Origin of the sequence: Mycobacterium barrassiae, from assembly GCF_025822765.1 — a bacterium.
In the GTDB taxonomy this organism is placed as follows: Bacteria; Actinomycetota; Actinomycetes; order Mycobacteriales; family Mycobacteriaceae; genus Mycobacterium; species Mycobacterium barrassiae.
Window position 1 is genome coordinate 1 of the sequence record NZ_JACKUK010000026.1, and the last position, 57,671, is coordinate 57,671.

Consider the following 57,671-nt stretch of genomic DNA (forward strand, 5'->3'; position numbering starts at 1 on the left):
GACGCCAGGCTCCCGCCCCTCAACACACGCACGCCAACTGCTACAACATCCAAACGCCCCCGCACGGGACGTAGACCCCCTATGGCCGCTGAAACACTTGACTCGACCTACAGCCAGCTAGTTCGTGGGACGGGCTGTCGGCTACCGCACGCGGAGCAGGTCGTGGTCCTCGATGGCGGTGAGGATGCGGCGCAGCATTTCGGCGGACGTCTGCTCGGGCTGCATCTCCGGCAGGATCTTCGGAGGGTAGAGGGTGGTCGTCCACATGGCCAGCGCGCCGGGTAGCTGTTGTCGATACAGTTCCCATGCCTGTGCCCTTGGCGGGGCTTGGCCTCCTGCGTGGGCAAGATGATCAAGGTAGGTGTCCAGGAGCGCGTTCTCCCACTCACGCCGCTGCTCGACGCTCAGTGCCGAGGACAGTGCGTAGGACAGATCGCGCGACCAGTGGCCCGCCGAAATGCATTGCCAATCACACAGTCCCATCCGGCCGGTACCGGTGATGTACCAATTGCCCAGGTGAGTGTCACCGTGGATCAGTGTTCGTGGCAGTCTGTCGTGCGCATCGACTGACGCCTCGAAGCTGCGCCACAGTTGTTCGCCGCGTCCGACCAGTGGAGCAGGCGTCAAACCCATTTCGTCCGCGCGACGTTGGCCGCGTAGGTGGTATCGGCGGATCATGGAGATGGCGCCGGTGGCCTGCCACCACTGCGGGTACGTGCGCAGCCAGGACGGGCGTCGACCGTCGGTGAGTTCCAGCTTTGCGCCCTGTGCATGAAGTTCGGCGAGTTGGACGACGATGTCGTCGGCCTGCTGGCGCGTTATCGCAGTGGTCGGTGTGCAGAAGGTGGCCGCGCGGGTGGCCACCAGATCCTCGAGCAGGTGAATGGCGCGGTACGAATAGTGCTGCGTGGCACTGTAATACCCGTGCGGCGCTTCAAGTTCGAGTAGCGGCCGCAGCCTGTTGTAGAACCCGGCTTCGGCCGGTGCGGTGCCACTGAGGCCGTTGCTGATGCGAGTGACGAGTGTCGGCGCGCTCTTCACGAAGAGGGTGTTGGGCAACCTATCGGTGTCGCTGCCTGCGGAGTAGTGCAGCAGTATTCGCGCACGTACTGACGTACCGGACGAATGGCGTTCCACTGACAGTGCTTCGACTCGTGCGCTACCCAGGTGTGGGCGTAGCACGCGGTTCAGGAAGGTGGGGGTGATGCCTTCGACGCGACCGGGGACCGTCGCATCTGTCCGCATCGGCTGCCGTCGCAAGCGGTCCACCACCGTGGTTGCCGCCAGCGGCCCGAGCGCCCCCGCCAGCCTCAGCAAGGTACCGACGGACGGCGGGCCGCCAATCGCAGGCGGGGCGCCGACGCGATCGTGGCTTTGCGCGCCCGTCATGAGGGCATGGACTCGGTCCACGCTTCGCGTGCCTGCATGCCGGTACGGTAACGCATCCTAGGTGCCGGTAAGCCCACTGAGGCTACTTTGCGGACTCTATGGGCCTTCGGCCCGTCCGGCGGCGCTAGCCGTGGCTGTTCAACCAGGCGACTGCGCGGTCGCGATAGCTGATGATGCCCTTGTAGTCGGCCATGTCGTCGGGCAGTTCAGCCAGCACCGTCGCGGCCCGTACACGCCAGGCCGGAACGGTGGCCAAATCGACGAACGGCAGCATGTAGGTGCGGATCAGGAAACAGATTGCACCCGACTCGGGGAGCCGGATCAGGTGCTGCACTTCGACCCGTAGGTGCACCAGGCGACCGAACGTGTCGTCGTCGACGGTCTGGATCATCACACGGTCCGGACCCCACTCGTGGTAGAGCTCGGTCGAGACGTCGAGGCGCCGACCGATGGTGAGAGTCCAGTTGGTGCGCCGGTAGGTCTCCCCCGGCTGCAGCCGCATCAAAAACTCCCGCGCCCGGGTGATGACCCCGGTTTCGCGCAATCTAGGTACGGGGCCGTGGATCTCGAGGAACGTCATGCCGACGTCGAAGCCGAATGACCAATCCGCGGCGAAGGTCACCACACCCGCATCGCCGAACAAGTCGCCGTCGCGCTGGTCGAGCAGCACGATGTCGTCCTGCACCTGGCTGGCGATATAGGCCAGCGGCTCGGCCGGCAGCGTTGATTCGTCACCCAGCACGAAATCCTGTGTGATTCCGAGCCTTTCGTTGCGCCAATGCCAGGTGTCGCCGGTGCGGGTCAGCGACATGATTTCCGGATAAGACTTGGCCATCTCGCCCATCAGGGTGAGCATGGTGTCCCAGCACGCGACGCGCATGTGCGGCAACGCGGCATAGCGGCTGGGGTCCCGGGCCAGTATCTGCTCCCTCTGCACCAGTTCGTGTTCGTACTCGCTGTCGATGTCGATGATGCGCTCACCCCACTGACCTGCGGGCGTAGGGACGGCGCTGCCTGCGGGCTCGACGTTGGTGCTGTAGCGGTACTGATCGGTGGGAAACGGGAACGGGAACGTCGCCACCAGATCGGCGGCGGACACCAGGGATGCGGTCACAGCTTCAACTCCAATTCGGTTGAGGCCACGCGGGATACGCAGGCCATGATGGCGTCACCGGCAGCCTTGTCTGCGTCGGTCAGGTACATGTCGCGGTGTTGGACCTCCCCGCCGGATACGGTGAGCCGGCACTCGCCACACACCCCCTGGCGACACAGGTTGGGAATCGCGTGGCCGGCGGTCTCCAGCGCCTCCAACAGTGAGACGCCTGAGTCGACGGTGATGCTGGTTCCCGAGTTCGCGAGCTTCACGGTGAACGGCTCGCCGGGATCGAGGGCTCCGACTCCGAAGCGTTCGACGTGGATACGGCTCTGCGGCCAGCCGTTGTCGACGGCTGCGGCCACCACATCGTCGATGAACGTCGTGGGTCCGCAGAGATAGAGGTGGGAACCGAACGGTTGTGTCGAGAGCACGTCGGGTAGCGCGGCCAGGAAATCGGCGCGCTGCGTGAAGACGCGGGCGGCATCGATCAATGCAGCGATGTCGTTGAGGTGGGCCCCACGACCCGGCCTGTGCAGGTACAGCAGTTCGGCCTCTCGGCCCCACTGCCGGGCGCTGCGCAGGTGCGAGATCATCGGTGTGACACCGATTCCGGCGGCGATCAGCAGGTGGCGGCGCGCCCGAAGGATCGGGGCGAAGGCGCTGCGCGGTGGCAGCACTGATACCGGGTCGCCCACCTGGAGGGCGTGGATCCACCGTGATCCCCCGGCACCGTCGGGTTGTTCGAGCACCGAGATCTCGTATTGAGTGGGGTGTACCGAGTCTCCGGTCAGCGAGTAGGCGTTGGCGACGCCGCCGCACTGCATCACGATGTGGCTACCGGGGGTGAACGACGGGAGCGTTCCCCCGTCGGGTCGGGCCATGGTCAGACTGCGGACATCGGCCATCGAGTCGTCGATCGCGGTGACGACGAGATCGAGGGCGGTCATGCCGTGGCCACCGGACGCTCGGCGTCGACCATGAACCCCAGATGGGCGCCCTGTCGCCGCGAAACGTGGTAGTACACGAGCAGATTGCGCTCACATCCGTTGCACACGATGGTGTCCTCGAGGGGCGCCGTCACGCCGGTGCGTTCATCGCAGTGCACGCAGAGCACGGTGCGCTGCTCGACCTCAGTAGTCGCGAAGGTCATTTCGTCGTCGGCGACCTCGCATCGCACCGCGTGGGCCCGCACCTGCAGGCATTCGTGGGCCGGACCCGCGACCATCAGCCGCCAGCCGACGCGCGCGTGCGTGAGGTCGGCGTCGACCGCCGCGACGGCCGCTGAAGCGTCACCGACGTGATGGACCGTGACCTGCGCGTTGGGGCGCGCGGCTGTGATCTGCACGCACCAGGTGTCGACGACGGCGCCGGCTTCCTCTCCGATGGCCACCACCGTCCAAGCCGAGCCCGACAGGTCGGCGTCGGGCAGCGTCGGTGTCACCGTCCAGGGCGGCACGCTCGTCAGTTCCAGGGCGGGTTTCACGTATGGACACCTCCAGTTGACGTGGTTCACCCATAGGGAACCAAGGTCGCGTTTCAGGAACGTGAAACTGGTGTCTCAGACATTTGAATCTCGACCCGTGCGCCGACTGCACGCTTGTTTACGGTGCTTCTCGGCCGATGCGTGCAACAAGCGTGCAGTCGAGGGCCTCGGGGGGACGCTGCCTATCGTTCCTGCGACGCGGTCGTGGGCTTCGCCGCGGCGGCCGCGAGCTCCTGCAGGATCTTCAGCGACAGGAAGGTCATCGGTCCCTTGTCCACGAACTTGTCGGCCACGTTGCCTGCGATGCCACCCTGGACGGCGAGCTCGCTGACCAAGTCGAGCTTGAGTTGCGGGCTGCCCTCAGAGAAGTCGAGGTCGTCGAAGTCGACCCACACGATGTTGGGTCGGGTCGTCGACTCGTACACGTACCGCTTGTTCGTCAGGTCCAGCACCACCTGCCAAATCGTCTGCGAGGCATCGGGCTTGCCCGGATCCGGGATGCGAAAGGGCTGGGCGCAGTTGCGGATCACCGAAAACATCGCGGCGATGGCCTCCACTTGACCTGCCGGTGTGGGCAGCCGGCTGGCGTAGTAGCTGGCTCGGGCGAACCGGTCGCTTGCCAGAGTGGACCCCGGCAATGGGGCGTCGCCACCCAGGCCTTCGTAGCGCTTCGCCAGCTCGAGCTGCTTGTCGAAGGTCGGTGAATTCGTCATGACCCGAAAGTCCCTGCTGTGGTACACCTTTGGCTGTCCGTCGAGGTACTCGATGATCACCGAGTCGCCGCTGGCATCGTCGAGGGCGAGATGGATCGTTGGAGGATTGCCCCCGGTGGGATCGTCCATTTGCACTACCTGCACGTTGGTTTCGGCGATCCACTGCACGGCCTCGGCCACGGTCGCGAAGTTGTCCAGGAAGTACTGCAGCCAGATGGCCTGGCTCAGCTGGGTGCGGGAGTCGTCGGGCGTGCCATAGGTCGACTCGGCAAGCCACAGCACGTGCCCGGCCAGGCCTGCCTCGTTCATCCCGTCGACAGAGATGATGTCGAAGGCCGTCGCGATCACGCTGCCGTACTTCGAGGTCCACGTGAGCTCGCCCCTGACGCCGTCGTCGCGCGCGATGCCACGGGGCTGCTTCCAAAGGTTCGTCATCAAGTCCTTGTGGAAGTCCATGTTCCGGCCCACCAGGACCGCGTCGCCCGCATCAGGCCAGATCACTCGTGTGCACATCTGTCCCAGCTTATCGACGGCGCCGCCAGCGCTTGGCGATATTCTCGACGCGACGAGATGTGGCCATGACCACGTCTGGAATTGACGAATTCATGCCGTCAGCACCCGAGTTGCGAATGCGACATTCCGATGAGAACCGACGGTGGGTTGTAGCTTCTCAAATCCGGTGTCAGTCGCGGCGTCCTGACCTGTCATGATGCGTGTCGGCTCACGCGATGCCATCGAGCGCCTGTCTCAAACTCGTGTCATTTCTTCAGAACGCCGCTAACCATCCCCTTGGCGAGCAGCGCCCCTCTCGCTGTGCTCTTGCCCTGCTGCGCCCGGCCTCACCGTGCGACAAGCTGGGTCGACTTGCCGACCCGAGGCGATTGTGCGCGCCCGCGCGTCATTGGTGCGCACTGACCCCGATACCGGTCGACTGGGGAGCCGAGCCTAGCTCGGTTAGAGCAGTACGCCTCCGCCATCGACAACCAGGACATGACCTGTTATGTACGTTGCAGAGTCGCTCAATAGCCATTCGAAGGCACCAGCGACGTCCTGTGGTGTCGCCAGCCGGAGGAACGGACGAGTCGTAAGCCGCACCTCGTCGAGGATCTTGCCTACTGTGCGCTCACCCGGTTCGAGGGCGGTGTTTCGCCGACGGTTTACGTCTGCTTGTGCGTCCGTTGCGACGGGTCCAGGAGCAACTGCATTCACGGCGATTCCGCGTTGTCCATGCTGCCGGCCTGCCTGACGATGTATGCCGGCGTGAAGGGCGAAACTTCCGAACGGTCACGAGGACTGGCCGTCTGGGCGAGGAGACTGCTAACGACGCCTACGTCGTCTCCATCGGTAGACCTGCTGGGCCGTTCCGCGATTTCTATTAACCTCACGAGGAACGCATCGTCCAGCCTGTCGGCTCTAGCTCTTACGCATTCTTAGGCCCGCCCTTCTGTATCAATCGGTGCGCCGCCGTGAGTTAAGAGACGGACGGGCCGGAAGGCGCTCGACCGAATCCGAAGGCTCCGGATCCGTCACGCAACGGCCTCTAGGATCTCTCGTCAGCGAGCAGCTGGCGTTGGGATGTCGCTACCACCGGCACCGGGACTTCGCTCAGCCAGTTCACGTAAGAAGGTCTCGCACCGTCGCTTTGAGCGCGGCGCGACAACGGTCGCGAGTTTCCGCCCCGATGAGCCATTTGGAGATCAGTCCTCCCTGAAGCGCAGTGAGGACCAGGGCGGAGTGATCGGCGTCGACTCCCTTCTTCACCGATCCGTCGAGAACCCCTCTCGAAATCTCAGCGGCCACTTGCGCGACCCAGTGGCGTGACGAGTTGGCGACTCGATCGGCCAAGCTTTCATCAAATACCGCGGCCGCGGTGAGTTCGTTCCAGACAATGCTATTTTCGCGGACACGTTTCTTAGGGGCTAAATCGCTGAGCAGCATCGACTCCACAGCATCCAACCCGGTGCGAGATCGCATAGTCGCGGGCGATACCGAGCCCGCGGCTCTTTCCTCGTTGTACTCCATGGTCGCGGCGAGCAAACCTGCCCGATTCTCAAAGTGGTAATAGACCAGCGAATTGGTAGCGCCTACAGCCTCCGCAACGTCTTCGACTCGAAGCCCGTTGACACCTCGACGCGCGATAACAGACCACGCGGCCCGCAACATCTGCTCACGCTTTGACTTCGCCATTTGGCCAAGATAACAGCGCAACTAACCGTCGGCCGTCATTGCATTACACCAGTTCGCGAGCGATGGCGCGTAGTGTGCTCCCCCGACCGCCGAGAGATTTCATTGAGGTGACGAGATGGAGGTACTCACGGTCCTGTAACTCTCTGGCGTAGAACATGATTCAATGCCGCGCTCGCCCTTCGGACGTACGCCCGGAACTAGGTCACGATGCAAGTTGTCGCGCCGCGGGCGGACCAGCGGAGGGGAACGGGTCATCACCGTTATTGACATCCGTTAGGTCGGCGCCTACAGTCCGCGTGTCAGGAAAAACTGACTGTTACCTCAGTCAGTATTTTTGGTTTTCAGCGCCGAAGGATGACTCCTAATGCTGGGTCCTGCTCCGATCGTTCCGCGAAACTTCGACGTACCGCTTGAGGTACGAACAGAGAAGTTCACGCTCAGGCCGCTGTCGTGGAAGCACTTCATGCTTGATTACGAGTGCTATATGTCGAGCGTCGAGCATCTTCAGCAGACGTTCGATCTCGACGGTGACGGCCTCTTCATCGATGGCGAGCGGTGGCCCGCTAACAGCGACGTCGAGTTCGCGTTTATCGACGCCTCGTGGTGCCAGTTCGAGTGGCAGCATTTGCGTTCGTCGTTCACATACGCGGCGTTCACGCCTGCCGAGGACAAGGAGTTAGGCTGCGGTTACATCATGCGGTCCAAGAAGCGGCCTTACTTGGTCGAATGTCAGACCTGGGTCCGCGCCGACATGCTTGCCGAACGGTTCGACCAGGAATTCCATAGTTGGTTCAAGAGCTGGGTCGAGCAGTCGTGGCCTTTCGACCCTGAAAACGTTGGCTGGCCAGGACGAGAAATCTCATGGGACGACTGGAACGCGCTGCCTGATATCGAGGGTGTGACCGCTATTAGCTCGCGAGTCCCGGCGACGGCGCACCCACGGTCGACCCATTCAGCGGACCAGTGACATGCGCCAGTCGAAGGAGTCGACGGCACCCGGGTTAGTGCGCGGGACTGACAGGATCGGCCAGGTTGAACAAGCGGGTGTCGAATACATCCCCGAGGACGCGCGCACCTCCAAGCCCCGCAACCTGATCGCGGTCTTCGTGGGGTCGAACCTGACGTGGGCGATCGTCATCTACGGCTGGTTGCCGGTTGCCCTGGGACTCGACTTCTGGAGCGCGTTCACTTCGACTGTCGTCGGGATGGTCCTGGGGTGCGTGCTGATGATGCCAGTCGCAACCATCGGGCCTCGAACCGGAACCAATATGACCGTCGCCAGTAGCGCGTTCTTCGGCGTCCGTGGCCGCTTCATCGGGTCAATCCTGGCGTTCGTCATGGCCATCGTCTTCGGTGCGATAGCCGTGTGGACCAGTGGTGATGCCCTAGTAGCCGCGAGCCATCGCCTCTTGGGGACGCCCGACGGGAACTGGGCTCGTGCGCTGGCGTACGCGGTCGTGTCCGCGGGCATGATCGCCGCTGCAGTCTATGGACATGCAACGATCGTGGCCCTGCAGAAACTGATAATTCCTGTCGTCGGGGTACTCCTGATCGTGGGGGTGGTCGTGTTCGCCCCGCGCTTCAATGCGGATGTCAGCTTCGACGACTACGCGCTCGGCGGCTACTGGCAGACTTGGATTCTCTCCGCCGTGCTTGGCTTCGCAACCGCGCCTTCCTACGTCACAAGTGTCGGCGATTACACCAGAAGAATCTCGCAGCACCGATACAGCGATCTGCGAATTTCAGGTTCACTTGCGCTCGGGCTGATCATCGGCAATATCATACCGATGACCTTCGGAATGTTCACTGCTGCATCGCTATTGGCGCCCACCGATATCTACATCAACGACATGATAAACGAGTCACCCGCTTGGTACGTCATCGCAATAGTCATCATTGCCCTCGCGGGCGGTGTCGGGCAAGGGGTGCTAAACCTCTACTCCAGCGGACTCGACCTCGAAGGCATCGTGCCGTCTCTGTCACGGGTTCAAACCACGACGATCACGGCGGTGATCGCCGTCGCCCTTCTCTATATCGCAGCCTTCCTCGTTCCGGCTGTCGAATCGATCACCGCTGCAACGCTTGTGGTGAACGCGATGGCAGTGCCCTGGGCAACGATCCTCGTCATCGGCGCAGTGCGCAACCTAAAAACCGGCTACGACGTCGACGCCATCCAGGCTTTCGCTGACGGCCGACAAGGTGGGCGCTACTGGTTCACCGGTGGCTGGAATCTTGCCGCAGTGGCCGCATGGTTGGGTGGAGCGCTGTTTGGCGTTCTCGCCGTCGACACCGAGCTGTATCACGGACCCCTCGCGGGTTTGGCAGGCGGCGTGGATCTGAGTTGCATCGGTTCAGCCATCATCGCTGCAGTGCTGTACCTAGGCCTCGGAGCCACTCAATCACCGCGCGTAGCAACATAAGTCGATGATCTCGGCATACACCAGCTCGGCTTCTGGCGACTCGTGATCTCAGAGCCGTCAGCAACCGCGCAATCCTGCGGCCTATCCAGGCCGCTGAAAGACCTGGCCACCTCATCAGAAAGGAGACATGGTGCCCACCATCGAGGTGAAGGTCTTTAACAATCGGTTCACCGACTCAAAATCAATCAACGACCGATCACCGCACTGACAGAGGCACTCGGCGAAGTCTACGGAGAACAGGTGCGAGACGGGACCTGGGTGCTGTTGAGCGGCGTGCAACCGTCCCACTGGGAATTCGGCGGGGAGGCGCAAACGTGACAATCGCCAACGCAGACAACGAGGCTCCCCTCGGTCCAATGAATGCCACAGAGATCCCCCGGTACGCGGGCCCAGCGACTTTCGCCCGCCTTCCGCGTACCGACCAGGTGACCCGCACCGACGTCGCTGTCGTCGGAGTGCCATTTGACTCCGGGGTGTCCTACCGACCTGGTGCGAGATTCGGCCCAGCCCACATCCGGGCGTCATCAAGGCTGCTGCGGGCCTACCATCCCCGCCTCGACGTCCAGCCGTTCGCGGTTCAGCAAGTCGCCGATGCCGGCGACATAGCCGTAAACCCCTTCGACATCAACGACGCGATCACCACCATCGAACGTGCCTCCGACGAATTACGCGACGGTGGAACCAAACTCGTCACCCTTGGGGGCGACCATACAATCGCGGTGCCGCTACTACGCTCCCTGCACCGCGATCACGGACCAATCGCAGTTTTGCACTTCGACGCCCACCTCGACACCTGGGACACCTACTTCGGCGCCGCGTTCACCCACGGTACGCCGTTCCGCCGCGCTAGCGAGGAAGGACTTCTCGATCCCGAGCACTGCCTACACGTCGGCATCCGCGGTCCGCTATATGCGCCGAGCGACCTCCGCGATGACCGTGCGCTCGGCTTCCAACTGATCGGATCCGACGACTTCCAGATCGAAGGGCTGGCCACCGTTATCGAGCGCGTCCGCGCCCGGCTGGGAGAGGCACCCGTGTACGTGTCGGTCGATATCGACGTCCTTGACCCTGCCCACGCGCCCGGCACAGGCACCCCCGAAGCGGGCGGCATGACGAGCCGGGAGCTATTGCACTGCCTGCGAAGCCTGGTAGGAATCAACGTGGTCGGAGCCGACATCGTCGAAGTCGCCCCCGCCTACGACCACGCCGAAATCACCGGGATCGCAGCCGCCCACGTCGCCTACGAACTTATCTCGGTGATGGCGTCCAACTCATAACCAGCCAGTCTGCGGCAGGCGCCGTCGACCGTCGCGATACCGCGTTGCCCGTCGCGAAGACCTGGTTCGACGACAGACACTTCGATGGCGGCATCCGGTTGATAACCGAACGGCACGCGCATTCCTATGTGCGCTGCAACATCTGGCACATCCGCGGCGTAGATAGAGACCTCGTGGTCGACGCCGGGCTCGGGGTCTCGTCGCTGCGCGCCCATTTTCCGGCACTATTCGAAAGCGAGCCCGAACTGTTCCTTACACACGCACACCTCGACCACATCGGGGGAGCACACCAATTCACCGTCTGCTACGCACACCGAGCGGAGTCGGCACACTCACCCCAACCTGGATCACTGCGACGCGATGAACTCATTGCGCTCTTGGAACTCGACGTCGCCGAACCAGAAGTCGTCGCCATGCCTGACGTCCTAATCGACGCCCTTCCCGATCCGAACTTCGATGTTCACGGGCCAACTCGTGGGCTCGCGGCCTTCCGTTGCGGCGGGTTCAGTTTCACCGGCTAACCAACTTGGTAAACAACTAGGGGTCGTTTGTTAATTTTCGTTGCATCTCGACAAGTGGTGGTGGTGTCGAGATGCAGCGAAGATTGACAAGACACGCCTGACTACTTTGACAAGACATCGGCGTGTCGCGAAGGCTTGTTATTCTTCGCTGCAAAAGGCCAGTTCAGCGCGGTTTGAGCACCTCAGGTGGGGCGCGTTTTCGAGCAAAAATGCCTGTGGCCCTCGATGCGAACCTTGAGCCAGTCCGTGGTCAGCTGCCGACGATACCTTTGTCCGGCGTCCATACGGGAATGCCAGAGTCCTTGGGAGGCTTGATGATGAACCCTACGCTGTGCCGAGCCCGAGTGACCGCTACGTAGAGATTCGCTGCCTGCTGGTCATTTAGCTTCTTTGCCTTGGTTATGAGCTTGTCAATAGGGCCGGTGGGATGAATCAGGACTCGCGGTCGCTCCAGTCCTTTGGCTTTGCCCCAGTTCAGGCACTCGAGGTGGTCATACTGCTTGCCGCTTGCCTTGCTGCTACGCAGAAGAATTGGATGATGGCGGGCGTCATACTCATCGACATGGTCTGGTGCGATCAGGAAGATCCCATCGTGGTCGGTGCGAACTGTGTTGAGCGATACCGTCGGTTCGAATCCCCACTCGGGACCGAACAATGAATCGGCGAATGCTGCGATCTCTGGTGCGCATCGCCAAGTTTCGCGTCGTTGCTCGATGGCCAGGCGCCCGGCCTGTTCCTGCGCCTGAAACCATTTCCAGATTTTCATGTACATGAACGGCTTGTGTTTGGCTTCACGCTGGTTGGTGGCCAAGATGGCCTGACGAATGTCGCCGACCATCTCGAGGGTGACCGTCGATGCCATCAACAGGTCCAGGATCTCCAGGTCATACCCGCACAGATCCTGGACCTCATCGATCATGATCCGGTCGTAGACCCGTCGGAGTCGCTGCAGGCAGGTCCCCTCCCCAGCCTGATTGATGCGCACCGCCAACTCCGGGAGGTGCACGCGCCTGACTTCGCCATATTCATTGATGTATCGCTGCCAGCCACCAGCGGCTGAGTAGGTCTGGGGTGGGCTGTCGAAGTCGAAACCTTCGACACGCCTGCCCGGAAACATCAAGGGGAGGAAGGGGTAAACGAAATTCTGAAGCAGGAATGAAAACCAGCCACCAACCTCGATATGGGGGTGGTCACCGGCCAGCCGGTCCAACCTGGTGGAAAGCTCGCGCTGGTTATAGTTCGTGTAAGTGAGGACCAGGATGCGCTCGCTCGGATCCGCCGCTTTGCAGGAATCCACCAGTCCCTGGGTCTTTCGGGATCCGGCGACCGCGAGCGTGAGCCGATTACTGGGCTGAGTTATCAACGAAGGCAATCGCTTCAGTGATGTAGCTCGGCGCATTGAGCGTCTTGTCGCTCTCCAAGATCCTCAGCGCACCCTCGGTTTTGTTGTTGTCCATCCAGGTGGCTAGGACCGCCTTCGCGGTGATTGCCAGCACCTTACGTACCGTCTTCTCGTCGTTGGCGTGCACGATCTGAGGCTCTAGCGTGTTGCCCTGACCGAACGCTCCGATGAAGACTCCGCGGTCATCGTTGAGATACTCGGCGAGGTCCTCGAGTAGTTCGGCCGGGTCGTTTCCGTCGTTGTCGCGCAGCACAGCACATCGCGTCCCGAGCGCCTGAACCAGCCGCAGGCAATGCTTCAATGACAGTGCACGCATACTGATTACGTCGATCCCGTCATCAATGGGTCGCCGGCCATCATGTGTATTCATATAGAACCGTTCGACGACGATCTCGTCGGACGGCCCCTCGACGAGGATCAGCCGCCCGGCCAAAGCCATTCGCAGTGTGTCGTATCCGGGCAACTTCTTGAAGTAGGCGACGGTATCCGCTGGGAGTGCGCCGAGCGCGGTGATGCCACTTTCTCCGACCAGTTGCAGGCCATCCAAACCGATCCGGTTGAGGACGTAGGAGCTGTGTGTAGTTATAAGTAACTGTTGATCGTCGCCGGCGAGATCGGCGATTCGGGCAAGTAGCTTGTTCAGATTCGTGTGGGAGAGGTGGTTTTCGGGCTCTTCGATCATCACCACCTGTATCGCCGACGCTGTACGTCCCATGGCCAGCGCAATTTTGATCGCGGCCTGTTGGCCTTGCCCAGAAAGCAGGAACGGGACTGCGGCGACATGCGGGATCACGCTGGAATCCCAGGCGCCACGGCCCGTCTGATCCATGGCGAGCTCTAGCGGTTTATCGTCCAGTGGCCCGGGCAGCTCAGCCATCTTTTCGTTCACCGCCTGCAGGTGCGGGGACGCCAGTGTGTCGCGGTTGGCGCGCACGGCTAGCGACACCTTCGCCTTATCGGGGGCCTCGAGGTGATCGTTGAGGATCTGTTTGAGGTGGACGTCCATCCCACTGTTCGATCGGATGGTGCGCGAATCAATGACGGCAGTCGTCAGCTCCTTCGGACGTGCTGTCAGCGTCTTGTTGGAGAACGTGCGCCAGTCCACGCGGTAGTACTCCACAGGCAGCGACGACGGTCCATCAGCATCTGCGCCCAGTCCAGCTAGGTAGGCCTCGATCTCATCGCCGTAGTCGGGATCGGGCTCAACTCTCAGGCGGATGCCCGCGCAAGCCCTAGTCGGCTGCTCTGAATTATTGGCACCGAACAGATTCCGCTGGAATTCATCACGGTCGTAGAGAAATACTTCGATTTCGATCGCTGGTGGCGCCGGTGTCTCACCCTTGGCCCTCGCGGCGAAGAACTCCTTCACCACGGGGGCGTTGAACCAGAACGGATTGACCTCGTCACTGGCTAGTCGTCCATTGATCCGCCCCGTCAGCGCCAAGGTGATTGCCTCGAGCAGGGTCGACTTCCCCGCGTCGTTGTCACCGACGAGAATGTTCAGGCGTTGGTGGGGCTCGAAGTTCAACTCGCGAAACTTGCGGTATCCCAGCACCCGCACACGCTCAATCACCGATTGTCCCCAGTCTGTAGTTGCCGCGATCTCGCTGCACGACCGCCCATACCGGCGCGCCCATTTCAAGTATCAACTCAACTCTTGATAGGAGCCGTCAGAGCTCAGGGCGTGTCCGGGTGAACCTGCGGCAGCCAACGATCCCACCGCTTTGCAGATGGGTTTCGAATTGCGAAGCCATTTGGAGGGCGGCGACAACTTCCTGCAACACGTGACGGCGGTCGGCGAGCGCTGAGCGTGAAGAGCGGGTAAGCGGAATACTAGGACGTCGGCGAAGGTGGCCGGTCGAGTCGTGCTGGCCAATCACCGACGGTCTGCGGCCGCGAAAGCGCGCTTCGCGGAGCAGCAATCAGCCAAGTGCTGATGGCTCGCTGGGGTGTTACACCAATTTCCGACGAGGAACTCAGCGAACCTCTGCCCGGGTTCATCTTCGTGGAGGCGCGGTTGTATTGGAATGCCGCCCGCTCCATGATGCAAGCGACGCCGACGGTGTTCGCCGGTTGGCGCGGCGTCAAAACTAGTGGCACCGGTGCCGACCAGCACGTATTCTGGTGCTCAACAAGGGTGTTAGGAGGGTAGGTGGGCGGCAAGAGTCCAAGCGCCGACGACGTCGCCTCTTTCGAGTACGACCTGGTCGACAGCGCAACAGCGTTCCTCACCCGGTCAGTCCAGACGATGGGCGACGACTCCACAGGCCACTCTGCACCGTTCGCGATCGCTGATCTGGCGACCGCAGTCGAGGTTCTGATGAAGGCCCGCCTGATCCGCCACGACTGGGTGCAGGTGTGTACGAACCTAAACAAGTGGTCGTTCAACGACCTGAAGAACGGTAACGCGAAAACCGTTGCACCAGAAGAAGCTGTCGACCGACTAGCGAATGTCGCCGGTGTCAACATGGACCGACACAGCCGCGACATTAAGAGTTTCGCGCGCCTGCGTAATCGCGCTGTGCACCTCACCTTGACTACGCAAGGGGAACAGCCCCTCGGCGTTCAAGCCGAGTATGGGCGCGCCTTGGACTTCGTGCTGTCGTTTCTCGGCGCCGAGTTCCGCGGGCCGGACATCGGTGACGACATCGCCGCGGCCGTCGATGAGGTCATAGAAACCCTCACTACCGAGGTGGGCCAAATACACGCGTTAGTCGATGCGCGGATGGCCAGTTTGGCCGACGAGCTGGGGCGCGCCGAGGTGCGGCTAGTCTGTCCTCGCTGCGACCAGCCGGCACTGTTGCTGGTGCATGACTCCACGGCGCGCTGCGCGTTCTGCCTGTGGAGTCCTGATGATGGACGCACCGCCGCCGAAGAGTACGTCGATATGGTGTTGGGTCGGTCCCGATACGAGTCAGCTCAGGACGGCGAACCCTATCCGGTCGAGTATTGCCTCGACTGCGGGTGCGAGGCGCATGTGGAGGGGCTAGAGCCTATTTCAGACGATAGGCCAAGCCTGCTGCAGCAGATAACCGACGATATCGTGCTCCCGGCTTACTGGGGGTGCTTCAGTTGTGGAAGGACAGCGGATTCAACTGGCCTCGATCGATGCACTCGCTGTGGCACTCTGACCGCAGTCAGCACCGGTGGTGGTGTTCCTATCTGCACCGACTGTTTTGCCGGGATCGTGTCTACCGGCTGATCTCGTGGGCTCATCGGGTCCAGGCACCGTATGTCTCCGCCCAGATTCTCATCGGCTATGGGCGCGGGTGGTCATCGCCGTCATGGGTACGACGGGTGAGTATGCGCAGAGCGCGGAGTGCGGCATCGCGCCGGCGCTGGGTGCCGGCGAAGGCGGCCGTCATCGCCAAGATAGCCCTGGTGGAGTTATAGATCAGCGGTGGGAGCACAACGTAGTCGAACCCCGTCACGGCGTCTCGGATGAAATCCTGCATGGGTCTGCCTTTCGCGCAAAGCGGTCTCAGGGCGAGTCGACCTGGCTGAGCCAACGTCCGGCCACTCCCCACCGCGCTAAGGTGAGGAAAACGCCAGTTGGGGACGGGTTCGCCGGAATTCCGGCGGACGGAAAACGGGAGGGGATCTCCACAGTGGAAGGCAGCGGGGTGGACGGCGCAGGGTCAGCCCGGGCGCGTTTGGCTGCCGAACTGCGAGGCCTTCGCGAAGCGAACGGCAAGCGAACCTACGCATCGATCGTCAACCGCGCGCAGACACATCACCCTTCGATCCCACTCAGCAAGAGCAGCGTCGGCGAGTGGCTAAGCGGACGCGCGGTGCCATCTCCGGCTGGAAAACTCACTGCTCTTGTGAAGGCGATGACCGACAACGCGCCGGACCCGGCGCTCGTCCGCTTGCACCGCGCTGCGCTTCTCGAAAAGCGCAGCGCAACTGGCAGACGCCGGACCGCAAGCCGGCCGGAGCCAGCGCCAGCACCTCCACCGAGCCATATTCCTCGGCTGGACGCAGTCCACTACGCCGACTCGGATCGCGTCTACGACCTCGTGCTCGGACGGGGCAGTGAGCTGGCGGCGCCGCGCCTCGACTGGGACAGTCGCCGCGGCCCCGGACACGTGAAGTTTCGTCGAATGCTCGTCGACGAACTCGACAAAATCGCTTTGCAGGCAAAGCGATTCACTCCCGAACTGAATCTTCGTCAGCTCACCGACGGCGATCTATTGATCTTCGACACCCAGGTACGGACGCGCAATGGGGTATCTTCCGGACAGAAGGTCAAGCTCACGGGTGACCTCAATCGCGACCCACACATCTATATTCAAAGACGCAGAGTGCGGATCGTAATGACGCTGAAACCAGAAATGATTACCACCGACACAGCGTTCGGCTACTTCGGCGAAGGCACCACCCGGCTCGCTGATATCTGCCGCATCAAGTATCGGGTTGCCGGCGACGAACTGGCGCGGATGCCAGAAACCGACAAAGTGCAGTACCTCGCAACGCCTCTCGTACTTGGCACGGTCGACGTCTTCAACACTCACGCAGACCTCCGTGCAAGTCCCCTATTCGAGACCATCGACATCGAGGAGGACGCTATGCAAACAGTGGGGCCGTGGGTATACGTCTCGGACGGCGAGGCTTCCTCTTCGCGGGAGAACCTTCGCTCGCCGGAGTGAGACTCGCATGAGTCCCGGAAACGTACAAGAGTGCCCTCGTGCTGAGACCGCGCCGTGACCGGCACAGCGGCGGCACTGTGCTCTCGGCGCTCCGGGTTCGGTACGGTGGCGCTCATCGCGGCCAACCGTCAACGACGCAATCGTCAGGGCATGTGGCTGCAAGAGTCCAATTAGTCGTGCAACGTCTCAGACGGCAGGGCCAACGTAAGCGCGCTATCGAGAGCAGCGATCGTCGTTCGGAGGCTTCGGACGGTTTTTAAGTGTAGTTCGGCGGTTTCCAGGGCGGCGTCGCTTGCGGCAGCGGCTGCTGCGCGGGCGTATTGCGCTATGGCCCTGATGGTTTCGCGATCCTGCGGAAGTTCATTGGCCGGATTGTTGGGCCGCGTGCGGATTCTGTTGAGAAAGTTTCTGGCCGCAGAAAGCTCTGGGTGTCTGTTTGAGAATGCGACCAGGTCGCCCCATCGAAAGAGCTTCCTGTTGCCGCTGGTCTGGGCCGGCAACGGGTCGTCTTCTCTTGCGGCCCATTTTGTGATTGTGGTGGCGCTGATGCCGGATCGGTCGGCCAGCTGCCGCGCACTGAATTCGTCAAGATCGTCTGGCCACCGAGTTACGTCGTTCATATGTGCACACCTGCATAGTCTTGCGCGTGTCGTCGTTGCTCACTTGTGCGCATGTGACAGCCTACCTACATGGTGCTCCTGGCCACGAACATCGATCGGATCTTGGCCGGATCTCGCGTTGATGCCCGTGGATTGTGGGCTAGCGAATGCAAGATCTGCGCAGATGGATGGTGGTTTCGGCGGTGCCGCGGCGTCTCAGACACCGACCTTGAGTTGAGCATATGGCTCGGCAATCATCGTCTGGTGACCGGTTGCCCGACCGGCCTACGGCCTGACGCCGGAGGTCACACGTGTGCACTTACACGCCATCCGGAGGCCCGTCCAGGCATCGGCAGCCCGCGACGGGATGGTCGGACCCAGGCTTCGCGGGCAGTGCACGGCGGGTGTTCGATCTCGTTGTGTCGACCTGCTCGCGTCCTTGCCGCCCGACAGGTCGACAGGGTACGTGACGCGTGACTAGCCGCAATGATCTCGAGGAACTCATGCGTGCCGATCGGCTCAACGCTTGGCCTGTCCGCTTACGCATGTGCCGGATGTTTGGCTCGCGCGCGTGGTGGTCGGTTGTTCCCAACGCCGATGAGTTGGCGCGGCGTGACGCGCACCCGGTTCGAGCAATCAAGCGGCTCGATGTGGCAGCAGTTTTGTTGAGTCTTCCGATGAACTTGCCGGTTCCTGAGGACTCGCTACGCCCGAAGGAATTGCGCTTGCTCTCGAGCTTGCCGTCATGTCTCGTCGAGCGAGTCGACGGCGCAGTAGTGAGGCGAACGTCATCTCCAGTGACAGTCGATCATGTTGTCTTGCCGACCAAGACCTTTCGGCCGGGACTTGAGGCCGTGACAGAGTTCTCTACTTACTGCGCCAGATCGATGGTGATTCCGGCCGGTACCGATCTAACGGAGATCGAGCTTGCGGAAGCGAGTTACTACGGCGTCGGAATCTACAGGGCTGATGGCGACTCACTCCTAGAGTTGGTCGCCCCGGAGCCGATGGACGGCTGGCCGGAGACACCTGCGAGCTGGATATTCGCCGAGACTCTTTGGGATGAGCTTGGTCCGCTCGGATGTAGCTAGATTCGATACCGGCGAATGCCTTGGTCAGGCGGGAAGTTCGGCCCACGCACTGAATGCAGGCCGAGGACGCAAGGGTTTTGCGCGCCGAAGCTCCTGCGATAAGTACTCATACTCGGCAATTCGGCCTTGGCAGAACGTCTTCCAGAACGCACCTCGGTCAGCGATGCTTTCCTTCTCGGCGATGATCTTGGACCATTCCTGCCAGACCGCTACGCCGTGAGCCCGCGCATCGGCAGAGTCGTCTTTGGACAGGAAGCGGTCGATGCGCCGACCGTCACAGGCGGCACATTGACAAGTAGGGGCCGGCATACGGCCGTACTCGGCCGCGATCTTGCTGCCGCGCCACCAGCTGGCCAAACGTTTGTACAAGACCGACGGTGATTCGTCGTCGCGATTGATCGATTTGGGTTGCTCATCAGGGTCGACAGCGTGTCGCATGCTGCCTCCGCTTCCGATGGCCGCGGCGAATCCGCCGTGGCACATGACATCAAACGCGTTGAAGTCAGTGCGGAATGCCGCCACGTGGGCCGGTCCCGCGGTGAAGGCCCGCAGCGCGCTGATGCGCCGCTTGGCGTTCGAGTCGAATGGGTCAAGCTGGCTGGCCAGTATGAGCGCGACCGGAACCATGAGGTCGTTGAGTATCGTCCAGACCCGCAACGTGAGCGATGTGTCGTCGAGAATCGCCGCGTCAAACGGCACCGTGAAAATGAAATCATTGCGGCTGAGTTGCTGCGCTTGCTCGGCGGCGACTTCCAACGCATCGATACCGTCCGCCCGGATCAATCCAGTCGGTGTCAGTGCGACGTCTACGCCCAGTGCCCGCTGGTCCGAGAGGTTTTCGTCAAGCGTTTCAGCGAGCATGTCTTGACGCTCGAAGTGAAACGGCGCAGCTGTGGTTGCGACATGCCGTCGATATCCCTCTGGATCGAAGACCACGGGCGCATCGAATCCGCGCTCGGGCAGCCCCACCATTATCTCGCGCAGATTCGTCCGATTGGTCATGCGTCCACGGCTCAATACCAGGCCACTAGTCGTCTCATCGATGTAGGGAAGTACCGCCTCAAGCTGAGCACCGGCCGAGGTTTGGACGAGTATCCGATCCATGAGCAGCCCGGCTGTGCCCTCAGGCGTCCCACGTTGAATCAGCCCGGACGGCGCGGCCGAATCTCGCACTCGTGGTCGATCAGCGGTGGTGACGCGCCAACGTGGCCGCCTTGTGGGACCGTGGGCGCGCGCGGCATCGGTCGCCCCGCGATCTGCCACCGACATGGCACGCTCGGCGCTCGGCGATTTCGCCTTAACCCCGTCAGTATTCTGGGCAGCAACCATTCGGGCCTCCTTATCTCATTCTGACGCCCGGTCGGGACATTCCTCGGTCGACGCGGCCAAGGTGTACCGGACCTTGAGAGACTGCCCGACGTGGAACCCGACGATCTTGTCGTGTTGGAGCCGGCCCACGACGATTCCCGGTGACACACCGATCCGCTCGGCGAAAGCTTTCATGGCCGCGATGGAAGTCAGTCCCGCCAATTCTGGGGCGTACTCGTGCGGGATGAGCAGATTTCTGGCGAGATCGTCTGCCTCCCTCTCCTTGTGTCCATACGCGTGGCGGTCTGTGCTGCCGTCGCTGATGAACACGTCTTTCTTGCCGTGCAGCACAACGTGCGCCAACTCGTGGAAGAACGTGAACCAAAGTTGATCGTCGGTACCGAAGCGCAACGACAGCTGAACCACCGGTCGGCCGCGCACCCATCGGGCGGCCCCCGAGCAGCGCGCGCCTCGGACCTCTGGAACGAAAACCACTGCAACACCACATTCGGCAGCGACTCGCACCATCTCGTCGACAAAGACCGCCGGGTCCGGTTCGCGAGTCAACGCCCTCAGCGCGGGGAGGCTAGCGCGTAACCGCAAGGCATTGAACTCGGCCACCTCGAGATTGTCGGCCTCCAGCTCGCCGAGTCGAAGCCATGCAGCGACCGCTCCGGGGTGCGACGCGAAAGCCGGCGATTGCCGTAGCGCTGCCGCCTGTTGCCCAAGCCAAAGTCTGCGCCATGCATCAGGATCAGATACTCCAAAAAACTCCAACAGCTGGCGTACCAAACCCGCCTTGTCTCGCGATGGTGCTGTCAACATTCCTAGCTTGCGCAACGCGCTCACCGGCATCTCGGAGAGCCAGTCGGTATGGCTTTCGAGGTCCGCACGCCGCGCGACACGCGCACGGTCGTCCTGATAGAGCGCCTCGAGGTTGTTCCACGTTCGCGCTGGAACGCCGGTAACCAGTTCCAATTTCGCCGCAGTCGCCCGCGTCAACGGCGCGGCGCCGGTAACGATCTGACTCAGCGCCTTCTCGCTGATGTTGATTCGAGATGCAAGTTCGGCCTGCTTCATCCGACGCTCCTCAAGCCACTCAGCCAATGTCTCACCCGGCGCGACGGCATAGTCGGGCTCAAGCGGTTCGCTGGTCATGTTCATTTCCTCCTCTCGCTGTGCTTAGTGGGTGTCAAAGATGCCGACGACGATCATCGCCTTTGTCAAGGCCCAGTCGATCCCGCCATCGTCGGTCAGCGGAGCAGGATCCTTCGGGCGCACCAGGAGGCGGTACGGATGATCGAGATCACCCGACATATGGCCCTTCCAATTTCCCAGTAGCGCATGCCATCGCCCCGGCAACGGCAAGAGATCGACCGCACAATCGACCGCGCGCAACGCCGCCAACCGCACTGAAAGCTTTCGAGCGCGCAATGACCCAAGCTCGCGGGTCATTGCTGAACGCTTGGTCACCAAGCGTTCCAGCGCACGGTCAGCGAAGTCGATCTCCACTTTTTGTTTACCTCCTAGGTAAACAATACTAGATTCACCACGTGAACGATCGACACGACGCCCCTCGGCCTACGCCGGCCCGCTGCGGACGTCGTGCCTACGTCGTCTTTAGGAAGCTTCCTGCGGAAATCGTGGCCACGACTGATGCAGTAAAGCCATAGCGGGGCACGTCCTGCTATGCCGATTGTCGAGATGCAAGAAAGATTGACCGGACGCGCCTGGCTACTTTGACCAATCTCGGACGTGTCGCCGGAGGTTGTTAATCTTCGTTGCAAAGAGCAGGTCAAGGCCTCATGCCGACAGCGCGATCCCGCCAGACGCTGCGCCGATAGAACGCAAACATCGCCCACGCGAGGTAACCGACACGCACTGTTGACGACGGTCGAAAACTAGGCCAGAAGCGACGGTTGAAAAGTAGGCCACGTGGTCGTGGTTATTGTGCCGTGTTGTCGGCTCTGGCGGAGGGCAAGGTGTCGATCCCAGTGTCCTTGAGCCTGTAGCTGGAACCTTTGAGGGTCAGGACGTCGGCGTGGTGCACGATGCGGTCGATCATCGCGGCCGCGACGACTTGGTCGCCGAATACGTCGCCCCAACGGGCGAAGGGCAGGTTTGAGGTCAGGATCAGCGAGGCGTGTTCGTAGCGGCTGGAGACCAGTTGGAAGAACAGGTTCGCGGCGTCCTGCTCGAAGGGGATGTAGCCGACCTCGTCGACGACGAGCAGCCCGATCCGGCGCAGCTTGGCCAGCTCGGCGGGTAGTCGCCCGGCATTGTGGGCGGCCTTGAGTCGGGCGACCCAGTCCACCGCGGTAGCGAATGCGATGCGGTGCCCGGTCTGGGCGGCTTTGATGGCCAACCCGATGGCCAGGTGGGTCTTGCCGGTGCCCGGCGGCCCCAACAGCACAATGTTGCGGGTCTTGGCCAGGAACGCGCCGGTGCCCAGGTGGGCGATCATGTCCCGGTTGAGAGCGGGTTGGTGATCGAAGTTGAAGTCCTCCAACGACTTGCGGGTCGGAAACCCTGCCGAGCGGATACGGGTCGCCGCACCGGAGGCTTCACGCGCGGCGACCTCCCGGGAAAGCACCGCCGCGAGATACTCTTCGTGAGTCCAGCTGGCATCACGGGCTTGGGCGGCCAGTCGGGCGGCCGAGTCGCGGATACGTGGCGCTTTGAGCGCTTGCGCGTAGTGCAGGACGGCCTTCATCGGATCCTCGGCCATGCTCAGGCCACCTCATCACTGGACGTGACTGCGGCAGTGGTGAAGTCGACACCGAAAGCACGGTCGTAGTCGCTCAGGTCGCGCACCAGCTGATCACCGACCACCGACGGCGGGCCGGCTTGGAACTGGTGACGCAACGCCGCGGCGGTCGCAACGTGGGCCGGGTCGGTCAGGGTTTGTCGCGCCGCCCAACAGCGGCCATGGGTCGCCAACAGGCGCCCGGCCCTACTCACTCTCACCTGAGTCAAGGTGGTGCTCACGTCGACGAGTTGGCCGATCGCATTCGGATCGACGGAGTAGTCGTTGCCGGCCACCCGCACGTAGTAGTCGCGTCCCAGCCGCACCGAAGTCACTGTCTCGACGGTCGGCGACACCGGTGGCAGTGCCAGCATCTGGGCACGGTCGGCGTCGAGGAAGTCGACCGGACGACCATCCAGTACCCGCACCCGACGCCTGTTCGCGACCGGAAGCCATTGCCCCAGTTGATCATTGAAGTCATCGGGTGAGGTGAAGCTGCGCCCGGGCAAAAATGAGGTCTCCAAGTACCGGTTGGCTCGCTCGACCATCCCCTTGGATTCGGGATCATAGGGTTTGAGCTGCACCAGCCGCGAACCCAGCGTACCCATCAGCGCGGTGACCGGATCGGTCAACCGACCCCGGCGTCCTATCCCGGCCTCGTTGTCCCACCACAACTCATGCGGTATCGCAGCGAAACTGCCCGAGAGCAGCTGCCACATCCCGGCCACCAAATCCATCGTCTGACGTGAGGGCAGCATCACCGCGGCGATGAACCGGGAGAACGCGGCCACCATCACCAACACCGGCAGCATCGCCTCCTGGCCGAACCCGACCGCGATCCTGGGTGCCGGGAACCACAGGTCGCACTGCACCACCCGCCCCGGCGGATGCGCCAGCCGGTCGACCGGATCGGCGGGCAGATACTCCGGGCGGATCGCCCGGACCCGCTCCCGAAACCACGAGATCGAACCCGTCCAGCCGACCCGCTCAGCGAGCACCGTCGCCGGCAGCTGCGGATACGTCGATAACAAGGCCCGAATCCCGGGCTCCACGGCGTCGATCGCCGACGGCGACGAGGCCCGCTCGTACTTCGGTGGCCCATCGCAGGCCAGCGCACCGGCCACGGTGTCACGTGCGATGCCGAGTTGCCGCGCGATGGCCCGCTGCGACAAACCCTCACTGCGGTGAAGATGCCGGATCAACGCCCAGTCTTCCAAGGAGATCACCCATCCAATCTGATCGGGTGGCCTACTTTTCAACCGTCGCGACTGGCCGGACTTTCAACCGTCGTCAACACGCACCACACGGCATCCCGCCGCAGCCGCGCCTTCTGGAGTCACCGACTCCCTGATCCCCTGCTGTACCAGACAATCGAGAGTCTCCTTCGGCGTGGGCTAGTTCGCAGGGTCAGTCGACCAACGTTCGACATCTGACACTCTCGGGCTGAACACATGCGGTTCGGCCGCCTGGATTTGTGGTTTTCCCGCAGCATTAGTCGATGAGGTACTCGTCGTTCATATCGGCATTCACGGTGAGCGGCCTTTCGGTTATACCGATGCCTTCGTCCTCGGCCATACGGCGCTCCCAGTGAGCCTCCATCAGAACGTTCACCTCGTTTGCTTGCTCCTGGGACAGGTAGAAAGCCTTGGCTCCGACCACGGCGACTTTTCCGCATACCAGAAGGACGAGATCGCGCTGAACCGCCTTTGACGACATGAAGTGGTTTGCGCGGTGAGTCCAAAAAAGTACATGAAGAAATCACTGGCCGATGGTCCGGCACCAGCAAACGTCCGAGCTGGTATCAGCCACTGCAGCCCTAGTGAAATATGTCAATAGTGATGATGGTCAGACCACAGTTCCCTTAGGGAGTGCTCACCGGCAGAACGAGACGCCAGCGTCAAGCCGTCAGCTTGAAACGGATTGGCCGTCTGCCGCGTCACCCCAATGGACCGGTAGCGAACCAGAATCCCAGGATGATCGCCGCTACCACGAAGGGCCATGCTTCGAAGGCGGCGCGCACGGGGATAGGTGCGTTTCGCAGCTCCATGAAGTCAAGGATCACATATCTGACCTTGACCGCAGCGATCAGGAAGGTCCCGACCACCGCGAAGGTAGGGCTGACCAGATCCTTGGACAGTCCCCACGTCGTGACGCACGTAAGCACCACCAGGGCCAACCACACCCACGTGACCCGCTCGCGTAATACGGACATCAGGCTGCCTTCAAGAGATAGAGCAGGGGGAACAGTACGACCCACAACAGGTCGACCAAATGCCAGTAGGAGGCAACGGATTCCGGCACGGCGCGATGCAAGCTGTCGTAGGTGCCGCGCCGCGACCTGATCCACAGATAGGTCAGCATGCTGGTGCCCACCACGACGTGTATGAGGTGGATCCCGGTCAGCGTGAAGTACCACATGAAGAAGGGGTTGGTGCCCGGGTTGATGCCGTGCGCGAACTTATCGAAGTATTCGATCGCCTTGGACACCATGAACATCAGGCCGGTGACCGCACCCCCGAGCAGGAGAAGAGGCTCGCGGCCGATCTCATTACGCTTCATGGCCTGCACGGCGAGAGCGACCGACCAGGAGCTGGTCAACAGGATCAGCGTGTCGATGCCGCCCAGATGCATGTTGAGCGTCTGCCGGGAGGCCTCGAACACCTCCGGGTATTTGAGTCGATCCTGCATGAAGCTGAGGAACAGGATCGCGAAGATGACCGCGTCCGCGCCGATGAAGACCCACACGCCGTCCACACCGGGAAGGCGCCTGGCTTTCACACGACAGGTGGAGACGACCTCATCGCTAGGCGTTGACAAGCCCTGCAGCCTCGTCCTCGGACTGGAGCCGAGGGATTGCCTTGATGATGAAGAAGGACAGGCTCGGGATCCAGAAGAACCAGGTGAAGAAGGCAATCCAAAAGCTGATCACGCCGTTGAACGCCAGCGGCCCTGTCGTGACGAACGGGATCGCACTCACCGCGAAGAATGACACGAAGGTGATCCAACCCCACCAGACGACGGGCGCCGGGACCAGCTTCTTCTCCCTCTTGTCCCGCATGAACACGATGCTGATCGCCGCAATCTGCAACGACGTGACGAAGTACGCCAAATCAAACGTGAGCCAGCCAAACCAGTAGAGCATGTGCATGATTTCGGGACTGAGATTGTTGACCTCGTGCGCGGCGGTCAGCCAGATCGCCATGGTGATCATGACCGGCGCACAGGTTATCGTCCCGCCCATCATCTCAAGCTTGGACAACAAGCCGCCGGGACCCTCGATACGCTCCATCACTCGGGCGACCGCCACGCTGAACGACATGTAGAAGGCGGTCATGGTGAGGCAGATGCTCAATGCGATCAGGAGCGGGAGCCTCAACTCGGTGAAGTGCGCCTTCACCTCGTCCGGCGTCGCGTTGGCCGACAACGGCGGCATATTGCGGGCGAGGATCCCCCAGAGGCCGAAGACCGCGAACAAGAAAACCGGGCCGGTCCACGCGAGGATCTTCCACGTCCTGTAGTCCGTCGGATAGGGCGACAAGTCGCGCGTCAGCGGCGCGCGAGGAGGGGTGGCGGGCTCGACGTTCGTTGTCATGGATGTGCTCCTTCAAAGTCATCTAGATCGTCACCCAGACGCTCAATACCGGCTTCCCCCCGCAGAGCCATTTCGTACCCCTAATCGGGGCACCCAGATGTCAGAAGCCCGAGCCGTGGACCTCGTGGCCGGGCTTCTCGGCGGCAAGGCCGCGATACGCGCCTTCGGGGGTTGCGCCGTGGCTGATGACGCCGTCGACCTCGCGCGCGATCGGCATCGACAGCCCGTACTTCTCGGCGAATTCCATGATCACGCTGGCCGCCTTGACGCCCTCGGCGACCTGATTCATCGACGCAATGATCTCGTCGATCGACTTACCCGAGCCCAACTGCTCGCCGACGTGACGATTGCGGCTGCGCTGGCTCGTGCACGTGACGATCAGATCGCCCATGCCCGCCAGACCCGCGAACGTGTCGCGGTGTCCGCCGGCCGCTTCGCCCATCTTGGACATTTCGCGTATTGCCCGCGACATCACCATCGCGCGCGTGTTTTCGCCGATGCCGAGCGAGTAGCCCATTCCGACCGCGATGGCATACACGTTCTTCAACGCCCCCGCCATCTCCACGCCAACCACGTCGTCGGTGGTGTAGGTCCGAAATCGCCTCGTGCGGAACAGCTCCGCGAGCCGCGCAGCGAGATGCTGATCGGGCATCGCGAGCACGGCCGCGGCCGCGTAGCCGTCGGCGACCTCACGTGCGATGTTCGGCCCGGCCAGGATGCCGGCCGGATGACCTGGCAGCACCTCGTCGACGATCTCGCTCATCCGGTAGTTGGTGCCCTGCTCGAGACCCTTCACCAAAGACACCACCGGCACCCACGGCCGCAACTCCTTGGCCAGTTCTGTCAGTACTGCGCGGAAACCGTGCGACGGCACCCCCATCACAATGACGTCGGCGCACTCGGCTGCCTCGGAGAAGTCCGTGGTGGCCTGCAACGTGAGCGCTAACTCGACCTCATTGCCCAGGTACTTGCTATTGCGGTGGTTCTCGTTGATGTCATTGGCGGTCTCCTCGGACCGCACCCACTGCAACGTCGGCCCACGCCTGGCGCAAATGGACGCTACGGTGGTGCCCCACGAGCCTCCACCAAGTACGACGATGCGCGGTTGGCGCTGAGAAGAGGTCATACATCGGCATCCTCACCCATGCGACCGGCCGCGGCTTCCCCCGAACGAGGCAACTTTTCAAACTGGGACCGTCTACAGCATGTCGTCTGGCTGACCCGTCACCGAGATCACTGTCCGATAGAGGTAGCCGTCCGTGGCGACCTTCTTTCGCGACGAGACCGCCGTCGGTATAGGCACAAGGGTCAAACGCCGTCGCCAGGAACCGATGACCGTGTCGGTCTTGCCCGCCATCCCCGCGTGAACGGCCGCATGACCCAACCGCAGGCAGAAGTTGGCATCGCGAGCATTGGCAGGCAAACTGCGGATCATGTAGCTGGGGTCGATGTACTTCAGGCTCACCGAAACGCCTTCAGCCCGCATCCTTTCCGGAATGTTCTCTCGCAAGAAAGTGCCGATGTCGCCCTGGCGCCGGTTTCCTGACGCATCCCATTCAGTGGCCTCCGGCAACAGATCTTGGCCCGCCCCCTCAGCGACGACGATCACCACGTATCCATCCCGTTCAATGCGTTGTCGGGCCACTCGGACGACCCCGTCAAGGCTGAACGCGACTTCTGGGATGAGGCACAGGCCGACCTGGGTATCCGCCAGAGTGGCGAAGCTGGCGATGAACCCGGAGTCGCGTCCCATCAGCTTCACCAGGCCGATACCGGACCGATGACACGACGCCTCCACATATGCCGCTCGCGTCGCTTGGCGTGCGGCCTCGACCGCCGTGTCGAATCCGAATGACGTGTCGATGAACGAAATGTCGTTGTCAATCGTCTTCGGTACACCCACCACGGCGATCTTGAGGTCTCGTCGTCGTATCTCCTCGACGATCGAATGCGCACCGCGCAATGTTCCATCGCCCCCGATGGCGAACAACAGCTGGATGCCGAGCCGCTCGAGTGTGTCCACCATTTCGTCGACCGGTTGCGGTCCGCGGGACGAGCCCAGGACCGTACCGCCGACTTCGTGGATCTGACTCACGCGGCGGGTGGTCAATTCGATCGGCGGCAGCGCGTTTTGCTCGGCCAGACCCGTGAAGCCGAATCGAAAGCCGTGGATCGTTGCAACACCGTATCTTTCGCGCAAGCAGACCACGATCGATCGTATGACGTCATTCAGGCCGGGACAGAGCCCCCCACACGTGACGATCCCGCACTTCAGGGTGTCGGGCTCAAAGTAGATATTTTCCTGCGGTCCCGCCAACTCGAAGGCAGGAGGGTCGATTCCGGCAAGAAATTGCGTGCGTAACTCGTCAAGATCGGCGCGGAACAAGAGCCGTTTCGATGGGTCCATGAATCCAGTCGAGCGCAATGGAGACGCGATCTGGCATTCGCCCAGAACATCGGTCCTGAAGTCTGGCGGAAGTGAGGTCATGACAGTCGTCATCCTCGCCGACACGGCCGACGCGGGACTTCCCCCGAACGAGCACCTTTTGCTCCCCTTCTCGGGGCATGCCCCGAGAAGGACGGTGAGTTATTCGCCAACGGCGGCGTCGCCGACCACGATCGCCTCGCGCTCGTCGGATTCGGCCAGTGCATCAGCGTAGCCATGCACGTGCTTGCGCATCCGCCGCGCCGCGGTCGCGGCGTCACGATCCCGGATGGCGCTTGTGATCATCTGGTGTGCCGTCGTTGTCACCGCACGGACCTCGGCATCGATGAAAGCTTCATCTTGCGTGCCCGCATAGATCGCTTGCGATAGGGCAACCATGAAGCCGATCAACAGTTCATTGTGGCTAGCGACCGCGACTGCCACGTGCCAATCCAGGTTGGCCTGCAGGAACTGTTCGAGATCGGCGTCCGGGAAGGCGATCGCCTCGTTGGCACGGTCCATTTCGGCGAGATCCACGGCGTCACGGTTGCGGGCGGCAAGCTCGGCGCAGAACGGTTCCAGCGCCTCCCTTGTCTCCATCAGGTCGACCAGTTTGATGCGCCGTCCGCGGATCAGCATGCTCACCGAGCTGGACATCGACTTAGTGGTGGGCCGCTGGACGAATGCTCCGCCAGCGCGCCCGGCTTTGACGCGGACCAGGTTTTGCACCTCGAGGATGCGCAGCGCTTCACGCACGGTGGCTCGACTCATCTGCGTTTGCTTCACGAGTTCACGCTCGGCCGGTAGCGGGGCGCCCTCGGCGAGTTCACCGTTGAGGATCCGCTCACGCAGCTCGCTGGCGAGGACATCTGACGCCTTGGGAACCTCCACAGGTTTCAGCTTGAGATTGGAGCGCGGAGATGTCGTCGCTGCATCTGCTGCTTCCATCGCACCACCTAATGGATTATGGTCAGACCTAAAATACCATTTATTCTATTTGGCCGTTCCCTGCAACCGGAATGGCGATGGGAGAAGGACCGATGCACTGGGAGCTCTCAGACGAGCAGGATCTGTTCGTCGCGTCGCTGAGGGAGTGGCTGCAGGAACGTGCAGACTCCTCGGTGGTGCGCGGTTGGCTCGAAGCGGGCGACCACACCCACTTTGAGCGCCTCTTTGTGGAGGAGGGTTGGGCCAGTGTCGGCTTCGACGAAAGCTTCGGAGGTCAGGGTGGCGGTGTACTCGAACTCGCGCTCACCGCACGCGAATTGGGCCGTGCCGCGGCACCGTCGGCGGGTTGGCTGCAGTCCGCCATCGTCGTGCCTGCACTGGCCGACGATCCAGACCTGCTAAACGCCGCGGTGGAGTCCGGTGAAGTGACCGCATTGGCGGTGCGGGCCGACCGCGTGCCTGCGGCAACATCGGTTGAGCGTTCGGGCGATCGGCTTCGCGGAAGGATACCGTGCGTGCTGGGCGCCGAGCGGGCACGACGGCTGCTTGTCCCCGCCACCGACGGTAGTACCACCGACCTGTGGCTGGTGGACTCCGCCGCGGAGGGGGTCGGCATCCGCTCACGCGCACTGCTGGATCGGTCCCGGGAAGTCGCAGACATCACTTTCGATGACGTCGCTGCATGCCGATTGAATGTTGACGCCAACGCGGTGCTTGAGGAAATGGCCTCCAGGGCAGCTATTCTCGTCGCCGCCGACACGCTGGGTGCCGCTGAGCGAATGCTCCAGCTTGCCGTCGATTACAGCAAGCAACGCCAACAGTTCGGCCAGCCGATCGGTGCCTTCCAAGCGGTCAAGCACACCGCAGCGCAGATGCTGGTCACCGTGGAGTCCTCGATGTCCATCGTCTTCTATGCAGCACAATCGGTCGAAGAAAGCTTGGCAGAGCGCGCAACTCATGCGGCCGTGGCCAAGGCGCAAGTCACCGGTCACGCCGCCGAACTCGCCGACAGCGCGCTGACCCTTCACGGAGCCGTGGGCTACACGTGGGAGCACGATCTGCACCTGTTCTACAAGCGCGCCAAGCTCAACGAAGTGCTGTTCGGCGCGCCGGCGGCATGGAACGAACGCATCGCAAAGGCGTTGCCGCTGATCCCCGTCCCGGCCTGACCAGGTATCGCCGCGTGTGACACAGATCGGCCTTTCTTTTTGGTCTGGCCATTAGTATCATTAGCCCATAGCATTATCCACGGGTTCGTCGAGCGGAGATCAATGTGGACTTCGAGTTGAACGAGGATCAGCAAACGATCCGCGCAGCCGTCGCCGAGCTGGCCGGGAAGTTCGACGATCACTACTGGATGACCAAGGATCAAGCGCACGAGTTTCCCACCGAGTTCTACGACGCGTTCGCCGAGGGCGGCTGGCTCGGCATCACCACGCCAGAGGAATACGGCGGGCACGGCTTCGGCATTACCGAGGCCTCCATCATCCTCGAGGAAGTCGCAGCCAGCGGGGCCGGGATGAATGGCGCCAGCTCGATGCACCTGTCGATCTTCGGAATGCACCCGGTGATCGTGCACGGATCCGAAGAGCTCAAGGCCCGCACGCTCCCCCGAATCGTCACCGGCGACTTGCACGTATGTTTCGGTGTCACGGAGCCGGGCGCGGGACTGGACACGACCAAGATCACGACCTTCGCGCGGCGTGACGGCGATCGCTACATCGTCAATGGCCGAAAGGTATGGATCTCCAAGGCGCTGGAATCGGAGAAGGTCCTGCTGCTGACCCGGACCACGAAGCTCGAGGACGTCAAGCGCAAGACCGAAGGCCTGACACTATTCCTGACTGACCTTGATCGCAGCAAGGTCGAGATCCGCCCGATCTCGAAGATGGGCCGAAACGCGGTCAGCTCCAACGAATTGTTCATCGACGGTCTCGAGATCCCGGTCGAGGACCGCGTCGGTGAGGAGGGTGAGGGTTTCCGCTACATCCTCGATGGTCTGAATCCCGAGCGCTGTCTGATCGCCGCCGAAGCGCTGGGCATCGGGCGCGCCGCGCTGCGCACAGCAGTTCGCTATGGCAACGAACGCGAGGTGTTTGGCCGGCCGATCGGCATGAACCAGGGCCTGCAGTTTCCATTGGCCGACTCGCTGGCCCGCCTGGACGCAGCCGAGCTGGTGCTGCGCAAGGCCACCTGGCTCTACGACCAAGGCAAACCCTGCGCACGCGAGGCCAATACAGCGAAGTACCTGTGTGCGGACGCCGGTTTCGACGCGGCCGACCGAGCACTACAAACACACGGCGGCATGGGGTACTCGGAGGAGTACCACGTGGCGCGGTACTTCCGCGAGGCGCGGCTTACCCGCATCGCGCCGATCAGCCAGGAGATGATCCTCAACTACTTGGGCGAGCACGTGCTGGGCCTGCCGAGGAGCTACTGATGACACAGCGGCGTGACGTGTTCCGGCTCGACGGCCGCTCGGCGTTGGTGACCGGGGCGGGCAGCGGTGTTGGCGAGGCGATCGCCCGCGCGTTTTCCGCGGCGGGCGCCGCGGTACTGGTGACCGATGTCGACAAGGACGCTGCGGTGGCGACAGCGGAATCCATCGCCGCCGGCGGCGGCACCGCTACACCATTTGTGCTCGACGTGCGCGATTCGGCGGCGGCGGCGGAAGCGGCCGCGGCGGCCGCCGAAATGGGCGGCGGCACATTGCACATCCTGGTGAACAACGCGGGCGCTATCGCGCCGGCGATGTTCGCGGACCTGTCCGAGGAAAACTTCCGCCGCATCATCGACATCCACCTGGTGGGCAGCTTCGTCTGCAGCCAAGCGGCGCTGGCACACCTGCCGACCGATGGCACGGGGCGCATCATCAACGTCACCTCCGCCGCCGGACTGACCGGGACCATTGGGCAGGCCAACTACGGGGCCGCAAAGGCCGGCATCGTCGGGCTGACGAAGTCGCTCGCGCGCGAGCTGGCCCGCCAATCCATCACGGTGAACGCCGTTGCGCCGCTGGCCGCCACTGCCATGACCGAGAACATCCGGAGCAACGAGAAGCTGGCCGCCAAGACGTTGGCCCGGATTCCCTTGGCGCGCTGGGCATTCCCGGATGAAATCGCCCCGACGTTCGTCTTCCTGGCCTCGGACGCCGCGTCTTACATCACCGGACAGGTGTTACCCGTTGACGGCGGGACGGTGATCTGATGGGCCGCAAGGTGACCGGGCCATTCGCCTCGACAGGCCGCGAGGTCTACATCGCCGAGGCCGTACGCACTCCTACCGGCAAGTCCCACCCTGAGCGCGGCTGGTACCGGGACACGCACCCGAACGCGATGTTGGCCGCCTGCTACGCCGAGTTGATCGCCCGAAGCGGTATCGAGGCCGAGGTGGTCGAGGACCTGGTGATCGGCTGCACCGCCCCGTTTGGTGAGCAGTCCCGCAACATTGCCCGCAACGCCTGGTTGCAGGCCGGCTATCCGCCAGAGGTACCGGCGACGACGCTGGACAGGCGCTGCGGCTCAGCGCAGACCGCAGTGGAGATGGGTGCGGCACTGGTGGCCTCGGGCACTCACGACGTCGTGATTGCCGGCGGTGTTGAACACATGGGCCACGTCCCCATCGACTCCCCCGTCAAGCTCTCCGAACTGTACGGGGACCCTTGGCCGGCCGAGCTGCGTGACCGCTACAGCTTTGTGCACCAAGGCGAGAGCGCCGAGATGATCGCCGACCAATGGGGGCTGGACCGTGACGAGATGGATGCCTTCGCCGCGCGTTCGCACCAGAACGCCGCCAAGGCGATAGCCGACGGCCGATTCTTCGCCGAGATGGTCCCGATGACCCTCGACGGCCAGCTCCGCCACTCCGACCAATGCGTGCGTCCCGAGACGACCGTGGAGACGCTGGCCAACCTCAAGCCGGTATTTCGAAAAGAAGGCGGACGAGTCACCGCCGGATCCTCATCGCCGATCAGCGATGGCGCCGCCGCGGTGCTTCTGTGTTCTGGCGACGCCGCGCGCCGGCTCGATCTCCGGGTACGGGCGCGGATCGTCGACCAGACGACGGTCGGCGTGGATCCAATCATCATGCTGACGGGGCCCATTCCCGCGACGCGAAAACTGTTGCAGCGCAATGCTATCAGCGTCGCGGATATCGATTTGTTCGAGGTCAACGAGGCCTTCGCGTCGGTTGTCCTGGCCTGGCAGCGCGAGCTCCAGCCAGAAGCAGACCGCGTGAACGTCAATGGTGGAGCGATCGCACTAGGCCACGCCGTCGGCGCCACCGGCGCCAGGCTGATCGCGACCATGGTCGCCGAACTCGATCGCCGTGAGGCCGATCTCGGCCTGGTCACCATGTGCTGCGGCGGGGGCCTGGGCACAGGCACGTTGATCCAGCGGGTACCGACGTGATCGACTTCAGCAAGTATCTGACCAAGGGAGCCGGAGTCTGGTGGGGGCAAGCCGCCGCCGAGCCGCGCCCTCTCGTCGACGCGCTGATCGCGCAGACCGAACGTATCGGCCCGCTACGGGTTTTCACCGGGCTCAGCTGGAACGACCAACTCGCGGTCAGCATGCCCGAAGCCGTGTCGATGTTCTCCTACGGCGGGCTTGGTGAGCTCCGTGAGCTCGGCAAATCGGGTCGCCTGGAAGTTGTGCCGTGCCACTACTCGGCGCTCCCACGAATGTTCGCCGAAGGCCGGTTGCCGTCTGACGTGGGCCTCGTTCAGGTGTCGGCGCCCGACGAGCACGGCAGGTGCTCGTTGGGGATCGGCGTCGACTACGTCGCCGATGCACTGCGGCACACCCCGGTACTCATTGCCGAGATCAACCAGAGGATGCCCGCCACCCTGGGCACCCAACGGATTCCGCTCGAGCGCTTCGCGGCGACCATCAACACCGACCGGTCACTGCCCGAGGATCCGACCCGCGCACCGGGTGTCACCGAGGGACGGATCGCCGCCCATATCGCCGAACTCGTCGAGGATGGCGACACGGTGCAGTTGGGAGTGGGCTCGATGGGCGCAGCGGTGCTCGACGCGCTGGCCGAACACCAGGACCTGGGGTTTCACACCGGCATGATCACCGACGGGCTGCTCCGCCTCGTCGACAAGGGCGTGGCGACCGGCAGCCGCAAAGAGATCGATCCGGGGCTGATAGTGGCCGGGACTGCACTGGGTTCCGCGGAGCTCTACCACCGAGTGCCGGAACTGCCAGCGAGATTCCTTCCGACCAGCTACACCCATAGCCCGCTGGTGCTTTCGCGGCTGCGCTCTCTGGTTTCGGTGAACTTCGCCGTCGAGGTCGATCTGACCGGTCAGGTGGGCGCCGAGGTCAGCCGCGGGGTATACGTCGGCGCTGTCGGTGGGTCGGTGGACTTCGCCAGGGCCGCCGCGCTCACCGGAAAGCGTTCGATCATCGCACTGCGCGCCACGTCGGGAGGTCGGTCCACGATAAAGGCCGCACTCGACGGTGGGGTCGTCACCACTGCGCGTTCCGACGTCGATGCCGTCGTCACCGAATACGGTGTCGCACACCTGCGCGGCTGCAGCATCGGCGAGCGGGCCAGGCGCATGGCCGCGATCGCCGCCCCGGAATTCCGCGAGCGCCTCGACCGTGAAAGGAACACATTGTGAACGGATTGCCCGCGCACGTCGAGATCCGTGAGGTGGGACCGCGCGACGGATTTCAGAACGAGCCCGAGACCATCGCCACCGCCGACAAGATTCGGCTCATCAACCAACTCGCCCTCACCGGCCTGAAGCGGATCGAGGTCGCCAGCTTCGTGCGGCCCGACGTCATCCCGCAGCTGTCCGACGGTGTCGAGGTCCTCAACGGCGTCGACACGCCTGACGACGTCTCGTTGATGGTGTTGGTGCCCAACAGCAAGGGCCTCGACAACGCCCTGCGGGTCCGCCAGACCTTTTCCGAGGTGGCCATTTTCGTCAGCGCATCGGAGACGCACAATAAGAAGAACGTGAATCGGACAATCGCGGAATCCATGGCCGACAACGAGATCATCGCCAAGCGCATCGTTGCCGAAGATCTGCGATGCGCCGCCGTCGTCGCGACATCGTATGGTTGCCCGTTCGAAGGCAGGGTGCCGATGACGCGGGTGCTCGACATCGCCGAGCAGTTCGCCGCGGCAGGTGCCACCGAGGTCGGCTTCGGCGATACCACGGGGATGGCCAATCCCGCCTATGTCGAGGAGTTCTTCGCCGCCGCCATCGAGCGCCTCCCCGGCGTCGAGGTCACCGCACACTTCCACAACACCCGCGGCCAGGGCCTCGCCAACGCGTATGCCGCACTTCGGGCCGGCTGCACCAGCTTCGAGTCGAGCTTCGGGGAACTCGGCGGCTGCCCCGTGCCCGCCGGTTCTACCGGAAACATCGCGTCGGAGGACCTGATCAGCATGTTCGAGGAGATGGGCGTATCCACCGGGGTTTCGCTGGCGGGGCTCATCGATGCGGCCCGCGCGGCCCAGAGTGTCCTCGGCAGGAAACTGACCAGCCATTCGATCGTCGCGGGTCCGATCGACTGGAGGTCGAACCCAAGCGCACCGTCCTGCCGTTAGACCGTCCCATCACCGAATGTCAGAGGAGAGAACATATGAGCAATCGCGTCGCATTCGTCACCGGCGGAGCCCAAGGCATCGGCCAGGGCATCTCAGAGACGCTCGGCGCCAACGGGTTCCGGGTCGCCGTCGCCGACCTGAACCTCGAAGCCGCAGAAGCCACCGCGAAACGCATCACCGACGCCGGTGGCGAAGCCGTCGCCGTTCAGGTCGACGTGACCGATACCGAGTCGGTCAAGGGTGCAGTCAAGACCGTCGTCGCAGAACTCGGTGAGATCGAGATCGTGGTCAACAACGCCGGCTGGGACGACTTCATGCCCTTCCTGAAAACCTCGGAAGATTTCTGGGACAAGATCCTTGATATCAACTTCAAGGGCCAACTGCGCGTCATGCACGCCATCGTGCCGGGAATGGTGGAGCGGGGGTTTGGACGGGTGATCAACATCGGTTCGGACGCCGGCCGAGTCGGCTCGTCTTTGGAGGCGGTCTATTCCGGGGCCAAGGGCGGCATCATCGCGTTCACCAAGACCCTCGCGCGCGAGGTGGCGACCAAGGGTGTCACCGTCAACACGGTCTGCCCCGGCCCCACGGACACGCCCGCCTTGCGCAAGTTCGCGGACGCGTCCGGCGAGGATGCCGACAAGGTGATCGGCGGGATGACCCGCTCGGTGCCGATGAAGCGCTTGGCCCAGCCGTCCGACATCGCCGCGGCGGTCGCGTTCTTCGCCTCCGATGCCGCGGAATACACCACCGGTCAGACGCTGTCCGTCAGCGGCGGCCTGACTATGGCCTGAGCCAATCCTCCACCAGCAGAATGAGATCCCCATGAATGAATCACCGGCGCCCGTAACCTGGAGACGGGACGGCGTCATCGTCGAGATCAACCTGAACGGGCCACCCGCCAACGCGCTGGGGCCCGCGATCGTCAACGGCCTGCACGCGGCGATGGGATCCGCGGAGGTGGCCGACGCCAAGGTGCTGATCATGACGTCGTCGGTGCCGGGCTTCTTCGCCGCCGGCGCTGACATCAAACACATGTCGTCGGTCGACGCGGCATCGTTCCGGGAGTATGGCGACGGGCTACGTGCGGCACTTGATCGACTCACCCGCCTGCCATTGGTCTCTGTCGCCGCCATCGATGGCCTGGCTCTTGGGGGCGGTCTCGAGTTGGCGATGGCGTGCACCATGCGGGTCGCCGCAACATCGGCTCGGCTCGGCCTTCCCGAAGTCAAACTGGGCCTCATCCCCGGCGCGGGTGGAACACAGCGGCTGCCCCGTCTGGTCGGCCGTGGCCGCGCACTCGACATCATGCTCACGGGCCGGCAGGTCGAGGCGGATGAGGCGTACTGGATCGGCCTGATCGATCGCTTGGCCGACCCGGGGGAAACCGCCGGGGCAGCCGCGTGGCATCTCGGCCATCAGTTGGCCGCTGCGTCCACACCTGCCCAACTCGCCGTGGTCCGCACCGTCGATGCCGCTTGCGATCGACCGCTGGCCGACGGCTTGCACTACGAGGTCGAACAGGTTCAAGAGTTGTTCGAACGCGGCGAGGCGCTCGAGGGTCTACGCGCGTTCATCGACAAGCGCGCACCCGAATTCGTCTGATCATCCGGAGGTGGCTTCATGATTGATCTCGAACGGCGCTATGAAACATTGCTTCTCGTGTCGCCCGCAAACGGTGTGGTCCAGGTGACGCTCAACCGGCCCGACCGTTTCAACTCGATGACGGCGACCATGTTCAACGAGCTGGAAGCGGTCGCGCGCGAGATCGGCGACGACCGTGACGTCCGGGTGGTGATCCTGACCGGGGCGGGCAAGGCGTTCTGCTCGGGCTACGACCTCGACGATGCCGAAAAGCTTCCGACACTGGGGGCTCTGGGCATGCTGGACCTTCAGGAGCGCGCCGCCCGGGCGCTCGGCGCCGTGCGAGGGGTCCCAGTACCGGTGATCGCCGCGGTCAACGGGCCTGCCGCCGGCGGTGGTATGTCGCTGACACTGATGGCCGACATCCGGCTCGGATCGCCAGCGGCGAAGTTCAACGCCGCATTCGTCCGAATCGGGCTGTCGGCCGGCGATCTGGGTGCCTCCTGGTTGCTGCCGCGGCTCATCGGTCCGTCCAAGGCCGCCGAGATCGCATTCGCCGGACGCATGGTCGAGGCCGAGGAGGCAGAACGCATCGGTCTGCTCAACCGGGTGACCGGTGCCGATGACCTGCTCGACCAGACGCTGGCCATGGCGACGCAGATATGTGCGAACTCCCCCGGGGGCATCCGGATGTCCAAACGGGCATTGCAGGCCAACATGGAAGTCACGTCCTTCGCCGCAGCCCTCGAGCTGGAGAATCGCGGTCAGGCACTCCTGACGCGCTGTGAGGACATGACCGAGGCGCTGGACGCCTTCAAAGCCAAACGTGCGCCGAACTTCGCCGGGCGGTGAGCATGAAGATCGGCACGAAGCGTTGGAATCGGGTTGCGCGGCGGCCGCTGGCCGATGTCCTCGAGGAACTGCGCACCGCAGATACCCTGGCTTTCGACGAAGTTCGACCCGACATCCTCGTGATGTCGGTGAACCGGCCACACCGGGGAAACTCGCAGACAGTCGAGATGTTCGGCGAACTCGCTTGGGCCGCAGCCACTCTACGAACTGCGCACTTGCGGACACTCATCATCACCGGCGCAGGAGGCAAGGCGTTCTGCACCGGCTTCGACCTCGATGAGGTCGATGCTCTGACCACGATGACGGTGCCGGAGTTCACGGATCTCATCGAAACCGCCGCGTCCGTGTCGACCGGACTGCGCGGCCTGCCCTATCCGGTGATAGCTGCAGTCAGCGGCCCCGCGGCCGGTGGCGGGTTGTCATTGGCCCTAGCCGCCGATATCCGAGTCGCCGACGAGACAGCGAGTTTCAGCGCCGGTTTCGTGCGGATCGGCTTGTCCATCGGCGAGCTCGGCACATCGTGGAACCTGGCCCGGTTGATCGGTTCTGGCAGGGCAGCAGAGCTGGCGTACACCGGACGGACTGCGCGGGCCGCCGAAGCGATGCGGATCGGCCTGGTCGACCGACTCACCGATGCGGACACCGCGCTCGAGGCGGCCCTCGAGATGGCCGAAACCATCGCCGAAAACTCTTGGGAGGGTGTGCGCTCCACCAAGAACGCGTTGGTGCGCAACATGGAGAACGACTCCTTGCGGTCTGCACTGGAAATCGACACCCGCGGTCAGGCGCTGAATCTTCGACAGGCTGAGTCGCGGTGACGACCGCGAGCGAGCAGGACAGCGGGCTGCACCCTACCGACGACCTTCGGCACCGGCCGGTGGCTGGGGAGCGCACCCGCGACAGTCTGTTCTGGCAGCTGACCATGCCGGAACACGAACTAGGCATGCAGGTCTATCTGTACCTCACTGGCACTGGAAAGGCCGGGTACAACGTCTGCGTGTGGGGACCGGACGCGCGACCGTTGGCGCTGCACCAACACGCCGGCCGGATACCCGACGAAGCCGATCTGGACGACTTGACATTCGACGGCCTGACGCTGAGTCAGCCCGAGCTGCTGAAGTCCTGTTTGATGACCTACGACCGTGACGACGTCCGGATCGAATTCGCCTTCACCGGCATTCACGACGCATTCAGCTACCGCAGTAACCCCGACGGCTTGCCGTCATGGTTCGCGGTGAACCGGATCGAACAGACGGGCCGGGTGCACGGAGGTATCGAGGTCTCCGGTCGCCGCATCGAGTGGGACCGGATCGGTCACCGCGACCATTCCTGGGGCGTTCGCGACTGGGGTGTGCCGCAGCATTGGAAATGGTTTGTCGCGTACACCGAATCGGGCCGGGCCGTCAACGGATGGATCTGGATCGCCAAGGGCGAGTGGGGTTTCGCCGGGTATGTCGTGAGTGATGGGGTGACCTACCCGATTCAGCACATCGACCAACACGCCGAATACGGTGAGCAGATGCGGCAACGCCGGCTGCGGGCCACCTTGACCGACGTCACCGGGACCCGAACCGAGCTGGAACTCGATGTGTTCGGGGTCATCGAACTGCCGACGCACGACCGGTTGCAGACCGTGATCCGCGAAGGCGCATGCCGTGCGGTCATCGATGGCGAGCAAGGTGCGGGGCAGTTCGAGACTCACTGGCAGGGAAGCTATCTGGACTATCTCACAGGTCAGGCCAGATGACGTGGTTCTGGTCCGTTGAGCAGCTCGACCAGCTGGGCAAGTATCTCTCCGAGCACGGTCTGTGCGGCCCGACGGTTACCGCCTCGCCCATCGGCGACGGCCATTCCAACCTGACGTTCCTGGTGTCCGACGGCCACTCGCAAGTCGTGGTGCGGCGTCCGCCGCCACCGCCTCTGCCCCCGGGTGCCCATGATGTGCTGCGGGAGGCCACGCTGCTGCATGCACTCGCAGAGACGGATGTCCCCACACCCCGGGTGTTGGCCACCGCCTCCGCGAACGAGCTGCTCGACGTTCCAATGTTCGTGATGGAGTTCGTCGATGGGACGGTCATCACCGAATCGACACCGGCCACCGGCGACGACGTGGAGCTGCGACGGTACATCGGCGAGTCTCTCGTGGACACGCTGGCCGCGTTGCACACCGTTCCGTGGCGTGACGTCGGTCTTGGCGACTTCGGCAAGCCCGAGGGCTTCAACGCGCGGCAGTTGCGGCGAATGCGGTCGCTGATCGAGATCGACGGATCCATCCCCAAGCCATTTGCCCCGTTGGATGAGTGGCTGCTGTCATATGCGCCGCCCGAATCCGCAACATCGATCGTTCACAACGACTTTCGTATCGGCAACATGATCGTCGACCTCACAACGGGTTGTGTCGCCGCAGTACTGGACTGGGAGCTCGCGACCATCGGCGACCCGCTTGCGGACCTCGGGTACCTTCTCGCGTCGTGGCCGGTGCAGGGCGAGCCGGTCGTCCCGACTGCAGCGATGGCCACCGCGGTGCTCGAGGCGGGTTATCCGAGCCGCACGGCGCTGCTCGACCGCTACGCCGACCGGACTGGCGCCGACCTGTCGGGGCTGAACTGGTATGCCGCGCTGGCGATGTACAAGCTGGCCGCGCTCTACGAATACAGCGGCAGGCGGTTCGACGCGGGCGTGGGCGACCCCTATTACGCTGACCCGGCGTTTGTACCGGCGTTCTTGGCGGCAGGCGAACGGCTGGCCGGCGATCCGATCGCCTGAATCGCGGCCGGCCCCTACACCGAACGCGCCGCCTTGGCGGCGGCCGAGGCGGCCTTGCTGCGCTCCCGGGCCTCGGCCCAGTCTGCATCGCTCAGCGCGGTGAGGCCGGCGAAGGTGTTCGGCCCGGCGAGCCGCTGACCGCCATCCATCGCGATGGTTTCACCGGTGAGGTAATCGCAGGCATCCGAGAACGCGAACACGGTCAGGTTCGCCAACTCGTCGATGGTGCCGGATCGACCGAGGGGAATCTGATCCACCTGCGTGGCCCCGACGGAGCTCTTGTCAGTGGGGTTGAGCATCTCCCACGCGTACTCGGTCGGAATAGGGCCCGGTGCAAGCGCATTGATCCGAATTCCGTAACGGCCCCATTCCACCGCCAGGGACATCGTCATCGCGTGCACCGCGGCTTTCGCCATGGCCGACGGGACCACGAACGCCGATCCGGACCACACCCACGTGGTGAGGTTCGACAGCACGGATCCGGGCAGGCCGGCGGCGATCCACCGCTTGCCTAGGGCAACGGTGGTGTTGAACGACCCGGTCATGACGGTCGACGTCACTGCCTCGAAGGCTCGCTGGCTCAGCGAGGCGGTCGGGGCGATGAAGTTCGCGGCGGCGTTGTTGAGCAGCCCGGTCAGCGGCCCATGCCGCTCCCAGATCTCGTCGACCGCCGCGTCCACCGAGGCGGAATCCCGCACGTCGACAGTCTGATAATGCACGGCGCCTTCGCGGCCGTCGGCAGCCTCTTCGGCGGCCTCGGCGAGCACCGCGCCACGCCGGCCCCAAAGATGCACTTCGGCGCCGTGCCTGGCCAGCCGACCGGCCACTCCGCGGCCGAGACCCGTTCCGCCGCCGGTAATGAGGATCCGCTTATCTGACAACACATCCGGTGCGAAGATTTCACGCTTCGTTGGGCTCATCGACGTACACCTTCCCAATGTTGGTCTTACCATATTAAATATCGACTGTTATGCTATCACCGTGCCGCCGGTCGATCATGAACTGAATCTCACCATGCAGGCCGTCCTGACCAGCGTCAGCTGGGGCCTGACCGCGGTACTCCTGGCGATCGCAATCTGGTTGGGTGTGCGCGAGCGGACACCGTTCTACGCCCTCATCGTGTTGGCAGCCGGCGTAGGCGCATTCGCCGAACCCCTCTACGACGTTGCGATGATGCTGTACTTCTACTCCACACCAGGCATGTGGACGCATTTCACGGCGTTTGACATCCCGCAGCCGATCTGGACACATAGCGGATATGTGGTGCTCTACGCCGCTCCGGCGATGTACATCGCTCACCAGATCAGTCGGGGAACGATGACCCGCCTCAAGCTGTTCGGCTTGGCCGGCATCACGCTGCTTGAATCCGCCGTCTTCGAGATCGTCGGCATCAACGGCGGACTCTACAGTTACTGGGGGCCGCATGTATTTCGGATCTTCGAGTACCCGCTGGTGATTGGTGTGCTCGAAACGGCTCAAGTGATCTGCTTCGCCATTGTGGCATCTCAGCTGCGTGCCCGCACCGCCAGTCAGTGGCATCTACTCGGTCTGTTGGTGCTTTTTCCATGCACCTTTTTCGGCGCCAACTTCGGCTTGGGTTGGCCGACGATCATCGCTATTCATCTCGAGAACACCTCGACATCGGTCGTTGTGGCGGCAACGGTGGTGAGTATTGGCCTCGCGGCGGTCATGATCCGGATGTCCGCTTCCTTCCTGCCGCGGGTAGCAGCCGGCGACGCCAGGGTCAGGCAGAACACCGCCACAGAACACGCGCTGCCGGCCGTTCGTAGCGGCGATCCGATCTGAGGAGGCCAGCAATGTCTGCATCCACGTCAACCAATGTTCGACACGGCTTTTTCATCCTTGCCGGCGTCGTCGCGTTGCTGTTGACCTGGCCGCACGCATTCGAATGGATGGCCGCCGGGGGAAACATCCTCAACCCGGTCGCGTTCTTCGGCGACGCGATCGCGGCTGGTGGCACCGCGGCGTTCCTCAGCATCGACATGGCCATCGCCTGGCTCGTATTCATGGTGTGGGTTGTATTCGACTGCAAGCGAATCGGCCTGGGGTATAAATGGGGCTGGTTCTTCGTGGCGTTGTCTTACATCGGTGTATCGATGGCGTTCCCGGTATATCTCGTGACTCGTGAGCGCTACCTTGAGAAGCGTACTCGCACCGACAAATTGAGCACCTATCAGACCTGACGGTTCCCCGAGGCCGGATCGCTCGGTCGGTTTTGGTCCTGTGGCACTAGCGGGTTGAGGCGCCGGGCAATGGGCATGCGGATTCAATGTTCGGGTCGGTCCGTGCAGCGTTAGATGACTGACGTCTCGCCCAGATTGGAAACGAAATCCCGAACTTTCGCCGTCTCGGCCGAATCGAACTCGTCCGCACCCACCGTATCCGCCGCAAGGCGGAGCATCGACGGTCCCTCGTCTACCAGGAGCCGGCTAAGCCTGAGCGCCGCAATGGTTCTCAATGCTGGCGCCAAGACGCGCTGCGCTTCGTCGGCATCACCCGCCCCGGCGAGGCAGAGCGCGTACTGGAGCGCGGCCCGAAGGTGTGCGCGCGGACGCCGGCTTCGGTCGACGGTGTCAATGCGAACGCGTGCTCGACTGCAGGCTGCGTCGAGCGCTGACGGCCGGCCGTCGTTGAGGAGGAGCCGGATCTGTGAGTCCTCCTTGAACTCCGCTGTCGCATCATTCTTACCATCGAGCGGCTGTGGACCTTGACTCATCACGCGGGCTGAGAGCGTCTCGTTGACCCGTTCATTTGACATCGTCGCCAATCTGACCTGTTCATACACAAGGCGCGCCTCGAGCCTGGGAAGTTGCAGTGCCCTTGCCATCTCAAGGCCTTCGGCGAGGCGGCGGTCGGCGGCAGCTGTGTCACCGCGGGCGAATTTCAGCCGAGCTCCGGTGCCGAACGCCGCCAGCATGAAGTCGACGATGCCACCCTCGGCACCGAGTTCGTACGCGTCGTCTAGCAATTGCTCTGCCTCATCGAGTTGGCCGTGTTCGTAGAGAAGCTCCCCCAACAATGAGCCGGCGAGTTTTGCGACGTAGGTCGGGCGCCCTGACGGTAATAGCGCAATTCGCATCGCATGTCGCAGATGTGCTTCGGCGCCCGCCACATCGAGCTGCTCGTTTTCGGCGATCGCCGCGAAACAGTATCCGTAGCTGACGCTTAGTGTTCCGGAGATCTGGCGATGGTATTGGCGTCCCCACCTCTGCCAGCGAAGTGCTTCGTCATAGTCCGACGCAAGGAGCGCACCGAACGAGGCGAGATCGGCTGCACGACATAGAATCCACGGGCGAAGCGTGTCCGCCCTCTCAACACACGCGGCAACCGTAGCGTCGGTGGAAGAGCCGACGCGGTCCTGGAAAGCGGCGATCACGGCGCGAATGAGATCCATTTCGGCGCGCACGTCGCCAGCCTCGTCTGCCGGGAGCGCGTCGAGTCCGACATCGGCCAGGCGAAGCGCGTCCTCAGCCGCGGCCGGGCGGTGAAGCACCACATTCGCCCAGGCAATGTCGACCTGCAGCCGCGGACGGTCATCGGCGTCCTGCGCCGGCAGCTTGGCCGCCAGTCCGATCAATGTGCTCATCTGGGACTGCTCGTTCAGATCGGCGGCAGCCTGCTCGACGGCATCCACGGCCTGCGCGGTGTCTCCGGCAAGGATCAGATGATCGACGGCCTGGCTGAGCATCCTCTGTTCGGTGAACCACTGTGCGGCTTTGCGGTGTAGATCCGATATGCGATCCTCCGCGTCACGTTCAAGGCGGTGCAAAAGGAACTCGGCGAAAAGTTGGTGGTACTGAAACCAGGTTCCGGCGGCGTCGGTCCTACGCAGGAAGAGGTCGCGTCTTTCGATCTCCTCGAGGAGGCTTCGACTCCGGCGGTCGCCGGTCAGAGCAGTGGCCAATCCGCTGCAGATCTGCTTGGGGATGCACGTCGACAGCAGAAACTCCAGCAGGTCGGATTCAAGGCTGTCCAAAACGTTGGACGCGAGATATTCGCCAATTGCTTTGTCCCGCCCGGACAAATGCTCGATCAATGCGGCTGGATCGGAGTGCTCGCGGAGTGACAACGACGCCAACTGCAGGGCGGCGGCCCACCCGTCGGTCGACTCTTCCAGCCCGGCCACGTCGGCGCTCGTGAGGTCGAGGCCGCAGTGGTCGACGAGCAACGCCCGGGATTCGGCCGTATCGAACTTGAGGAGCGACGCATCGATTTCAACGAGCTCTCCCTGAACTCGCAACGTCGAGAGCGGTAGCCCAGAGCCAGTCCGGCTAGCGACTATCACATGCAGGTGATGACAGCAATTCTCAAGCAGATAGGCGAGAGCGCTCGTCGTCTCGGCATTGCCTATCCGATGCCAGTCGTCAAGTACCAGCACCAAGGTTTGATTGTCGGAATGCAGGCGATTTATCAATGCGTTGAAGACGAATTGGTGCGTGTTTTCCAACCGGCCGTCGAGTTCCTGTTGCAGTTCGTCGGCGAGGTCAGGCATGGTTCGCCGAATAGCCTCAATCAGGTGGGCGAGGAACCAGATCGCGTCGTTGTCATCGCTGTCGATGGCCAGCCATGCGCCATTCAAGCCCTCGCGGGTGAGGATTTCGCCCCACTGTGCTGCCAGGGTGCTCTTCCCGTAGCCCGCGGGCGCGTGGATGAGGACCAACTTCGGTCTTCTCCCGGACCCAAGGCGGTCGAGGATGTGTCGCCGCGGCACGGTCGGGCGGTTAAACGTCGGCGGTCGGAACCGTGTCGGTGCGCTCGGCGGGTACTGCGCCCTCGCGGCCGCACCCGACCCGTCCGCCCCTAATGCCAGGGGCGCCGAACGCCCCATCGATGGAGGAACGGGAGTGCCTGTGTCGGAGGGTGATTCATCAGCATCGGCCGACGGTTCCGGTAATTCGAGCGGAATCTCGGCGATGGTGAGCCCGATGTGGGTGCCGGCTTTCCTCAGCACCTCACCGAACTCCGCGGCTGAACTGGGGCGCCGCGATGGATCGGTATTCAAGCCGAGCTCTATTGCCGAGCAGACGTCATCTTGCACGCCCTGCGCGCGGAGATCGGGGATGGGACCCGCGAACACGCGACGAACAAAGGCGATCGGATTCTCGCCCGCGCGGAATGGGAATGGCGGGGCTCCGTTGAGCAGCGCGAAGACTGTCGCCGCCAGCCCGTAAACGTCCGCTGCCGCCGAGGGGGTGCGACCCTCGAACAGCTCCGGCGCGGTGTAGGCCGGTGATCCAACGATGGTGTTTGCAGCGGTTTCCCGGCTACCCGTGATGCGCGCAATGCCGAAGTCGCAGAGTTGCGGTTCCCCGTAGGCAGTGAGAAGGATGTTGGGGGGCTTGACATCTCGATGTAGGACACCAGCGCGGTGCGCGGTTTCCAGAGCGCCGGCCATACGGACCCCTACCGTCAACGCTTCACCGACGGAGAGCGGTCCATGACCTTTGATCCAGGAGTCCAACGTGTTTCGACTGTGGTAAGGCATCACGATGTACGGGCGTCCGGCAAACGTTAGGCCGCAATGCAACACGGGCACGATGTTCGGGTGGCCAGAGACCCGCCCCATGGCCCGCTGCTCGCGCTGGAAGTGTTCGAGGTCGAAGTCGTCCTGATCTGAACTGAGCACCTTGATCGCGACGACGCGGTCCAGTGACGGCTCGTTGCAGCGGTACACCACTCCGAATCCGCCGCGCCCCACTGGCTCAGCGTCGCAGTAGCCCTCTGCCTCGAGTTCGGCGACGATACCGATGGCGAGGCCGCGTTGAGTCCTGTCGTCCGTCGGCGTTCCCATCCCAGATGCCTTCGCTGTGGCCGTTCAGCCTACTCCCGTCGCTGCTGGCGGATCGCAGATCCGATGGCTTGTGACACTTCCCTAGCTCGGCGGATAGGCCGGCGGCGGGAACACGCCTCGCAGGATCCACGGGAACCAGTCGATGCCGTATTCGATCTCGTCGCTGCCGTCATAATCAGGGTTGGGATCGAGCGCAGAATTCTCCGCAAGGACGACTCCAGGTGGAAGCCCCGCTTCTGGCCCAAGCGGTGAGTCCTCGACGGGTACCTCAGGCTGCCCGTAGACGGCGACCACGACGGTGCGATCCAAACTGTTTTCCGACCACACCCCCACCTGGGTGTTGGCGCAGTTGGACATGATCGCGAAATAGGCAGGGTTGTAATACCACTGGTTGATCAGCGCGATACCGCTGATCGCCAAGGCTGGATTGATCGCCACCGTCTCCGTCACTGTGCCCCGATAGCCGGCGGCCTGAGCACGGCTTTGTGCGGTGGACCCGTCAGAGCCGACATCTCCGTTCAGGTTGCGGTTGTTCAGCACATCTCTCGTGTGCCACTCGGCTGCCAGCTGCAACTGCGGATTGATCTTGACGTCGTTCTTGCAGCCGGCCTGATGCTGAACGGTGTAGACGTTGGCGACCACGCTTTCGTTGAGTCGCTTGTTGTCGGCATGCGCGCTGGGCGTGCAGAGCAGGCTTGCGACAACGACTGCAACGAAAGGCAGCGTCAGCGACGGATATCGCATGTCGTGTCCTTCGTGTCAGACGGGCTCGAATTGGGAGATCAGCCACCGGCCATCGATCTTGTCGAGCGTGACCCGGACGCTGGATGCGCTGTTGGTCGGCGCCTCCTTGCCGACGACGACGGTCTGGTTGACGAACAGCAGGACCACGGCGTGGTCGGCGCTGGCGGATGTCGACGTCGCCGCCGGGACGGTTGCCACGGCGGATATCTGCTTCTGCTTTGCCCCCGGGATCACCACATCGCGGGTCAGCGACGTGTAGGAGTCCAGGAATTCACCGGTCAGTCTGCTCTTCGCGGCTTCGAGGTCCTTTTCCACGGTCTCCGGCCGGTAGGACAGCAGGGCGATTGTGCCATCGCTGGCAGCCCGCATGGATTCACCGTGGGCCACGTCAACTTCGCGGGCCGAGTCCCCTTCGTACTTCAGAAAACCCGCGGCGAAGACCAGCAGCATCGCCAGCCCGGGCAATACCCCGTAGGCGACCGCGCGCGACCAGCGGATGCGGCGCTCATCTGCTGTTTGCACCGGCTCGGCTTGCGTCTCCGCTACCACGTCGGTGGCGGTTGGCTCGTCGGCACTGCGGAAGTTCGGCCACCTCATGACACAAACTCCACGTTGGAGACTTTGGCCTGATCTCCGACCCTTTCCACGGAGATCCGCATCCGCCATGCCCGCGGGTCCTGTTCAGGGGCACCCGCATTCGATGTTTTCACCGCCACGGCCACCAACACCTGGGCTGAGCCGTCCCCCTCCGACTCCACCCCCGCCTCAGTAATTGTGCCGACCGACGTCGACTTGGCCTGCTTGACCACGTCGACGAACGGCTGTGACCGCGTGGCGAAGTCGTCGTGGAACTGGCCGGTGGCACCGTCAAGAATGCGCTGTATATCGTGTTCGGCATGCTGCCAGTCGATGGTGGTCAAGTTCAACGCGCCCCGCCTGGCCGCCTGGAGAAATTGACTCTGCTCAGCCTCCGCCTCGTGTGACTGGTAGGCCCGAAATCCCAACCACCCCACCAGGACCCCCAAGGCAAGAACGACGGCGGAACCGAACAGCATCGCACGCCGCACCGCCGGCATCGGTTCCCTGGACGCCGAGAGTGTGTCCGTTGCGGCGTCGGACCCGGCCGCGTGGTGCTCGATATCCACGATGTCGTCATCCAAGAGCAGGCTCAGCTCCCCGGCGGGATCAGCAGGTTCTGCCATGTCTTCTCCTCTGGCGCTGTCTGCGCCAAGTCCGATTGCGTGTAGGTCTGTCCGTCCGGCCCGAGGTACGTCCCGGTTGCCGGGTCGTACGGAACGGCGGCTATGGGCGGCGGGGCCGGGGCCGGCGGCGACCCGGGCGGCAACTGCGGGATGTCCTGACCGGACAGGGTGGCATTGGGGTCGCCCTTCCAGTTTTCCCCGTCGTTGAGCGGCACGTACTGCTCGTCGCTTTCGCAGAGTTTCACCGTGGGTGCGCGCTTGCCGGGCCTCGTTGCGCAGGGGGTGTTCTTGGCGCCGCGCACGTTCCACATCGAATCCTGCGGAGTTCTGCAGTACAGGTCGCCGGGTGCACGTGGTGGGTGGTCCTCGAGGCTAGTCGCCCGTCGCTGCTGGGCCGGCAGGAATCCGGTGGTGCACGGCGGCGGCAGATTGATGTTGAGGTTGAAGCTGAGGTATTCGCCCCGGTAGTCCTGCTTGGTGTTTCTGTTGGCTAGGAACGTGGCTCCGGCCTCCGCGGTGACTTGGGGCAGCAGCACCAGCAGCTGCTCGATATTGGCCTGGTAGGTGAGCGCCACCTCGCCGACGCTCACGAGATTCGCCAGCAGGACCGGCAAGGTGGGTTGCAGCCGCTCAACCAACTCACGTGCTTCGCCGAAGGCGGGTCCCCCGTTCTCCAGCAGGCCGGCGACATCCTGATCATGGGTCTTCAGCTCACTGGTCACCGTGGCCAGGTTCGACGCCCACGCCTGGATAGCGTCGGAGGTGTTGGTCTGCGAATCGAGCACCGGTTTCGATTGCTCGATCAACGCGATCAACGGATCGAGATTCTCCCGCGCCTCGATCGACAGGTCGATCGTGCCATGGACGATGCGGGTCAGTTCTGGACCCAAACCGCCCACGGCCGTGTAGGACTCGTCGATGGCGGTCTTGAGGTTGTCCTTCGGTACCGCTCTCAGACCGGTCACCACCTCCGACAAAATGGTGTTGATATCGGGCGGCACGCTGGTGTTGGCCAGCGCAATCACGTCCCCGTCCTGAAGGGGCGGCGAGGTGGCGTTGCGGGGGAGCAACAGGACATACTGTTCGCCGATAGCCGATTGGCTGTGCACCTGAGCTTCTAGGTCCGACGGGATGTCGATGCCGGATTTCAGCGACAGCACGGCTTCGACCCCGGTGCCGGTCAGGTGCACCGATTCCACCCGGCCCACTTCGACGCCGCGATAGGTGACGTTGCCGCTGGCATACAGGCCTGCGGCTTGCGGTAGTTCCACCGTCACCGTGTAGCGGCCTACGCCGAACATCTTGGCGGGCAGCTTCATGAACTGCAAAGACATGAATCCCAGCGCGATCAGCGCGATGACGGCAAAGATCGCCAGCTGGATCTTGGCCCGCTTGTGTAGGTGCATTACGGCCCCTGATCCCCGCGATACGGAATGACGAGCGGATTCCCCGCAGTGTGCTGGGAGTGGCCCGCGGTGCACGGGCTGGGGAACTGCCCGATGGTGCGGCCCCACTGCATCTCCAGCCAGGTCAGATCGCACTCCCACCGGGTACCGGTGAAGAAGGAGGCGTCGAGGCGGCTGAGCGTGAGGTCAATGATGGCTGTCAGGTTGGCGTAGTCACCCCGTTGCCAAAGCTCGATGGTTTCGTTCGGAAACGGGAAGGTGAGGATCCCGCTCAGCGCCCGCGTCATGCTCGGGCCGGCGTTGGCAAGCGACTCCAGTACCGGTCCGCTGTCGCGCAGGATCTTGACCAAGTCGTCCTTGGACTGGTTGACGGTGTCGGTGAGCAGCGCACCGAATTTGCCGAGCTTGTCAGCCGCGTCGACAAGGTCGTTTCGCTGATCGTTGAGCACCGCAAGCGCATCGGGGACCGTCTCCAGCGCGCGATCTACGACGGGCTGCTGAGCGGCCAACTGCCCGGCCAGGCTGTTCAGGCTCTCGGTGGCCGCGATGATGTCGCCGGACTGATCGTCAAGATAGGCGGTGAATCTGTCCAATTGCTCGATCAGGCTTCGCAGATCTCCCGCACGGCCCCGAAACGCGATGCTGAACGCTTCGGTGATGTCACCCAGCTTGCCTATCCCACCGCCGTTGAGCACCATCGACAGCGCCGCCAGCGTCTGCTCGGTAGTCGGGTAGAGACCGCTGTTCGCCAACGGAATCAGCGAACCATCATGCAGTCTGCCTTCAGGTGGGGCGTCTGCCGGGGCCGCCAGCTCGATGTGCTGGGAACCCAGCAAGCTGGTCTGGCCAAGCTTGGCGGTGGCGTTGCCGGGCAATTCGACATCGCCGTTGACGCGCATGGTCACCAACGCGTGCCAGCCCTGTCGCTCGATATTCGTGACATTGCCGACCGTGACGTCGGCGACGCGCACCCTCGCGTTTTGTTGGAGATTGTTGACGTCGGGCATCTGCGCTTGGACCACATAGGAGCCGGGTCCTTTGCCCTGGGTGCCCGGCAGCGGTAGCGAATTCAGCCCGCGCCAGTCGGCGCACCCAGAGGTCCCGATCACGACGGCGACGATCAGCATCAGACCCGCCGCCGCGCGGCGTCGGCCGCTGATCATCGGCCACCTCCTGGGGGCACCATCATGCCGGGTAGACCGGCGGCGGGATCGGTCGATACCGTCTCGGAGGGCGGCGCGTCCGGCGGTGCTTCCGCGGCCAGCGGTGCGTGCGGGGCCGGCGCTTCGGCGGGCAGCGGCGCAGGCGGCGGGGCGGGCGGGACATAATCCGGCCGCATCCATTCCTCGCTGAAGGTGACTTCGTTCGGCCTGGCCTGCGTTCCCACGAAAAGGTCGAATCCCAGCGGCGGCCAGTTGTACTGGCGGTTCTTCACGATCGGTGCCAGGTACTGCACACAAAGCTTCGAGGCCTGCTCGGCGCCCAGGCGGGACGCGGCCTGGATTGCTCCGCAGAGGAAGGCGATGGGGTTGGCGAAGTTGTTGACCGGCAGCGCACCGGTGAACGCGCCGTTGGCCGGCTCGAAAATGTTGCTGAAGTTCTGGAATGCGGTCGGGGTGATATGCAGCGCTTGCTCGATGTCGTCGATGCTGTCGACCAGTGTGGTGGTGACCGAAGCCAGCTTGTCCGATGTGGTGCCGAGCGCCTCGCGGTTGTCGGCGGCAAAGCTGCCCAGATCGCCTACGACCGCATTGAGGTCCTCCATCGTTTGACCGACCTTGTTCGGGTCGTCGGCCAAGAGTCCCGTCACGGCGGACAAATTGCGGTTGAGCTGCTCGAGCAGACCGGTAATGTCGTGCAGCGCCGACACCAGCGTGGAGAGGTTCTTGAAGGTGGCGAAGATGTCGCCGCTGTGGTCACTGAGCGCAGATATCGTCTGCGACAGCTTGATGACGGTGTCACGGATGGTGGTGCCCTGACCGCGCAGGTTGTCGGCGGCGGTGTTGATGAACTCACCCAGTGTGCTGACCCCACCGGGCGTGGTGGGTTGCAGCAGTTCGTTCAGCCGCTGGAGTTGGTCGCGGATGTCGTCCCATTCGACCGGCACCGCGGTGCGGGACTGCGGGATCTCGGCGCCATCGCCCAGCGTGGGGCCGGTGGAATAGGCGGGCGTGAGCTGGATCGCCCGGCCCGTCACCAGCTGTGGCGACAGGATTACGGCGTTGACGTCCGCGGGGACTTTGTACTCGCCATCGATCCAGAACCAGATCTTGACCCGCTCAGGCTGCGGTTCTATTTTCGCCACTTTGCCCACCGGCACGCCCAGGATTCGCACATCGTCACCGGGGAACAGCCCGATGCTGTTCTCGAAGTAGCCGGCGACCATCGTGCGGCCGGTCTGGCTGGTGGTGCGCACCGCGACGACGACCCCGGCAACCATCACCACGACGAGTGCCACCGCCAGGACGGTGCGCGACATCAGCTTCTCGATCATGGTTGTCTCCCTGGCGTGGGCAACTGCTCACCCGGCGCGGGCACATAGACCGGGGCGGGGGTCGGTTCAGGCGTGGACGCCAGCTCGGGCGGCGGGGGCGCCGGCGGCCCGGGCGGCGGGCCGCCCGGCGGTGGGGCCGGCAGCGGTTCGCGGTACGGGTAGCGGCCCGGGAACTGCGCGGGCAGCCTCGGATCTTGGTTGCCGGTGATCGCGTCGGGCAGTGTCAGGTGCGGCTCGCCGCCCTGACCGGTCCGGGGGTACGGCACCGGTAGCGCGGGCGTCCCCGGCTGGCCGGTTTGCGGGTCGGTCAGTTCCGAGGGCAGCAACACGGCTGGGTCCAGTCCCAGATCGGAGAACGCGGCATCGACGAACGGCTGAACGAACTGACCGGGCAGCAAGTTGACGATATACGCCTTGAAGAAGGGTCCCGAGCCAAGCGATTCCCCGAGCGACATCGCGTAGGTGTTGAGCCCCTTGAGAGCCAGTTGCACCCGCTCTTTGCGGTCGTCGATGATCGTCAGCACGCCGTTGAGCTTTTCCAGAGCCGGCCGCAGTTGTTCTCGGTTCTCTTCGATGAATCCCTTGAGTTGCCGCGCCGCCGACGAGACGTTGTACCAAATCTGATCCAAGGCGTCGCTTTGCGTCCGCAGTTCGGCCAGCAACGCATTGGTGTCCTTCACCAGGCTGACCACCTGGTCGGTGCGCCTGGCCAGTACTCCCGTCGCTTTCGCCGCGTTGTCGAGCAGGTTGCGCAAGTTGGCGTCACGTTCGTTTAGTGTTTGGGCGAACCGCGCTACGCCCTGCACGGCGACCTGGAGCTCTTCCGGGGTGTCGGAGAATGTCTGGGCCAGGGTTGCCAACGACTCCGAGACCTGGGCGGTGTTCAGCCCACCTATCGTGGTGGCCAAGTCGCCAAGGGCGTCGGGCAGCTGGTAGGGCGACGTGGTCCGCTCGATCGGGATGGTGGTGACCAGCGTGTCGTCGCCGCGGGGCAGGACCTCGAGCACCTTGGTGCCCAGGAGGCTTTTGGCCCTGATGCGGGCCTCCGAACGGTCCCCCACATGAATGCTTTGGTCCACCGAGAACGTGACGAGCACCCGCGATCCCTCGAGGTCGATGCTGGACACCTTTCCGGCGCCAAAGCCGGAGACTTCGACCGAGGCGCCGGTGAACAGACCACCGGCGTCGGCGAATTCGGCTGAATAAGTGTTGCCCTGGTTGAAGAACGGCAGCTTCTGGTAGTTGAGCGCGGCCAGCGTGATCGCCAGCACCGCGATGACCCCGGTGAGCCCGATGGTCACGGGGTTGCGTTCGGAGAAGGTCTTCATTTCGGTGCGCACCGCCCCGTGCTCTGCCCGGCCGCCTTGACGTAGACCGGCTGGCCGCCCTTGCCGTTGAGCTTGAGCACCGCGTCGCACAGATAGAAGCTGAAGTAGTCGCCGTACATGGCCTGCCGGTTCAGCGCGCGGTACTTGTCCGGCAGCTGTTCGATGAAGCGTTCTAGGTATTCGTGGTCGGCGACCGCGATGCCCGCCGCGCGGTCGAGCTCTTGTACCACCCGCTGGAACGGCTCGCGGGCGTCGGCGAACAGATCGGCGAATGAACCTGCGCCGGCGTCGATGTGGGCCACCGCGTTGGAGAGGTCGGTTCTGCGTTCGGCCAACCCGCCCACCAGCTCCGACAGCGCCGTCACGGCTTTGTCGAACCGCTCGCTCTGGCCGCCGAGCGACCCCAATACGATGTTGAGGTTGTCGATGGTCTGCCCGATCAGAAGGTCGCGGTCGGCCAACGTGTTGGTCACCGCGGCGGCCTGGGTCAGGAACGACCCGATCGTGGTGCCCTGTCCCTGAAATGCCTCTATCAACTGTCCGGTCAGCTCATTGACCTGGTCCGGGTCCAGCGCCCGAAACAGCGGCTGAAAGCCACCGATCACGGCGTCGAGGTCCAATGCGGGTCGGGTGTGGTCGGTCGGAATCGTGTCACCGGGCTCGAGTGTCTGAAGCCCACCGGCGCCTTCGAGTAATGCCAGGAAGCGGTTGCCGATCAAGTCGTCGAAGCGGATCTCTACGCGGGACCCCTCCGTGAGGACCACGGACTCGTCGGCAGAGAACTCGACCCGCACCGTTGCGTCCCGGTTGACGACGATGTTTTGAACCTTGCCGACCTCGACGCCCGCGATGCGGACGATATCGCCATTCCGCAGACCCGACACGTTCACGAACTGAGCGAAGTAGCTCTTTCCCTGCTCGAATCGAAACTGCGCGAAGACGGTAAACAGCACCAACGCGCCGAGCAGGCAAACCGCGAGGAAGATGCCCAGGCGCCAGGCGGCGGCTTTCAGCTCTTTCACGTCTTCTCCCGATCCGGTCGGCTGGCGGCTGTCATGGCGGTGTCTGTCCATTCGACGCGGGATTTGCCGGGCCCGGGCCGGGGCCGGCCGGCGCCACTCCCGGCCATAGCGGCACCCCGCCCGGCCCATACAGCGGCGCGCCGTACGCCGGCGCTCCCGGATAGGGCACCGGTCCGATCGCCGGCCCCGGGATGCACTTGCGGACGCTCGGTGGCTCCGGGACAGCGCGCGTGACCGGAAGCCAGTTGGCATAGCAGGGGTGCCCGATGCCGGGGTTGGGCCGAATGTCCACGCCAGTGCCCCAACCGGTGTTTGTGATGAGCTGACGCACCGGGAAGTTCTTCGCAACGTCGGGCAGCGACCCACAGCCGGGCTTGCCGCCCGGTCCACCCTTTGCCGCGACGACCGGGAGATGGTCCGGATACCTGTACGGGTCGTTGCCCAGCAGCAGGGCGGCGTCGAAATGGAGGGTCCGGCCGTCGCGCCCGCCAAACACCTCGTAGCCCCCGTTCTCGAGGTTGAAGTGTGCGCCCTGGAGCAAGCAGGTGAAGCTCGGGCTGTATTCGAGCAGCAGACCCGTGGTGGGCTCGAGGACGTCAGCTGAGGCGACGAGGTTGTCCTTGCTGGTGGCGAGCAGATTGGACCCGGCCTGACCGAAGCCGGTGACGTTGAGCAGCAAGTTGTCCAGTGAGCTCGAATGATCCACGACGGTCTGGCTTGTGGTGCTGGCGGCATCCAGGACGGTCAAGATGTCCTGGGCCGCCGCTGCGTAGGTGTCGTTGAAGTTCTTGAACGAGCGCCAGTCTTCGCGGATGAGCTCGCTGCGGTCGTTGAGCGCCGTCAGCACCTGGTTCAGATCGGTGGTGGCCTGGCCCATCCGTTCGCCTTGTCCACGGACCGCGTCGGCCACAGCGGTCAGCACCGCATTCAGCTTCGCGGGGTCGATCATGTCGATCAGGTCGACGACGTTTTCGAAGACCGAGTTGACCTCTGTGCTGACGTTCCTCGAGCGCAACACAGCGCCTGCGGCCAGCCGTTCTTTGCTCGGGTTCTCCGGATAGACCAGGTCGACGAACTTGGCGCCGAACGCGGTGGTGACGTCGATCTCTGCCTCGACGTTGGCCGGGATGTACTGGATCTGATCCGGTTGGATCTCCAGCGTGAGGCGCGCACCGTCCTTGGAATTGCCGACCTGGCCGACCCTGCCCACCTCCACGCCGCGCATTTTCACCTTGGCGTTGGTCTCCATGATGATCCCGGATCGTTCCGATGTCAGCGTCACCGGCACGAATGATTTGAACGTGCCAGAGAAGATCGCCGAGGTCACCACGACGAACACCACAGTGACAACGATCAGCATCAACGCCCACCATCCGGGGCCGATGCGCTGTTCTCCTGGCCTTTTCTCCATGTCGCTAGCCCGCCAAGTTGAAATTGCCGGACTGCCCGTAGACGGCCAGTGAAATGAAGATGATCACGACCGCTGCGACCACCATCGAGGTGCGCACCGCGCGACCCACGGCCTCACCGACCCCGGCCGGCCCGCCGGACGCGTTGTACCCGTAGTAGGTGTGCACCAGCATGACCACCAGCGTGATCGCGACAACCTGGAAGAACGACCAGATCAGATCGGTGGGGTTGAGGAAGGTGTTGAAGTAGTGGTCGTAGACGCCGGAACCCTGGCCGTAGATGGCGGTGGTGCCGATGCGAGCGGCCACGAACGCCATCATCACCGCGATGCAGTACAGAGGGATCACCACGATTACCCCCGCGAGGACCCGGGTGGATGCGAGGTAGGTGACGCTGCGGATACCGATCACCTCGAGTGCGTCGATCTCTTCGTTGATCCGCATCGCGCCGATCTGAGCGGTTGCACCGGCGCCGATCGTCGCCGACAAGGCGACTGACGTCGTCCCCGGCACGATCAACCGCACGTTGAAGAATGCCGACGCGAACCCCGTGAGGGCCTCGAAGCCCACCGACGCCAACTGGTTGTACCCCTGCACCGCAACCAATGCGCCAGTGGTGAGGGTGAGGAAGCCGAC

At 63.4% G+C, this 57,671-nt stretch carries 56 protein-coding genes (1 of these 56 running past the window's edge); 21 read left to right on the top strand and 35 right to left on the bottom strand.

Going from position 1 to position 57,671, the window contains the following annotated elements:
* Positions 1-141: 141 nt before the first annotated feature.
* The 7 genes from H7J93_RS16430 to H7J93_RS16455 all read right to left on the bottom strand — a co-directional run bounded on the left by H7J93_RS16430 (position 142) and on the right by H7J93_RS16455 (position 6,868).
* Entirely contained in the window at positions 142-1,389 is a 1,248-nt protein-coding gene (locus H7J93_RS16430) for an aminoglycoside phosphotransferase family protein (protein WP_267307374.1), read from the bottom strand.
* Between the two features lie 124 nt (positions 1,390-1,513).
* Complete coding sequence (locus H7J93_RS16435; protein WP_267307483.1) at positions 1,514-2,491, bottom strand: heme-dependent oxidative N-demethylase family protein; 978 nt, start codon at positions 2,489-2,491, stop codon at positions 1,514-1,516.
* An 8-nt stretch (positions 2,492-2,499) separates the two neighbouring features.
* The gene (locus H7J93_RS16440) at positions 2,500-3,432 is read right to left on the bottom strand and encodes a PDR/VanB family oxidoreductase (protein WP_267307375.1); all 933 of its coding nucleotides are present in this window, start codon (positions 3,430-3,432) and stop codon (positions 2,500-2,502) included.
* Positions 3,429-3,968, bottom strand: coding sequence for a dimethylamine monooxygenase subunit DmmA family protein (locus H7J93_RS16445; RefSeq protein ID WP_267307376.1), 540 nt, complete (start codon positions 3,966-3,968; stop codon positions 3,429-3,431). The genes H7J93_RS16440 and H7J93_RS16445 overlap by 4 nt, the downstream gene beginning before the upstream one ends.
* A 182-nt stretch (positions 3,969-4,150) precedes the next feature.
* Positions 4,151-5,194, bottom strand: coding sequence for a linear amide C-N hydrolase (locus H7J93_RS16450; RefSeq protein ID WP_267307377.1), 1,044 nt, complete (start codon positions 5,192-5,194; stop codon positions 4,151-4,153).
* Positions 5,195-5,635: 441 nt separating this feature from the next.
* A complete protein-coding gene (locus H7J93_RS29440) occupies positions 5,636-5,935 on the bottom strand; it encodes an SDR family oxidoreductase (protein ID WP_372507911.1) in 300 nt (99 codons plus the stop codon).
* A gap of 360 nt (positions 5,936-6,295) precedes the next feature.
* Entirely contained in the window at positions 6,296-6,868 is a 573-nt protein-coding gene (locus H7J93_RS16455) for a TetR/AcrR family transcriptional regulator (RefSeq protein ID WP_267307378.1), read from the bottom strand.
* A 364-nt stretch (positions 6,869-7,232) separates the two neighbouring features.
* Here H7J93_RS16455 and H7J93_RS16460 point away from each other — a divergent pair, with 364 nt between their 5' ends.
* From H7J93_RS16460 to H7J93_RS16475, 4 genes are all read left to right on the top strand, one after another.
* The gene (locus H7J93_RS16460) at positions 7,233-7,835 is read left to right on the top strand and encodes a hypothetical protein (protein ID WP_267307379.1); all 603 of its coding nucleotides are present in this window, start codon (positions 7,233-7,235) and stop codon (positions 7,833-7,835) included.
* Between the two features lies 1 nt (position 7,836).
* Entirely contained in the window at positions 7,837-9,288 is a 1,452-nt protein-coding gene (locus H7J93_RS16465) for a purine-cytosine permease family protein (RefSeq protein ID WP_267307380.1), read from the top strand.
* A gap of 356 nt (positions 9,289-9,644) precedes the next feature.
* Positions 9,645-10,565, top strand: a complete 921-nt coding sequence (speB, locus tag H7J93_RS16470) for an agmatinase (protein WP_267307381.1) — start codon at positions 9,645-9,647, stop codon at positions 10,563-10,565.
* 44 nt (positions 10,566-10,609) lie between these two features.
* Positions 10,610-11,086: an MBL fold metallo-hydrolase gene (locus H7J93_RS16475; RefSeq protein WP_267307382.1), complete on the top strand. Its 477-nt coding sequence runs from the start codon at positions 10,610-10,612 to the stop codon at positions 11,084-11,086.
* A 250-nt stretch (positions 11,087-11,336) separates the two neighbouring features.
* Here the strand turns inward: H7J93_RS16475 and H7J93_RS16480 are convergent, their stop codons facing one another.
* Both H7J93_RS16480 and H7J93_RS16485 read right to left on the bottom strand, forming a co-directional pair.
* The gene (locus H7J93_RS16480; protein WP_372507905.1) at positions 11,337-12,383 is read right to left on the bottom strand and encodes a UvrD-helicase domain-containing protein; all 1,047 of its coding nucleotides are present in this window, start codon (positions 12,381-12,383) and stop codon (positions 11,337-11,339) included.
* A gap of 46 nt (positions 12,384-12,429) precedes the next feature.
* Positions 12,430-14,061, bottom strand: coding sequence for an ATP-dependent nuclease (locus tag H7J93_RS16485; RefSeq protein ID WP_267307384.1), 1,632 nt, complete (start codon positions 14,059-14,061; stop codon positions 12,430-12,432).
* A gap of 579 nt (positions 14,062-14,640) precedes the next feature.
* On the opposite strand from H7J93_RS16485, the gene H7J93_RS16490 reads away from it, so the two are divergent.
* Positions 14,641-15,690: a hypothetical protein gene (locus tag H7J93_RS16490; protein ID WP_267307385.1), complete on the top strand. Its 1,050-nt coding sequence runs from the start codon at positions 14,641-14,643 to the stop codon at positions 15,688-15,690.
* A 55-nt stretch (positions 15,691-15,745) separates the two neighbouring features.
* Here H7J93_RS16490 and H7J93_RS16495 read toward each other — a convergent pair whose 3' ends face one another.
* Positions 15,746-15,943 carry a hypothetical protein gene (locus H7J93_RS16495; RefSeq protein WP_267307386.1) on the bottom strand — a complete coding sequence of 66 codons (198 nt, stop codon included), beginning with the start codon at positions 15,941-15,943 and terminating at the stop codon, positions 15,746-15,748.
* Positions 15,944-16,141: 198 nt separating this feature from the next.
* Here H7J93_RS16495 and H7J93_RS16500 point away from each other — a divergent pair, with 198 nt between their 5' ends.
* Positions 16,142-17,137 (top strand): hypothetical protein, encoded by a 996-nt coding sequence (locus H7J93_RS16500; protein WP_267307387.1) that lies wholly within the window; start codon positions 16,142-16,144, stop codon positions 17,135-17,137.
* A 170-nt stretch (positions 17,138-17,307) separates the two neighbouring features.
* On the opposite strand, the gene H7J93_RS16505 is transcribed toward H7J93_RS16500, so the two are convergent.
* A complete protein-coding gene (locus H7J93_RS16505) occupies positions 17,308-17,757 on the bottom strand; it encodes a hypothetical protein (RefSeq protein WP_267307388.1) in 450 nt (149 codons plus the stop codon).
* Between the two features lie 452 nt (positions 17,758-18,209).
* Between H7J93_RS16505 and H7J93_RS16510 the strand changes: the two genes are divergently transcribed.
* Entirely contained in the window at positions 18,210-18,827 is a 618-nt protein-coding gene (locus tag H7J93_RS16510) for a hypothetical protein (RefSeq protein WP_267307389.1), read from the top strand.
* Positions 18,828-18,851: 24 nt separating this feature from the next.
* Here H7J93_RS16510 and H7J93_RS16515 read toward each other — a convergent pair whose 3' ends face one another.
* From H7J93_RS16515 to H7J93_RS16570, 12 genes are all read right to left on the bottom strand, one after another.
* Positions 18,852-20,156, bottom strand: coding sequence for a hypothetical protein (locus H7J93_RS16515; protein WP_267307390.1), 1,305 nt, complete (start codon positions 20,154-20,156; stop codon positions 18,852-18,854).
* Between the two features lie 15 nt (positions 20,157-20,171).
* Entirely contained in the window at positions 20,172-21,293 is a 1,122-nt protein-coding gene (locus tag H7J93_RS16520) for an ImmA/IrrE family metallo-endopeptidase (RefSeq protein WP_267307391.1), read from the bottom strand.
* 24 nt (positions 21,294-21,317) lie between these two features.
* The gene (locus tag H7J93_RS16525; protein ID WP_267307392.1) at positions 21,318-21,647 is read right to left on the bottom strand and encodes a type II toxin-antitoxin system RelE/ParE family toxin; all 330 of its coding nucleotides are present in this window, start codon (positions 21,645-21,647) and stop codon (positions 21,318-21,320) included.
* Positions 21,648-22,080: 433 nt separating this feature from the next.
* A complete protein-coding gene (gene istB, locus H7J93_RS16530) occupies positions 22,081-22,863 on the bottom strand; it encodes an IS21-like element helper ATPase IstB (protein ID WP_172800689.1) in 783 nt (260 codons plus the stop codon).
* Between the two features lie 2 nt (positions 22,864-22,865).
* Positions 22,866-24,107, bottom strand: a complete 1,242-nt coding sequence (gene istA / locus H7J93_RS16535; protein ID WP_013470988.1) for an IS21 family transposase — start codon at positions 24,105-24,107, stop codon at positions 22,866-22,868.
* A 265-nt stretch (positions 24,108-24,372) separates the two neighbouring features.
* Positions 24,373-24,597 (bottom strand): hypothetical protein, encoded by a 225-nt coding sequence (locus tag H7J93_RS16540; protein ID WP_267307393.1) that lies wholly within the window; start codon positions 24,595-24,597, stop codon positions 24,373-24,375.
* Positions 24,598-24,817: 220 nt separating this feature from the next.
* Positions 24,818-25,093 carry a cytochrome C oxidase subunit IV family protein gene (locus H7J93_RS16545; protein WP_267307394.1) on the bottom strand — a complete coding sequence of 92 codons (276 nt, stop codon included), beginning with the start codon at positions 25,091-25,093 and terminating at the stop codon, positions 24,818-24,820.
* Positions 25,093-25,659 carry a cytochrome c oxidase subunit 3 gene (locus H7J93_RS16550; RefSeq protein WP_267307395.1) on the bottom strand — a complete coding sequence of 189 codons (567 nt, stop codon included), beginning with the start codon at positions 25,657-25,659 and terminating at the stop codon, positions 25,093-25,095. Before H7J93_RS16550 ends, H7J93_RS16545 begins: the two co-directional genes overlap by 1 nt.
* Before the next feature lie 25 nt (positions 25,660-25,684).
* Positions 25,685-26,473, bottom strand: a complete 789-nt coding sequence (locus tag H7J93_RS16555; protein WP_267307396.1) for a hypothetical protein — start codon at positions 26,471-26,473, stop codon at positions 25,685-25,687.
* A gap of 100 nt (positions 26,474-26,573) precedes the next feature.
* Positions 26,574-27,599 (bottom strand): NAD(P)H-dependent glycerol-3-phosphate dehydrogenase, encoded by a 1,026-nt coding sequence (locus tag H7J93_RS16560; protein ID WP_267307397.1) that lies wholly within the window; start codon positions 27,597-27,599, stop codon positions 26,574-26,576.
* 72 nt (positions 27,600-27,671) lie between these two features.
* A complete protein-coding gene (locus H7J93_RS16565; protein WP_267307398.1) occupies positions 27,672-28,961 on the bottom strand; it encodes an ATP-dependent 6-phosphofructokinase in 1,290 nt (429 codons plus the stop codon).
* A 99-nt stretch (positions 28,962-29,060) separates the two neighbouring features.
* Positions 29,061-29,846, bottom strand: coding sequence for a FadR/GntR family transcriptional regulator (locus tag H7J93_RS16570; protein WP_267307399.1), 786 nt, complete (start codon positions 29,844-29,846; stop codon positions 29,061-29,063).
* A gap of 92 nt (positions 29,847-29,938) precedes the next feature.
* Between H7J93_RS16570 and H7J93_RS16575 the strand changes: the two genes are divergently transcribed.
* From H7J93_RS16575 to H7J93_RS16630, 12 genes are all read left to right on the top strand, one after another.
* Positions 29,939-31,015 (top strand): acyl-CoA dehydrogenase family protein, encoded by a 1,077-nt coding sequence (locus tag H7J93_RS16575; protein ID WP_267307400.1) that lies wholly within the window; start codon positions 29,939-29,941, stop codon positions 31,013-31,015.
* 104 nt (positions 31,016-31,119) lie between these two features.
* The gene (locus H7J93_RS16580) at positions 31,120-32,286 is read left to right on the top strand and encodes an acyl-CoA dehydrogenase family protein (protein ID WP_267307401.1); all 1,167 of its coding nucleotides are present in this window, start codon (positions 31,120-31,122) and stop codon (positions 32,284-32,286) included.
* Positions 32,286-33,053: an SDR family NAD(P)-dependent oxidoreductase gene (locus tag H7J93_RS16585; RefSeq protein ID WP_267307402.1), complete on the top strand. Its 768-nt coding sequence runs from the start codon at positions 32,286-32,288 to the stop codon at positions 33,051-33,053. The genes H7J93_RS16580 and H7J93_RS16585 overlap by 1 nt, the downstream gene beginning before the upstream one ends.
* The gene (locus H7J93_RS16590) at positions 33,053-34,255 is read left to right on the top strand and encodes a thiolase family protein (RefSeq protein WP_267307403.1); all 1,203 of its coding nucleotides are present in this window, start codon (positions 33,053-33,055) and stop codon (positions 34,253-34,255) included. The genes H7J93_RS16585 and H7J93_RS16590 overlap by 1 nt, the downstream gene beginning before the upstream one ends.
* Positions 34,252-35,478: an acetyl-CoA hydrolase/transferase family protein gene (locus tag H7J93_RS16595; RefSeq protein WP_267307404.1), complete on the top strand. Its 1,227-nt coding sequence runs from the start codon at positions 34,252-34,254 to the stop codon at positions 35,476-35,478. The genes H7J93_RS16590 and H7J93_RS16595 overlap by 4 nt, the downstream gene beginning before the upstream one ends.
* Complete coding sequence (locus H7J93_RS16600) at positions 35,475-36,416, top strand: hydroxymethylglutaryl-CoA lyase (RefSeq protein WP_267307405.1); 942 nt, start codon at positions 35,475-35,477, stop codon at positions 36,414-36,416. Before H7J93_RS16595 ends, H7J93_RS16600 begins: the two co-directional genes overlap by 4 nt.
* 35 nt (positions 36,417-36,451) lie before the next feature.
* Complete coding sequence (locus H7J93_RS16605) at positions 36,452-37,210, top strand: SDR family NAD(P)-dependent oxidoreductase (protein WP_267307406.1); 759 nt, start codon at positions 36,452-36,454, stop codon at positions 37,208-37,210.
* A 31-nt stretch (positions 37,211-37,241) separates the two neighbouring features.
* Complete coding sequence (locus H7J93_RS16610; RefSeq protein WP_267307407.1) at positions 37,242-38,021, top strand: enoyl-CoA hydratase/isomerase family protein; 780 nt, start codon at positions 37,242-37,244, stop codon at positions 38,019-38,021.
* Positions 38,022-38,039: 18 nt separating this feature from the next.
* Complete coding sequence (locus H7J93_RS16615) at positions 38,040-38,852, top strand: enoyl-CoA hydratase/isomerase family protein (RefSeq protein ID WP_267307408.1); 813 nt, start codon at positions 38,040-38,042, stop codon at positions 38,850-38,852.
* Between the two features lie 2 nt (positions 38,853-38,854).
* Positions 38,855-39,670 (top strand): enoyl-CoA hydratase/isomerase family protein, encoded by an 816-nt coding sequence (locus H7J93_RS16620; RefSeq protein ID WP_267307409.1) that lies wholly within the window; start codon positions 38,855-38,857, stop codon positions 39,668-39,670.
* Positions 39,667-40,599 (top strand): DUF7064 domain-containing protein, encoded by a 933-nt coding sequence (locus H7J93_RS16625; protein WP_267307410.1) that lies wholly within the window; start codon positions 39,667-39,669, stop codon positions 40,597-40,599. The genes H7J93_RS16620 and H7J93_RS16625 overlap by 4 nt, the downstream gene beginning before the upstream one ends.
* On the top strand, positions 40,596-41,618 hold the full coding sequence (locus H7J93_RS16630; RefSeq protein ID WP_267307411.1) for a phosphotransferase family protein: 1,023 nt from the start codon (positions 40,596-40,598) through the stop codon (positions 41,616-41,618). Before H7J93_RS16625 ends, H7J93_RS16630 begins: the two co-directional genes overlap by 4 nt.
* A gap of 14 nt (positions 41,619-41,632) precedes the next feature.
* Here H7J93_RS16630 and H7J93_RS16635 read toward each other — a convergent pair whose 3' ends face one another.
* On the bottom strand, positions 41,633-42,538 hold the full coding sequence (locus tag H7J93_RS16635; RefSeq protein WP_267307412.1) for an SDR family oxidoreductase: 906 nt from the start codon (positions 42,536-42,538) through the stop codon (positions 41,633-41,635).
* Between H7J93_RS16635 and H7J93_RS16640 the strand changes: the two genes are divergently transcribed.
* On the top strand, positions 42,477-43,424 hold the full coding sequence (locus H7J93_RS16640) for a hypothetical protein (RefSeq protein ID WP_267307413.1): 948 nt from the start codon (positions 42,477-42,479) through the stop codon (positions 43,422-43,424). The two genes, H7J93_RS16635 and H7J93_RS16640, sit on opposite strands and share 62 nt — an antisense overlap.
* Positions 43,425-43,435: 11 nt before the next feature.
* Complete coding sequence (locus H7J93_RS16645) at positions 43,436-43,822, top strand: DUF2834 domain-containing protein (RefSeq protein ID WP_267307414.1); 387 nt, start codon at positions 43,436-43,438, stop codon at positions 43,820-43,822.
* 110 nt (positions 43,823-43,932) lie between these two features.
* Here H7J93_RS16645 and H7J93_RS16650 read toward each other — a convergent pair whose 3' ends face one another.
* From H7J93_RS16650 to H7J93_RS16700, 11 genes are all read right to left on the bottom strand, one after another.
* Positions 43,933-47,430: a serine/threonine-protein kinase gene (locus H7J93_RS16650; RefSeq protein WP_267307415.1), complete on the bottom strand. Its 3,498-nt coding sequence runs from the start codon at positions 47,428-47,430 to the stop codon at positions 43,933-43,935.
* A gap of 81 nt (positions 47,431-47,511) precedes the next feature.
* Complete coding sequence (locus H7J93_RS16655; protein ID WP_267307416.1) at positions 47,512-48,174, bottom strand: CAP domain-containing protein; 663 nt, start codon at positions 48,172-48,174, stop codon at positions 47,512-47,514.
* Between the two features lie 15 nt (positions 48,175-48,189).
* Complete coding sequence (locus H7J93_RS16660; RefSeq protein ID WP_372507912.1) at positions 48,190-48,672, bottom strand: hypothetical protein; 483 nt, start codon at positions 48,670-48,672, stop codon at positions 48,190-48,192.
* Positions 48,673-48,767: 95 nt separating this feature from the next.
* Complete coding sequence (locus H7J93_RS16665; protein WP_267307418.1) at positions 48,768-49,376, bottom strand: Rv1363c family protein; 609 nt, start codon at positions 49,374-49,376, stop codon at positions 48,768-48,770.
* Positions 49,343-50,782 carry an MCE family protein gene (locus H7J93_RS16670; protein WP_267307419.1) on the bottom strand — a complete coding sequence of 480 codons (1,440 nt, stop codon included), beginning with the start codon at positions 50,780-50,782 and terminating at the stop codon, positions 49,343-49,345. The genes H7J93_RS16665 and H7J93_RS16670 overlap by 34 nt, the downstream gene beginning before the upstream one ends.
* Positions 50,782-51,945: a virulence factor Mce family protein gene (locus H7J93_RS16675; protein WP_267307420.1), complete on the bottom strand. Its 1,164-nt coding sequence runs from the start codon at positions 51,943-51,945 to the stop codon at positions 50,782-50,784. The genes H7J93_RS16670 and H7J93_RS16675 overlap by 1 nt, the downstream gene beginning before the upstream one ends.
* On the bottom strand, positions 51,942-53,276 hold the full coding sequence (locus H7J93_RS16680) for an MCE family protein (RefSeq protein ID WP_267307421.1): 1,335 nt from the start codon (positions 53,274-53,276) through the stop codon (positions 51,942-51,944). The genes H7J93_RS16675 and H7J93_RS16680 overlap by 4 nt, the downstream gene beginning before the upstream one ends.
* Complete coding sequence (locus tag H7J93_RS16685) at positions 53,273-54,604, bottom strand: MCE family protein (RefSeq protein WP_267307484.1); 1,332 nt, start codon at positions 54,602-54,604, stop codon at positions 53,273-53,275. The genes H7J93_RS16680 and H7J93_RS16685 overlap by 4 nt, the downstream gene beginning before the upstream one ends.
* Positions 54,601-55,677, bottom strand: a complete 1,077-nt coding sequence (locus tag H7J93_RS16690; RefSeq protein ID WP_276022074.1) for a virulence factor Mce family protein — start codon at positions 55,675-55,677, stop codon at positions 54,601-54,603. The genes H7J93_RS16685 and H7J93_RS16690 overlap by 4 nt, the downstream gene beginning before the upstream one ends.
* Positions 55,658-57,037, bottom strand: a complete 1,380-nt coding sequence (locus tag H7J93_RS16695) for an MCE family protein (protein ID WP_267307422.1) — start codon at positions 57,035-57,037, stop codon at positions 55,658-55,660. Before H7J93_RS16695 ends, H7J93_RS16690 begins: the two co-directional genes overlap by 20 nt.
* Before the next feature lie 4 nt (positions 57,038-57,041).
* A protein-coding gene (locus H7J93_RS16700) for an ABC transporter permease (RefSeq protein ID WP_267307423.1) crosses the window boundary here: on the bottom strand, positions 57,042-57,671 show its 3' portion. It continues 225 nt past the right edge of the window; 630 of the gene's 855 nt are visible here — the last part of the coding sequence; its start codon lies beyond the right edge, outside the window; it ends in the stop codon at positions 57,042-57,044.

Bases quoted from the DNA above. Each gene is read 5' to 3' on its own strand.
- H7J93_RS16675 (WP_267307420.1), bottom strand. From the start codon at position 51,945: ATGATCAGCGGCCGACGCCGCGCGGCGGCGGGTCTGATGCTGATCGTC.
- H7J93_RS16555 (WP_267307396.1), bottom strand. From the start codon at position 26,473: ATGACAACGAACGTCGAGCCCGCCACCCCTCCTCGCGCGCCGCTGACG.
- H7J93_RS16635 (WP_267307412.1), bottom strand. From the start codon at position 42,538: ATGAGCCCAACGAAGCGTGAAATCTTCGCACCGGATGTGTTGTCAGAT.
- H7J93_RS16455 (WP_267307378.1), bottom strand. From the start codon at position 6,868: ATGGCGAAGTCAAAGCGTGAGCAGATGTTGCGGGCCGCGTGGTCTGTT.
- H7J93_RS16645 (WP_267307414.1), top strand. From the start codon at position 43,436: ATGTCTGCATCCACGTCAACCAATGTTCGACACGGCTTTTTCATCCTT.
- H7J93_RS16615 (WP_267307408.1), top strand. From the start codon at position 38,040: ATGATTGATCTCGAACGGCGCTATGAAACATTGCTTCTCGTGTCGCCC.
- H7J93_RS16430 (WP_267307374.1), bottom strand. From the start codon at position 1,389: ATGACGGGCGCGCAAAGCCACGATCGCGTCGGCGCCCCGCCTGCGATT.
- istB (WP_172800689.1), bottom strand. From the start codon at position 22,863: ATGGCCGAGGATCCGATGAAGGCCGTCCTGCACTACGCGCAAGCGCTC.
- H7J93_RS16540 (WP_267307393.1), bottom strand. From the start codon at position 24,597: ATGTCGTCAAAGGCGGTTCAGCGCGATCTCGTCCTTCTGGTATGCGGA.
- H7J93_RS16650 (WP_267307415.1), bottom strand. From the start codon at position 47,430: ATGGGAACGCCGACGGACGACAGGACTCAACGCGGCCTCGCCATCGGT.
- H7J93_RS16640 (WP_267307413.1), top strand. From the start codon at position 42,477: ATGAGGATCCGCTTATCTGACAACACATCCGGTGCGAAGATTTCACGC.
- H7J93_RS16505 (WP_267307388.1), bottom strand. From the start codon at position 17,757: ATGAACGACGTAACTCGGTGGCCAGACGATCTTGACGAATTCAGTGCG.
- H7J93_RS16690 (WP_276022074.1), bottom strand. From the start codon at position 55,677: ATGGACAGACACCGCCATGACAGCCGCCAGCCGACCGGATCGGGAGAA.
- H7J93_RS16630 (WP_267307411.1), top strand. From the start codon at position 40,596: ATGACGTGGTTCTGGTCCGTTGAGCAGCTCGACCAGCTGGGCAAGTAT.
- H7J93_RS16605 (WP_267307406.1), top strand. From the start codon at position 36,452: ATGAGCAATCGCGTCGCATTCGTCACCGGCGGAGCCCAAGGCATCGGC.
- H7J93_RS16695 (WP_267307422.1), bottom strand. From the start codon at position 57,037: ATGGAGAAAAGGCCAGGAGAACAGCGCATCGGCCCCGGATGGTGGGCG.
- H7J93_RS16585 (WP_267307402.1), top strand. From the start codon at position 32,286: ATGACACAGCGGCGTGACGTGTTCCGGCTCGACGGCCGCTCGGCGTTG.
- H7J93_RS16545 (WP_267307394.1), bottom strand. From the start codon at position 25,093: ATGTCCGTATTACGCGAGCGGGTCACGTGGGTGTGGTTGGCCCTGGTG.
- H7J93_RS16655 (WP_267307416.1), bottom strand. From the start codon at position 48,174: ATGCGATATCCGTCGCTGACGCTGCCTTTCGTTGCAGTCGTTGTCGCA.
- speB (WP_267307381.1), top strand. From the start codon at position 9,645: ATGAATGCCACAGAGATCCCCCGGTACGCGGGCCCAGCGACTTTCGCC.
- H7J93_RS16465 (WP_267307380.1), top strand. From the start codon at position 7,837: ATGCGCCAGTCGAAGGAGTCGACGGCACCCGGGTTAGTGCGCGGGACT.
- H7J93_RS16610 (WP_267307407.1), top strand. From the start codon at position 37,242: ATGAATGAATCACCGGCGCCCGTAACCTGGAGACGGGACGGCGTCATC.
- H7J93_RS16520 (WP_267307391.1), bottom strand. From the start codon at position 21,293: ATGACCAGCGAACCGCTTGAGCCCGACTATGCCGTCGCGCCGGGTGAG.
- H7J93_RS16560 (WP_267307397.1), bottom strand. From the start codon at position 27,599: ATGACCTCTTCTCAGCGCCAACCGCGCATCGTCGTACTTGGTGGAGGC.
- H7J93_RS16565 (WP_267307398.1), bottom strand. From the start codon at position 28,961: ATGACCTCACTTCCGCCAGACTTCAGGACCGATGTTCTGGGCGAATGC.
- H7J93_RS16665 (WP_267307418.1), bottom strand. From the start codon at position 49,376: ATGGCAGAACCTGCTGATCCCGCCGGGGAGCTGAGCCTGCTCTTGGAT.
- H7J93_RS16620 (WP_267307409.1), top strand. From the start codon at position 38,855: ATGAAGATCGGCACGAAGCGTTGGAATCGGGTTGCGCGGCGGCCGCTG.
- H7J93_RS16680 (WP_267307421.1), bottom strand. From the start codon at position 53,276: ATGATCGAGAAGCTGATGTCGCGCACCGTCCTGGCGGTGGCACTCGTC.
- H7J93_RS16575 (WP_267307400.1), top strand. From the start codon at position 29,939: ATGCACTGGGAGCTCTCAGACGAGCAGGATCTGTTCGTCGCGTCGCTG.
- H7J93_RS16440 (WP_267307375.1), bottom strand. From the start codon at position 3,432: ATGACCGCCCTCGATCTCGTCGTCACCGCGATCGACGACTCGATGGCC.
- H7J93_RS16450 (WP_267307377.1), bottom strand. From the start codon at position 5,194: ATGTGCACACGAGTGATCTGGCCTGATGCGGGCGACGCGGTCCTGGTG.
- H7J93_RS16670 (WP_267307419.1), bottom strand. From the start codon at position 50,782: ATGCACCTACACAAGCGGGCCAAGATCCAGCTGGCGATCTTTGCCGTC.
- H7J93_RS16570 (WP_267307399.1), bottom strand. From the start codon at position 29,846: ATGGAAGCAGCAGATGCAGCGACGACATCTCCGCGCTCCAATCTCAAG.
- H7J93_RS16590 (WP_267307403.1), top strand. From the start codon at position 33,053: ATGGGCCGCAAGGTGACCGGGCCATTCGCCTCGACAGGCCGCGAGGTC.
- H7J93_RS16460 (WP_267307379.1), top strand. From the start codon at position 7,233: ATGCTGGGTCCTGCTCCGATCGTTCCGCGAAACTTCGACGTACCGCTT.
- H7J93_RS16515 (WP_267307390.1), bottom strand. From the start codon at position 20,156: ATGGTTGCTGCCCAGAATACTGACGGGGTTAAGGCGAAATCGCCGAGC.
- H7J93_RS16495 (WP_267307386.1), bottom strand. From the start codon at position 15,943: ATGCAGGATTTCATCCGAGACGCCGTGACGGGGTTCGACTACGTTGTG.
- H7J93_RS16685 (WP_267307484.1), bottom strand. From the start codon at position 54,604: ATGAAGACCTTCTCCGAACGCAACCCCGTGACCATCGGGCTCACCGGG.